49 protein-coding genes and 2 pseudogenes (2 of these 51 cut by a window edge) are annotated in these 57,671 nt (G+C 48.2%); 30 read left to right on the top strand and 21 right to left on the bottom strand.

All coding sequences use genetic code 11. The features are described 5' to 3' along the window. The 5 genes from RAN89_RS13920 to RAN89_RS13900 form a co-directional block, all read left to right on the top strand. On the top strand, positions 1-173 hold the end of the coding sequence (locus RAN89_RS13920) for a UvrD-helicase domain-containing protein (RefSeq protein WP_313866870.1). 3,094 nt of this gene lie to the left of the window's left edge; 173 of the gene's 3,267 nt are visible here — the last part of the coding sequence; the start codon falls outside the window, past its left edge; the stop codon is at positions 171-173. A 77-nt stretch (positions 174-250) separates the two neighbouring features. Beyond that, positions 251-1,225: a DUF7665 family protein gene (locus tag RAN89_RS13915; protein WP_313866869.1), complete on the top strand. Its 975-nt coding sequence runs from the start codon at positions 251-253 to the stop codon at positions 1,223-1,225. Further along, positions 1,206-1,679, top strand: a complete 474-nt coding sequence (locus tag RAN89_RS13910; protein WP_313866868.1) for a Mov34/MPN/PAD-1 family protein — start codon at positions 1,206-1,208, stop codon at positions 1,677-1,679. Before RAN89_RS13915 ends, RAN89_RS13910 begins: the two co-directional genes overlap by 20 nt. Before the next feature lie 2 nt (positions 1,680-1,681). Next, positions 1,682-2,929, top strand: a complete 1,248-nt coding sequence (locus tag RAN89_RS13905) for a hypothetical protein (RefSeq protein WP_313866867.1) — start codon at positions 1,682-1,684, stop codon at positions 2,927-2,929. Between the two features lie 225 nt (positions 2,930-3,154). Then, complete coding sequence (locus tag RAN89_RS13900) at positions 3,155-4,366, top strand: hypothetical protein (protein WP_313866866.1); 1,212 nt, start codon at positions 3,155-3,157, stop codon at positions 4,364-4,366. 1,284 nt (positions 4,367-5,650) lie between these two features. Here RAN89_RS13900 and RAN89_RS13895 read toward each other — a convergent pair. Further along, a complete protein-coding gene (locus RAN89_RS13895; protein WP_313866865.1) occupies positions 5,651-6,433 on the bottom strand; it encodes a hypothetical protein in 783 nt (260 codons plus the stop codon). 122 nt (positions 6,434-6,555) lie between these two features. After that, positions 6,556-7,851, bottom strand: coding sequence for a hypothetical protein (locus tag RAN89_RS13890; protein ID WP_313866864.1), 1,296 nt, complete (start codon positions 7,849-7,851; stop codon positions 6,556-6,558). 1,584 nt (positions 7,852-9,435) lie between these two features. On the opposite strand from RAN89_RS13890, the gene RAN89_RS13885 reads away from it, so the two are divergent. From RAN89_RS13885 to RAN89_RS13875, 3 genes are all read left to right on the top strand, one after another. Beyond that, the gene (locus RAN89_RS13885) at positions 9,436-11,373 is read left to right on the top strand and encodes a hypothetical protein (RefSeq protein ID WP_313866863.1); all 1,938 of its coding nucleotides are present in this window, start codon (positions 9,436-9,438) and stop codon (positions 11,371-11,373) included. A gap of 113 nt (positions 11,374-11,486) precedes the next feature. Continuing rightward, on the top strand, positions 11,487-11,720 hold the full coding sequence (locus RAN89_RS13880; RefSeq protein ID WP_313866862.1) for a type II toxin-antitoxin system RelB/DinJ family antitoxin: 234 nt from the start codon (positions 11,487-11,489) through the stop codon (positions 11,718-11,720). A gap of 9 nt (positions 11,721-11,729) precedes the next feature. After that, positions 11,730-12,014: a type II toxin-antitoxin system YafQ family toxin gene (locus tag RAN89_RS13875; protein ID WP_313866861.1), complete on the top strand. Its 285-nt coding sequence runs from the start codon at positions 11,730-11,732 to the stop codon at positions 12,012-12,014. On the opposite strand, the gene RAN89_RS13870 is transcribed toward RAN89_RS13875, so the two are convergent. Continuing rightward, positions 12,011-13,018: an IS1595 family transposase gene (locus RAN89_RS13870; protein ID WP_313866860.1), complete on the bottom strand. Its 1,008-nt coding sequence runs from the start codon at positions 13,016-13,018 to the stop codon at positions 12,011-12,013. The genes RAN89_RS13875 and RAN89_RS13870 overlap by 4 nt on opposite strands. A 496-nt stretch (positions 13,019-13,514) precedes the next feature. On the opposite strand from RAN89_RS13870, the gene RAN89_RS13865 reads away from it, so the two are divergent. Continuing rightward, positions 13,515-13,838, top strand: coding sequence for a hypothetical protein (locus RAN89_RS13865; protein ID WP_313866859.1), 324 nt, complete (start codon positions 13,515-13,517; stop codon positions 13,836-13,838). Between the two features lie 351 nt (positions 13,839-14,189). On the opposite strand, the gene RAN89_RS13860 is transcribed toward RAN89_RS13865, so the two are convergent. Further along, positions 14,190-14,843: a helix-turn-helix transcriptional regulator gene (locus tag RAN89_RS13860; protein WP_313866858.1), complete on the bottom strand. Its 654-nt coding sequence runs from the start codon at positions 14,841-14,843 to the stop codon at positions 14,190-14,192. Between the two features lie 2,630 nt (positions 14,844-17,473). Here RAN89_RS13860 and RAN89_RS13855 point away from each other — a divergent pair. After that, the gene (locus RAN89_RS13855; RefSeq protein WP_313866857.1) at positions 17,474-17,857 is read left to right on the top strand and encodes a hypothetical protein; all 384 of its coding nucleotides are present in this window, start codon (positions 17,474-17,476) and stop codon (positions 17,855-17,857) included. A gap of 549 nt (positions 17,858-18,406) precedes the next feature. After that, positions 18,407-18,718: a hypothetical protein gene (locus RAN89_RS13850; protein WP_313866856.1), complete on the top strand. Its 312-nt coding sequence runs from the start codon at positions 18,407-18,409 to the stop codon at positions 18,716-18,718. A gap of 271 nt (positions 18,719-18,989) precedes the next feature. On the opposite strand, the gene RAN89_RS13845 is transcribed toward RAN89_RS13850, so the two are convergent. From RAN89_RS13845 to RAN89_RS13830, 4 genes are all read right to left on the bottom strand, one after another. Then, complete coding sequence (locus RAN89_RS13845) at positions 18,990-19,862, bottom strand: hypothetical protein (RefSeq protein ID WP_313866855.1); 873 nt, start codon at positions 19,860-19,862, stop codon at positions 18,990-18,992. A 71-nt stretch (positions 19,863-19,933) separates the two neighbouring features. Continuing rightward, positions 19,934-20,347 (bottom strand): hypothetical protein, encoded by a 414-nt coding sequence (locus tag RAN89_RS13840; RefSeq protein ID WP_313866854.1) that lies wholly within the window; start codon positions 20,345-20,347, stop codon positions 19,934-19,936. A 157-nt stretch (positions 20,348-20,504) separates the two neighbouring features. After that, positions 20,505-21,806 carry a type II toxin-antitoxin system HipA family toxin gene (locus RAN89_RS13835; protein ID WP_313866853.1) on the bottom strand — a complete coding sequence of 434 codons (1,302 nt, stop codon included), beginning with the start codon at positions 21,804-21,806 and terminating at the stop codon, positions 20,505-20,507. Positions 21,807-21,812: 6 nt separating this feature from the next. After that, positions 21,813-22,118 (bottom strand): helix-turn-helix transcriptional regulator, encoded by a 306-nt coding sequence (locus RAN89_RS13830; RefSeq protein ID WP_313866852.1) that lies wholly within the window; start codon positions 22,116-22,118, stop codon positions 21,813-21,815. Positions 22,119-23,094: 976 nt separating this feature from the next. Between RAN89_RS13830 and RAN89_RS13820 the strand changes: the two genes are divergently transcribed. The 4 genes from RAN89_RS13820 to RAN89_RS13805 all read left to right on the top strand — a co-directional run bounded on the left by RAN89_RS13820 (position 23,095) and on the right by RAN89_RS13805 (position 24,996). Then, entirely contained in the window at positions 23,095-23,298 is a 204-nt protein-coding gene (locus RAN89_RS13820) for a hypothetical protein (RefSeq protein WP_313866851.1), read from the top strand. A 26-nt stretch (positions 23,299-23,324) separates the two neighbouring features. Next, positions 23,325-23,741: a type II toxin-antitoxin system YafO family toxin gene (locus tag RAN89_RS13815; protein ID WP_313866850.1), complete on the top strand. Its 417-nt coding sequence runs from the start codon at positions 23,325-23,327 to the stop codon at positions 23,739-23,741. A 194-nt stretch (positions 23,742-23,935) separates the two neighbouring features. Continuing rightward, positions 23,936-24,202: a transposase gene (locus tag RAN89_RS13810; protein WP_313866849.1), complete on the top strand. Its 267-nt coding sequence runs from the start codon at positions 23,936-23,938 to the stop codon at positions 24,200-24,202. A gap of 218 nt (positions 24,203-24,420) precedes the next feature. Continuing rightward, entirely contained in the window at positions 24,421-24,996 is a 576-nt protein-coding gene (locus RAN89_RS13805) for a nucleotidyltransferase domain-containing protein (RefSeq protein WP_313866848.1), read from the top strand. Between the two features lie 1,658 nt (positions 24,997-26,654). On the opposite strand, the gene RAN89_RS13800 is transcribed toward RAN89_RS13805, so the two are convergent. The 3 genes from RAN89_RS13800 to RAN89_RS13790 all read right to left on the bottom strand — a co-directional run bounded on the left by RAN89_RS13800 (position 26,655) and on the right by RAN89_RS13790 (position 28,876). Further along, positions 26,655-26,780 carry a hypothetical protein gene (locus tag RAN89_RS13800; RefSeq protein ID WP_313866847.1) on the bottom strand — a complete coding sequence of 42 codons (126 nt, stop codon included), beginning with the start codon at positions 26,778-26,780 and terminating at the stop codon, positions 26,655-26,657. Between the two features lie 175 nt (positions 26,781-26,955). Next, the gene (locus RAN89_RS13795; protein ID WP_313866846.1) at positions 26,956-27,441 is read right to left on the bottom strand and encodes a hypothetical protein; all 486 of its coding nucleotides are present in this window, start codon (positions 27,439-27,441) and stop codon (positions 26,956-26,958) included. Between the two features lie 451 nt (positions 27,442-27,892). After that, complete coding sequence (locus tag RAN89_RS13790; RefSeq protein ID WP_313866845.1) at positions 27,893-28,876, bottom strand: hypothetical protein; 984 nt, start codon at positions 28,874-28,876, stop codon at positions 27,893-27,895. Between the two features lie 504 nt (positions 28,877-29,380). On the opposite strand from RAN89_RS13790, the gene RAN89_RS13785 reads away from it, so the two are divergent. From RAN89_RS13785 to istB, 10 genes and pseudogenes are all read left to right on the top strand, one after another. Beyond that, on the top strand, positions 29,381-29,893 hold the full coding sequence (locus RAN89_RS13785; RefSeq protein WP_313866844.1) for an HAD domain-containing protein: 513 nt from the start codon (positions 29,381-29,383) through the stop codon (positions 29,891-29,893). A gap of 524 nt (positions 29,894-30,417) precedes the next feature. Continuing rightward, positions 30,418-30,792, top strand: coding sequence for a hypothetical protein (locus tag RAN89_RS13780; protein ID WP_313866843.1), 375 nt, complete (start codon positions 30,418-30,420; stop codon positions 30,790-30,792). An 11-nt stretch (positions 30,793-30,803) separates the two neighbouring features. After that, positions 30,804-31,490, top strand: coding sequence for a Shedu anti-phage system protein SduA domain-containing protein (locus RAN89_RS13775; RefSeq protein WP_313866842.1), 687 nt, complete (start codon positions 30,804-30,806; stop codon positions 31,488-31,490). Positions 31,491-31,728: 238 nt separating this feature from the next. After that, complete coding sequence (locus tag RAN89_RS13770; RefSeq protein WP_313866841.1) at positions 31,729-32,241, top strand: HAD domain-containing protein; 513 nt, start codon at positions 31,729-31,731, stop codon at positions 32,239-32,241. Between the two features lie 351 nt (positions 32,242-32,592). Beyond that, entirely contained in the window at positions 32,593-32,808 is a 216-nt protein-coding gene (locus tag RAN89_RS13765; RefSeq protein WP_313866840.1) for a hypothetical protein, read from the top strand. A gap of 368 nt (positions 32,809-33,176) precedes the next feature. Then, on the top strand, positions 33,177-34,343 hold the full coding sequence (locus tag RAN89_RS13760; RefSeq protein ID WP_313866839.1) for an SIR2 family protein: 1,167 nt from the start codon (positions 33,177-33,179) through the stop codon (positions 34,341-34,343). Next, positions 34,340-35,476 (top strand): dsDNA nuclease domain-containing protein, encoded by a 1,137-nt coding sequence (locus tag RAN89_RS13755; protein WP_313866838.1) that lies wholly within the window; start codon positions 34,340-34,342, stop codon positions 35,474-35,476. The genes RAN89_RS13760 and RAN89_RS13755 overlap by 4 nt, the downstream gene beginning before the upstream one ends. 27 nt (positions 35,477-35,503) lie before the next feature. Next, positions 35,504-37,255 (top strand): hypothetical protein, encoded by a 1,752-nt coding sequence (locus RAN89_RS13750; protein ID WP_313866837.1) that lies wholly within the window; start codon positions 35,504-35,506, stop codon positions 37,253-37,255. 366 nt (positions 37,256-37,621) lie between these two features. Continuing rightward, positions 37,622-38,688 (top strand): annotated as a pseudogene (istA, locus tag RAN89_RS13740) (IS21 family transposase). Positions 38,689-38,690: 2 nt separating this feature from the next. Then, positions 38,691-39,518, top strand: a complete 828-nt coding sequence (gene istB / locus RAN89_RS13735) for an IS21-like element helper ATPase IstB (RefSeq protein WP_313866836.1) — start codon at positions 38,691-38,693, stop codon at positions 39,516-39,518. Positions 39,519-39,695: 177 nt separating this feature from the next. Here the strand turns inward: istB and RAN89_RS13730 are convergent, their stop codons facing one another. The 5 genes and pseudogenes from RAN89_RS13730 to RAN89_RS13710 form a co-directional block, all read right to left on the bottom strand. Beyond that, positions 39,696-40,211: a GNAT family N-acetyltransferase gene (locus tag RAN89_RS13730; RefSeq protein ID WP_313866835.1), complete on the bottom strand. Its 516-nt coding sequence runs from the start codon at positions 40,209-40,211 to the stop codon at positions 39,696-39,698. Between the two features lie 239 nt (positions 40,212-40,450). Further along, complete coding sequence (locus tag RAN89_RS13725; protein ID WP_313866834.1) at positions 40,451-40,906, bottom strand: GNAT family N-acetyltransferase; 456 nt, start codon at positions 40,904-40,906, stop codon at positions 40,451-40,453. A gap of 101 nt (positions 40,907-41,007) precedes the next feature. After that, entirely contained in the window at positions 41,008-41,283 is a 276-nt protein-coding gene (locus RAN89_RS13720) for a tautomerase family protein (RefSeq protein WP_313866833.1), read from the bottom strand. A gap of 100 nt (positions 41,284-41,383) precedes the next feature. Then, positions 41,384-41,677, bottom strand: a pseudogene (locus RAN89_RS13715) (GNAT family N-acetyltransferase); the annotation flags it as partial. A gap of 586 nt (positions 41,678-42,263) precedes the next feature. Further along, positions 42,264-42,518: a hypothetical protein gene (locus RAN89_RS13710; protein WP_313866832.1), complete on the bottom strand. Its 255-nt coding sequence runs from the start codon at positions 42,516-42,518 to the stop codon at positions 42,264-42,266. Positions 42,519-42,915: 397 nt separating this feature from the next. Between RAN89_RS13710 and RAN89_RS13705 the strand changes: the two genes are divergently transcribed. From RAN89_RS13705 to RAN89_RS13695, 3 genes are read left to right on the top strand one after another with little or no spacing between them, the layout of a single operon-like run. Further along, on the top strand, positions 42,916-43,428 hold the full coding sequence (locus RAN89_RS13705; protein WP_313866831.1) for a putative pterin-binding protein: 513 nt from the start codon (positions 42,916-42,918) through the stop codon (positions 43,426-43,428). A 21-nt stretch (positions 43,429-43,449) separates the two neighbouring features. Beyond that, a complete protein-coding gene (locus RAN89_RS13700; protein WP_313866830.1) occupies positions 43,450-45,171 on the top strand; it encodes a sensor histidine kinase in 1,722 nt (573 codons plus the stop codon). After that, entirely contained in the window at positions 45,168-46,406 is a 1,239-nt protein-coding gene (locus RAN89_RS13695) for a sensor histidine kinase (protein WP_313866829.1), read from the top strand. The genes RAN89_RS13700 and RAN89_RS13695 overlap by 4 nt, the downstream gene beginning before the upstream one ends. Before the next feature lie 455 nt (positions 46,407-46,861). Here the strand turns inward: RAN89_RS13695 and RAN89_RS13690 are convergent, their stop codons facing one another. The 4 genes from RAN89_RS13690 to RAN89_RS13675 form a co-directional block, all read right to left on the bottom strand. After that, positions 46,862-47,605, bottom strand: a complete 744-nt coding sequence (locus tag RAN89_RS13690) for a substrate-binding periplasmic protein (RefSeq protein ID WP_313866828.1) — start codon at positions 47,603-47,605, stop codon at positions 46,862-46,864. 112 nt (positions 47,606-47,717) lie between these two features. Next, positions 47,718-48,641, bottom strand: coding sequence for a DUF2867 domain-containing protein (locus RAN89_RS13685; RefSeq protein ID WP_313866827.1), 924 nt, complete (start codon positions 48,639-48,641; stop codon positions 47,718-47,720). A gap of 454 nt (positions 48,642-49,095) precedes the next feature. After that, positions 49,096-49,959 (bottom strand): hypothetical protein, encoded by an 864-nt coding sequence (locus tag RAN89_RS13680; RefSeq protein ID WP_313866826.1) that lies wholly within the window; start codon positions 49,957-49,959, stop codon positions 49,096-49,098. Positions 49,960-50,028: 69 nt separating this feature from the next. Continuing rightward, positions 50,029-50,817, bottom strand: coding sequence for an HAD domain-containing protein (locus tag RAN89_RS13675; protein ID WP_313866825.1), 789 nt, complete (start codon positions 50,815-50,817; stop codon positions 50,029-50,031). A gap of 1,660 nt (positions 50,818-52,477) precedes the next feature. On the opposite strand from RAN89_RS13675, the gene RAN89_RS13670 reads away from it, so the two are divergent. Continuing rightward, entirely contained in the window at positions 52,478-54,157 is a 1,680-nt protein-coding gene (locus RAN89_RS13670; protein ID WP_313866824.1) for a methyl-accepting chemotaxis protein, read from the top strand. Positions 54,158-54,966: 809 nt separating this feature from the next. Here the strand turns inward: RAN89_RS13670 and RAN89_RS13665 are convergent. Further along, positions 54,967-57,141, bottom strand: coding sequence for a methyl-accepting chemotaxis protein (locus tag RAN89_RS13665; RefSeq protein WP_313866823.1), 2,175 nt, complete (start codon positions 57,139-57,141; stop codon positions 54,967-54,969). A gap of 260 nt (positions 57,142-57,401) precedes the next feature. On the opposite strand from RAN89_RS13665, the gene RAN89_RS13660 reads away from it, so the two are divergent. Continuing rightward, positions 57,402-57,671, top strand: partial view of a PEP-CTERM sorting domain-containing protein gene (locus RAN89_RS13660; RefSeq protein ID WP_313866822.1) — the 5' portion only. 465 nt of this gene lie beyond the right edge of the window; only the first 270 of its 735 coding nucleotides appear in the window; the start codon lies at positions 57,402-57,404; its stop codon lies beyond the right edge, outside the window.

Genomic DNA, 57,671 nt, shown 5'->3' with positions numbered 1-57,671 from the left:
TAGATCTGACAACAGGCGAAGCAAAGAAACCTACAGGAGTCAAGCCTCCAACTGTCACTGCATACAAGCAACTCTTGGCTGATTTGGGCAACGGACTGTTTGCGCCAGAAGTCAGCGAACAAACCTGTAACAGCTGCAACTTCTTTATTCATTGCCACCAAGGTAGACGCTAGCAGGATTACCGCTTTTTCAATACGTTCCGACTGTACTAGTGAGGCCACCGGTTGCTGTGGCTGAATAGGAAATCATCATGGCACGTATTTTTCTCCAATCATCTTTGCTGGCAGACATGGTCGTGCTCAGCGTCGATGAGAATCTCTCGGATGCGGAGATCAAACAGCGCTGCATACAAGCGCTTCCCACTGAATTTCAGTCAGATGAGCTTGTACTCACAGAAGAGGAGCGCTACAGCGAAGGCAAGGCAGAAGATTTTTCTGAGGGGCTAACTGCGAGCAAAAAAGACTCCTCGAAATCCCGCTCTAAACGCTATCACATTGGCCGGTGTAAGAAGGTCACTGTTAAGGTTCGCTATGCTGGGCAAACTCATGAGCGCAGCTTTTCACCCGCCGCGACAGTGGAGCAAGTGAAGGTTTGGGCCTTACATGCATTTCACGTCGCTTCATCAGATGCAGCTGAACTTACTTTGCAGCTTATTGGCTCAGAGACTCAGCCTTCAAGAGATGTGCATGTGGGTGCTCTTGCGGACACACACTGTAATGTTGGATTTGACCTGGTCCGCTCATACACAGTCAATGGCGATAGCCTACTTTCTCCAGATCATGAGGCGCTGGAGAAGTTCTTCATGTCAGCAGCCTACTTATCTGGTGAGGAAGATGGTCGTTGGGCACTTCGTGCGATTGAATGGCCATTTGTCTTTGTTGATGTTTTTGCTGTAAGTGGTGATTGCTATACCTTGCGATTGCAATGCGATGGCTATCCCATGACACCACCAACGGGTGCTTTTTGGGATAACGAAAAAGGCACCTTCCTGATGGCTGGTCTTTGGCCGCGTGTTGGCGCGCAACGTGGCCAATCATTCCGAACAGACTGGCAAAACGGTACCGCCTTATACATCCCGTGCGATCGCCATGGAATCGCAGGTCATGATCAATGGAATCAAATTTATCCTGCATGGGTATGGGCGCCCAATGTTGGTCTTACCCGCTATCTCAATGTAGTTAGTGAACTATTGAACGGGGCTGACTATGCTGGTCCACAAGCTTGAAATTTCAAAGCCTCTTTGGCAACAGCTAATTCGTGATTTGGCCAGGACCGGTATGGGCGTAAAGGAGAGCGGTGCATTCCTTTTGGGAAATATGGAGCCAAGCCGTGTCGTTACAGAGTATCTCCTCTATTCAGATATCGCCCCAGACTCACAGCACGTGAATTATGTCCTTCTCAGAGGTCGACATATGGCCAAAGTCTGGGACATCTGTGAGCTAAGGAAGCTGCGTGTTGTCGCTGATATCCACACACACCCTGGTGTCCCTATTCAGAGCCCCAGCGACCGCGACAACCCCATCGTTTCAATAGCCGGGCACGTAGCACTGATTGTTCCAAATTTCGCCAAGGGCTTGGTGGTGCCATCGTCATTGGGTTTCCACGAGTTTCAAGGGCAGGGCGAATGGAGGTCATGGTTTCGTGGTGAGGCAGCAGCTTTGCTCAACATTACAGGATAGTTATGAAACTCATTGAGTCACTGAATAGAACGGTAAAGCTCGCTCTAGATGATGGAAGCGCTGGGTCCTTGGAGGAGGCGTTAGCTCGATTCGGCGGATTTCACATCCAAATCATTGTGGGTGAGGAGGTTACGCACAATCTCGCACTTCAAGCATATCTACAGACTGTTCTCAATGCAGCTCCTCGAACATTTCGAGGAGAGGTGACGATTGCAGGAAGTCTGGACTTTGTATTTGGTTCAAGTTGGCACATGGGGCAAACACTTTTAGCTACTGCAAAGAGTTATGGTGTTTACCCGGAAAGTGTTAATTCATCTAAAGCTACCCTGGTTGTAGGGCAGTCATCAGTTGAAGTCAAATCGTTTGCATTTGCTCTTTATGTTCAATGCACCACAAACGGCTTTGTCTTGTCGCCAGATCCGCTGGAACTAAGTGCTCAAGACGCGAGTGGAGTGGTTGGTGTTGCTGCTGCGGGAGCAGCGCTCAATGAGTGCTTTCAATATCTTTACTTCAAAAAAACTTGGGCGGGACAGCGACTCATTGAGTACGACTTTCCAGTAGCTCTTACTGGAGGTACGGTGCCCGACTCACTTCGAGTGATTGGCCTTGGACATCTTGGGCAGGCTGCAGTTTGGACGTTAGGTTTTGTACAAAGTTGGATGAGATCTGCATGCAGGTTGGTTTTGCAGGACTACGATTTGGTTTCGGAGTCAGGCTTGAGCACCGGGTTACTAACCGACCTAAGCAGTGTTGGGCAGCTTAAGGTTGACGCAGTCAAGGGCTACATTGATAGATTGATGGTGGATTCGTCGGTCATAGCAACACGTATGGAGTTGGACTCTGAGACTTTCGTGTCGGAGTCGGTTTGCCTAGTTGCAGTTGACGACTTTTTCTTTCGAAAGAAGCTTGATCGTCTCCGAGGCACTAGTCTGATTGAAGCTGGAATCGGGGAGGGGGTTTTGGGCTTCACCAAGTTTCAGCTTCACGTGTTTCCGGGGAAACGTTTGGCTTCTGATGTTTGGACGGGCAGTAGCGAAAAATCAACGAAGCCAATACAAATCTCGGCCCCTGCATATCAAAAGTTGCTACATGAGAGCTCAGATGAGTGCGGGACTACTCAGCTCGCAGGTAGATCAATTGCAACACCGTTTATTGGCGCTTTTGCTGGTGCTCATTTAGTCGCCTACTCCATGTGTCATAGCTCTACTGAAGTCGATGCAATTGCTCTGGATGTGAACTCATTGCACTGAATTGGAATTCGCTGTGCGACCTTGGTGTTGTATCAAGATTAATCAGCCTGGTATCTGGCTAGTCATAGCTCCATATTTCAAGCACTTGCAGCAAGAAATTTTCCTGAGCAGTTTTGGTACTGCCGTATGTGAGTGATGTATTGAACTGTTAAGGGCACTCAGAAAGCATTGGACTAGAAAGGGCAAGTCCTTTCACATTCACAGGTAACCATAGAGTTCGAAAAAATGACGGTAATCGCGCTTCTCAATGTTGAAAATGATCCGCACGTAGTAGCGGACACTATGTTGTCTGCTGAGGGTGAAGACACCCGTGTAAACAAAACTGTATGGTTGCCCAGCTTGGGACAAGTGCAATCGACCTTTGGCTCTGAAGGAAATCCTTGGCACATTGTCAGACTTGCCCGCAAGACATTTTTCTTACCTAACCATGGCGGCGTATTAGCCTTTGCCGGCGATTGCAAGGCTGCTTTCGGTTTTTGGAAAGAGCTTAGTGCAAACATCATGACAATTGCCGGGTATCAGCCAGGCCTAGACATTGACCGCGAGATGATTGAAAGAGCGATTGGCCGTTCGGATGGGACCAGTTTCAATCTACTTGGAGTTATCAAGAATGCTAAAGGTCAGTGGGAGGTCTTTACCCACAACAAACATCAAGTATTTGTTACAGAGACTTTCGGCACCTGTTATCTCGCAGGTTCAGGGAGTGAACTGCTGAGGGCCAAAATTCTTCAGCGAGACCTTGCTAATCAATACAACAGGTCGCAAGTCAAATACCGAATTGGACCAACAGAAAACCTAGCCGAAGGGCTTTCATCAGATCTACTGTATGCCGAGAGTGACTCTAACAATGGGCTATCAGATGCTACGTCCTACGGATGCGGCGGCTTCTACGAGTGGTATCGGGTTGTCGAAGGCGGCGTCAAGATGTCATCTCCCCGTTTGGATATCCACATATCTGAAAGTAACGGGAAGCCTGTCATTACCCGCCTCTATTTGGTAGAAGCGCTGAAACAAAAGGAGTCACGAATCGAACCTATTCCTGTGACCATGTATTCAGTCATGGTAATGAGTTTGATTCTAGATCCATCTGTCCCGTTGGAAAATTCGTTCGGAAGTTGGTCACTTTCGGCACCGGACCCGCATTCAGTGCTAATTCAGCCCACATTTAAGCTCTACAGCGACAAACAAACGGATGGTCGACTTTCAGGTCCGGTTAGCAATGAGGTGCTTGACGAGTTCTTTGGACAGCCAGTGGCAATTAAGAGAATTCGGCTGACATGTTCTGTAAACGGCATAGCTATTGCGCGATCACTTAGTCGTCTTCCTGGAGAGAGGGAGGTGCTCGCTACACTCGCTTATGAAAATGACAGGTTAGAGGTATCGCTGAGCTCGAATGTAGTTGAGGTTGCCAAGAAAATACTCTCACGTGAGACCTGAAGTATAGAAATCGAACGCATTCCTATAGTTGAGCAATGCGTAGTGAGTTGAACGCAGGTTGTTTGCCAAGGCAATCAAACACTATCAAGATACAAGGTTGATTTGTCGATGAGAAGACGCGTGTTTTTTGGATTAAATATGCACATTAAGCTCCATTTTTTTCAGTCAGAAGTTATATGACACAGGTATCATTCAACGATAGCGGTGCTTCCCATTTGTGGAAGCTTGTCGAGGACCTAGGTAAGTTCGTAAGCGTCTTCACGTCCGCGCTACTCGTTCTTTCCACTGCCTATGATCTAAGTTTTTTATATGCACTTGGACTGACATTCGAGGAATTGCCTTCCACACTTTCCGATCATGTTAGAAGCGCAATCGTGTGGGTCCCAAAGGCTCTTTTGTACATTGGTGGTTTCGCGGCCTACGAAATGTTAATGCGTAGAGTTGAAGGTGGATTATCCGAAGAAGAGCTTATTGCTAGCTCACGAAACCCCCGCTTCATGCGCTTCTTTCGGCGAGGACCACAAATAATATTTATGGTTCTCATCCCCACTGGAATTGCTGTGGAATTTTTCTTGAGTACATCAGAACAAGGGATATTTTTCCTTGCTCTCTTCGCGTGGGGCACTCTATCCTTATCGATCGTAGAACACCCACGACTGGGCATCGGGTTTACCAAAACAACTCGTAGGCTTTTTGTGGTGATCCCAATTGTGGTTATTTGGGTTGCAACGCTAGGATATTCACGCGGTACAGCAATGATGAGTGCTAGGGTGCCTAACTGGAGTGTCACACTTACAGTAGGTACGGAGACGGTTACACGTAGTCTTGTTGGGATGCGTCGATTCTCAGAAGCTGCGATTTTGGTAGAGCCTGGCCGGCACGTATCGATAGTATCAGCGGACTCAATTCTTCGAGCAGATGCGCTGCGGCAGCCGGGGGATGATGTGCCGCGCCTGTGTAGATGGTTTAACGCACTCTGCCCGAAACAGATACCGTCTGTGCCCTGATGCCTTCAAAAGCTCTTGTGTATTGAACATACTGAGGAAACTGGGATGTCGACGGTGCCGGTTAATGTTGCACTTACACGCGCAAAGGGCACCAATTTTGAGTAATTGGAATAGATTAGGGCAGGTAAGGTCTTTGGCGACTGACTGTTACTAAAGTGGTCCCGAACTTTGGAGCTCGAAACGTGTCTACGAAATCGGGTGTATTTCAGGTGCTTTTTTCAACATTCCTTAAGGTGCAAAAACGTTCGCAGTTCCGAGGCATCCAAGCGTACATACCCTATTTAATAGGTGTAACCGGAAAAATATTAAGTGCAATTTCTTTGACGATGTCCGCTCGCACGCACACCAACGCGCTTGATCTCTTATCACGCGCAATAACAATACCTGCCAACTTCGGCTCTATCTGACTTGTACTTTTGAAGTCGTGGACGAGGAGGACTGGACCGCCGCTTATTCCTTGGGGGTTTGGTGCAATCACCTCCTTGAGATCTCCACGATAGACTTTTTTTAGATTGATTTTGATTGAAAAATGGAAGAGAGGATCGTATCCAGCTGCTTCTGTCACTACAGAGTTTGCATACTCGCCAAAGTAGCCGTAAGGTTTATTTGATATCCGATTTCCTTTCCTTTCGTTCTTCCTATGTGGAAAACCACATGCAGCAAGGTAGTGTTTATCACGCAAAGGGAGATCAATTATTAAATCCAAAGGTATCGGCTCATCAACGATATTGCGTGGTTCGAGCGTTTCCGGAATAAAAACCGAAATGTCAAGATGTTCGCCGTTTGGTAGCGGAAGAATTCCTGTACGAAGTCTGTTTAGTTGTTCCAAATTGCCATTGACGGCTGCGTATATCTGATACTTCTGGTCACATGGGTTAGTCTCGTCTTTGTCAAGAACGTGCTTGGCAGTGACCAATACGACTTGATGTCCGAGATCGATTCCCGTTAGGGTTCCTGCATGATAGGGGCGACCTTCACAATCTGCCTTGTAGCACGCAACATAGCTTTTTGAAAACTTGCTGGCGTTAGCGCTTATTTCCTGCGATGTTGTCAATGTCATATGTGGTTCTCTATCGGTTTATGAATCCGACTTGACGAACTCTCGTTTTGGGTTGGTAGCAGTTAAGGGTAACAACCGCTCTGATTAAGGCAATCAGGTTCCTACAGCCAAGTACGCAAATGTTATGCGCGTAGCCTCTTATGCCACTGACTGCGCTCTAGGAGTCTCGTTCGAGCAGATTGCAACCCATACCGTTCGAAAATTACCTCCAAGGCCTCAGCCTGACCTAACAGGTCAAGGGAATAGAGAATACGCTCGAAAGCTCTTACCTTTTCCATCATCCTGATCAATGCCCGTAAATATCTGTCGGGGTTAGCCGCATGACTGTCAACATACTTCCGATATATCGAGTGTGTTAGATCGAACGCTTCGGAAACTGGCACTTCACCTTCAAATTCGAACAGTGCCTGAATTGCTGCAAATTCCTCAGGGCGGATCTCACTGGCAAGAGCTTTCGCGGAATCCTGTAGGGCATCGTGGTCTTGGAGGGTATCGTGGAGATCGTCCGAATTCACAATCCGTGGCGGAGGTGGATCAATCACGTACTTCAGGTCGTTTACTTTGCACCAATGGTCAAAGAAGCGCATAAGCGCCTCAAGTGAGAGCCCAGGTATCGCCACTTGCATGCCTATGCACGCAGCCATCTCGTGACGCTTCTGAATAAGATTCAACGCTCTACAAAAATCTTTGCCACTCAACTTGTATTTGGCCATCAAAGTCAATTTGATACTAACAAAAGAAGCATCACACCAAGCTGTGCGATTGGGAAGCTCTGTGGCTAACTGATACAACTGGTACCTAGACAATTTTTTGGTAAACGTACCCCAACGATACTCATCCAGCAACTCTTCAGTCTTCTGGCTAAGTGCAAGAAGCAACCGTTCAACCTCGTTAAACCTCTCTTTCAAGACTATAAAGTTAATGATGCCGATGTCAGTGAGATGCTTCTTGCTGTTTAGGTCAAAGGGATAGCGGAAGACCTGACCGGATGCATCCATGGTCGCGACATCGCGCACGTACTCATCAAGCCCGTTGATGCTTACAGCAAGACGTTCGTCCGTCGCGAAGGAGTTGCTCTGAACGTAGTGCCAAATCAAACCGAGATCGTGAGAATCTTCGTGACTGAACGGTGGCAATGGAACGCCGCGAGTTTTGCCAATGCTAATCAGATTCTCTGCGACAGACTTTAAGAAGAGCTCAATCGCATGACGCATCGTGAAGCAAACTGGGTAGACTAAGATGTCTACAGGCAACTCGATCCCCTTAGTAGCGATTGCCCTATCCAACAATGCATTCGCTGCTTTGGCAAATCCACTTGCGTAGTCGATGATGCCCGGCGCACCGTTATCCCCAACACAGGCGTTAGCCCAGGTCGGTTCAGAACCTCGAAAGGTCTTGTTTGCTGATCCTAGTTCCATAATTTCAAATTCACAGTGTTGATTCCAGCGACTTTCGGACCCGAGCGTCCGTGACCGGCGGCTTGAGCATGGCAGACTTGTTTAGCTTGGGGAGCTATCGATACCCTACTGCCTTTTCTCCCTAAACCCTGACGGGCAGCAATCAGCCTGATTCAGACATGACGGCAACAGGCTGGAAGCAGTCTTTTACTCCGTCCCATAGCGGGCATTCAAATGCAACGCACAGTCGTAACTGTTGGCGCATGAAGGTTAGTAGGCTTTGACCAAACAGTTAGTCCGAAGTTTTCGGAATTGACAGCGCATAAAAAAGTAAACCGGTTCCTTGAATCAGGTATGCCACAGTTGTGAACAAATGCTGGATATGTCCCCAGCTGACTCCCTGAGTGAATAGCGAAGCGTATGGCACTACGACCGTCACAATGCAGCCAAGAAGAAACGTAACCGAGGGCACGTTTTTTCTACGGCTAAAAATTATTATGGCGGCGCATAAGAAAAGAAAGGGAACAATTTTTGTGCCTAAGGCATACAGTAATGCGGGTACGTAACTTGGGTTCATGTGCGCGGTTTAGCAAAAATCATTAGGTAAAAGTTAAGGTCTTCCGCCACCGCCAGTGTAGGTTCCCCTGAAAGATGAAAGTAGACCCCAATCGGTAGGTTTGAAATATGACCGCTTACGCTGCAAAGGCGACTCGGCAGGCGCACCTCATTTGTAACAGATCGGATGTCCGCTTTTGGGCAGCTATTTCGGGAGTGCGGAGGACCGCTTGGGGTCGTAAGTGGCCTTGATAGGACACCTGATATCGCTAGCGAATTACATCATTGATCTAGGTGCCTTGATTCTCTTAGGTACCAGCTAGTTGTTGAAACGCAGAAGGTATTTCCTTTCCGAACGCGGTTATCTGAATATCTGTCTCCACACCAACCTTGTGCAGTTCAACTTCAACCTATCCTGTCTATTGTGGTCTTTTACCCAGTCCTTTTGAAGTTGAATGCTACTTTCGCTTAGTCTTTTGTACCTACAGCTGTGGAAAGTAGCTCCTGTGACGTAGTAGTTGCGTGCCACCGCCGCCTTCAGTGCACACCTTAAGTAATTCATGCGCATAGATGGAGAAAAGCGAATCTGTGGTCTAAAGGCTGCACTTCTGGCATGGCCAGCGTGACCTCTCCACTTCCTGTCATTAACACCACCAGCGTTACCTTGAATATTTCAGGCCCGCACTCCACCGAACATGTGCGTCAAAGCCCTCATTTAGGGTTAAGCAGGTTGCTCGTTGTTTAGATTAATACCAGTGTATATAAAAAATGTATCTATACCGTGTACGAAGCGAAACATAGTCTCTCTTGTTTATGTCCCATGCCTTAAATCTGTGAAATCACGCATTGCGTGAGACTGAAGATTAACTTCAAAAGTTAATCAAAGGCTACTTGCTGATAGGTTGTCTGTCGACCCCAAATTTGGTGTTCTGCCTCAGAAAATTGTGAGGTAGATCAATGACTTACAAAGATTGCAAGTATTTTTTACCGTCGCCAATATTTGCTTCTTTGGCGCCGCGGGGCACGCAAATGAGACCGCGGAAGAAGAAAATGACGATCAAGCAACTTACATATCAGGTGCTATTGGAAGACTTGGAGCGACAAGTTCAGTATAGACACCTAAACAAATTTACCGCAGCTAATCGGAGGACGGCTTTAAGAAATCTACTTAAAGCGCTGAACCTAAACGAGTCAGATGTAGTCGGTAATGAACTTCGCCCATATTTTCAAAAGGCACTCGAGGTTTTCTCGTCATGGATGCGAAATCAGGGGCGCTCTGAACGAAGCATTTCAAATGCTCGTGCGGATATCAAGCCATTCAGAAATGCAGTGATTGAGTTTGATGAACTCAATGCATATGAAAATGGACAGCCAACTGATTTTTCAAAAATGGTAATTTCTATTTTGAAAGGTCTGACGATTAAGGCGGTCGCACGTGAGTCAGGTATACCGGAAAACATGTTGAGGGGATGGGCAAAAGGACGACGACCACTAAAGAGTAACTTTAGATTTGTTCATCGTTTTGAGTCATTTTTCGGAATTGAAAAGGGGGCACTCATTTCATTGGTCTCTACGACTCAGAACTTCTGGAAGCACCCAGATAATCCGGCTGTTCATAAAATTGAATATCGTGAGTTGCAGCGCGAGCGAAGTATGTCGATGTATCGACTTAAAGTTCCCCCTGATTCTTCATTTCGCGAGGAGTGGCGTAACCTTATCAAATACAAGACTGACCTTGTTCCTTCGCTTGAGCGCTCGCCCGGCGGAAGGTGGACGTTATCAGCCCTGCCGATAGCATTCAATCGAACCGTGGCTTGGTGGTTGTATCTCAATAACGCTGAGGTGCCGGCTGCTGGTGCATGTGCCTCATCGGTTTTTTCATACCTAGGGTGGCTGTCAATTCCGGCTCCTGCCGGACCAGGAATTCCGGAGTGTCAAACACAAACCTTAGCTTGGTTCATTTCATCAAAATATGTACAGGAGTATCTTGAGTGGCTTAAGGTGCGCGCCGGTGATAAGCATTCACGCTCTGTGACTACTTTTCTAGCAATCGTTACTTGGCTCGTAAGACCCGGGAATGGATACTTGTTTCAGCAAGATGGCTTTGAGCACAAGTTGCCACATGGTACCGTTCAGGGGACATGGAAAGCGGCATGTGAGAAACAGTATGCATTTATTCAAAGATACAAAACAGCGGTTCATTCTGAAGTAACAGTAAGTCGAGACCCTTTTGACCCAATTCGTTCTGTTATCGAGTTAAATCAGCCGATGGAGGCGGTTGCCGACATGATAGGAAGAATGCGTGCGGATAGGCCAATAACGAGTCCTTTGGCGGAAGCAATTTGGGCTCGTGACATCCTTATTATCAAGTTCTTTGTATCGAATCCACTGAGGTTGCGAAATATGGCTTCATTGACATGGAGTCCAAATTACATTAATGGATATAAACCGAAAGATAAATGCGCAATCTATAAAAAAACTGATGGTAGTTGGTGGGTCAGCGTTCCAAAAGGACTTTCGAAAACAAGGTCCAAGCTGAATAAGCAAGACTACGATGCGCCGTTACAAGAAACCGCATGGAAAGATTTGGAGCGTTACCTTACTGTGCACCGCCCTCTGCTTTTGCGTTGGCCATCGGAGTTGTTATTTATTGCGAAAGAGCCAAAAGCCAAAAATGGTACTTATCAAGGCAGAGGCAATGAGGAATTTGTCCTTACGCAGGGACACACGCCATTCATGGCGATGTCTCGTCGAGTTTCATATTTAACTCGAAAGTATCTTTGGAACTCGCCAGGTGTCGGGGCTCATGGGATGCGTCATATTGTTGCTACATCTATTCTTAAGTGTGATGGAGGAGACATTAAGACCGCTGCATTGGTACTGAACGATGCTGAAAAGACGGTATTCAAACACTACTCAGGAATGAGGAGCGGAGATGGAAATAAGAAAATGGGTGAGTTGCTGAAGAAAACATTCGATAGGATGTAATTGGACGGCTCTGTTCGTGATTCGTATTGATGACTTGAAAGGCATGTGTTGCCTCAAATTAAGGTGACTGCTACAATGTAGCTACATTGTGGTATTACGCATAGGAGTTCACCATGCTTACTGTCGATGTTCGTTCTAGAGTTGAGCCAGAGCTCAAGCGTGAGGCAGCTGCCGTTCTCAAGGCTGTCGGTTTGGACGTTAGCACCGCCATTCGTTTGTTTTTACGCAGCGTCGTTGAAAAAGGGGGCCTGCCCATAGACATGCCACGGCCCAACCCCACCACACTTGCAGCCATCAAGGCGGCGAAGGCTGATAAGGTGACTGAAGTCTCCCTTGACGACCTTTGAGCCTGACGCATGCCCAGAGTTCTCAAGGAAACGAGCCAATTTAAGACTGATAAGAAGCGCATCAAGGGCTCAGGGCGCTACGATTGGACGAAGATGCGCACGGTCGTCAAGGAATTAATGAATGACCGACCGCTCGACAAGAAGCATCGCGACCATGAGCTGTCAGGGGAATATGCTGGCGCTTGGGAATGCCACGTTGAACCTGATTGGCTCCTCATCTATGACAAGGTTGGCTCCGTCGGTACTGGAACGCTCAAGTTCATTAGAACGGGAACCCATAGCGACCTGTTCTAGCAATTGATTAGCTGTCGCCCAAGTCCGGATATGACGAAGTATTCGGGCTTCAGGTCGCCCTTGTACCACTCGTCCAGTCTAGTCCAGGCAAGGTAATTGGGCATGTACTTGGTGGATACGCCTCTGCGAACCCTGTTGAGCGTGGTCTTAAGACCTTCGTGGTAGCTGTTCACGTTCTGCACGTGGTACACCCCCTCTTCAACGCGAGGGCCGTAGGTGACAGCTACCGAGTGATAGGCTGCACCGAGCGACTTAGCAGCTCCTCGCAACGCCGCACTGCCGTCGATGCAGACCAAGGTACCCGGACCGACCACGCCCCGCAAGGCATCAGTGGCTTGAGCTATGGTCATGGCCCCCAAAGTTTGGTCTGACACATAGGGCTGGCCCCGCAGACGTCCAACCAACACCGGCACCAGGTCCTTACGAGAGGAGGCCTTACCCTTTTTGCCCTTGGTGGGTGGCTTCCCGCCATGGCGACGCGGTGGTCGAGTTTTGGTGGGGTCCTCGGGGGAAATAAGCTTTCGGCTGCCTTTCTGGGACTCCCTAAAGTACGTCTCGTCGGCCTCAAAAATGCCCGTCACCCCTCTGGGCTGGTGCCCAACGACAGCCGCCAGGAATCGGTGGCGCCATCGGAACGCAGTGCTCACGGACACCCCAAGCTCTTTGGCTGTAGCCCGGATGGTCAGTCCCTTCTGAAGGCACTCCCCATGCTGGAAAAATTGTTTTTTGGAGTGAAGGTGAGCCAACGGCGTGTTCGTTGCCGCATTGAAAGTCTTGGAACAGTCCATGCAGCGGTAGCGTTGTACCCCACGACCTGTGCCGTTTTTGACGCACTTGAAGCTGTTGCAGTGAGGGCATCCGGCACCGGCCATCGCCTCATCAATAGAGCACCGAGCGCGGGAGTGGTGGTGGATACGCTCGGTCTCCGAGCGCAGGTCGGCCAGTTGCTCAGGGCTGAGCCCGGGTAGCATTGCCAGTAGTGCCTTGAACTGAGAAGCGCGCAAGAGCGATTCTCTTCTGAAAATCAAGAAAACACAACAAAATCAATACGTATTAGGAACAGAGCCAATTGGACAGGCTATGGTTTGAAATGGAAGGTATGCAGATCTCAATGGCAGATCTGCATACCTTTTCTCCCATGGCGAAATGTGGGAGATGTGTCAGTTCATGTAGACACATGTTTCGTTTAGCGGAGTAGCTCTTAAGCTCACCTCCAACGTACTAGGCTGGTTAGTGTGAACCACCAAACGCTAACTTGATTCATTGGGTTTCGCTGATCCGAACTAGCATTTTTCTTAACGCACTCAAGGTTTAATGCGAAGTGCATTAACCTCATGTCGAACACTAGTCTTGCGATCTTTCCTTTGTGTTTAAGTGCCAACGCCTTTGGCAAAGCTAAAGGAAAAATGACTATGAAGGCGCCCTTACTTAATGATTGTGGGTAGGCCTTATGTCTCTATCGTTTCTCATCAAGCATCCTTAAGAGAGTAGGAGAGAGTCATGATCAACACCAGCCACAGTTTCCAGTTCAGTACTTACCGTGTTCAGTCCAATGACACAAAGCAAGAAACATCTATTGGCCGGACGTTGAGCCCCAAGCAATCTACTCCTATAGCTCCATCCAGTGTAACTTTGGGTATCAGCAAGGAAGCAGTTCTTAAGTCTTTAGGTGACAGATTCGACTCAAGGAATATGAGTTATGGAGAAATGAAGGAAGTCGCTACAACTCTTCGAGAAGGGAGTTTGATCTCCGAGCGTGAGTTTTTCGATATGACTCTTGAAATCCATCCAATAGGCGGGCGCTACAGTGATAGCAAGACATGAGATTTTCAAAATCAGTACCTAGCACAAATAGAGCACACAAAGAACAATATATCAAAGCCAGTGACGAAGCAGCAGCTTGACTCACTTGAGAAGATATTCGGTTACCTGAAGACAATTTAAGAAATACCATCTGAATCAGATTGGTCTCGAAAGTAAGCTTATTCCTTTCGTTCAATCTTCGGCACAGAAGCCCCAAATAAACTTGTTCCGAGCCCTGGCTGCAGGGCGTTAGCTTTTGGGACGAATAACTCGTCGCCGCCGAATAGGGAAAAGCCGAGTTGTTGAAGCAACTGGCTGGTCCAAGTAAAGCGGCATCACCAATCCAACTGCCTGTAACTGATTCGCAGCATGTCATGAAAGTACAACCCCTCTCTTTAGGTCGCTAGTCTGCTGCAGGACGCGCTGACGTGCATCTTCCGTAAGGATGGTGACTAATGGGGAGGCTTGGCGAAGTTGCTGAGCGTGATGCGTGCGCCCTAGCGTTTTGCGCCAAGCCCCCGTCTGTAGTATCTTTTGCCACTCAATCCACAGGCTGGTGGAGCGGGAGTTGCCTTTTTCAAGCCATTTCCCGACGGTCTCTTGCGCCTGTTGCACTAACGAGGGATTTGCCTTCACAAGTTGAACTGCTTCCTCGTGAAGCGCTAGGCTCTGAAGATCCTGAATTGCGTGCCTTGTGTTGTCCATGGAAACTTGAACACGTACCATGGGTGCCGAGCGCCTTGAACTAGCTGCGGCAGAGCCAGCGGGGGCAGGGTGCATTGTGTCTCCGGCCAGAAGTGCCAATTCGCCGCCGATTCCCAAGAAGGACATCAAACGAAGGTATGTACCGATGGAAGGGGAGGGGTCGCCGGACTCTACCGCGCGCAGAGTATTTCGCGTGATTCCAATGCGCTGCGCCATCTCAGTGGTGCTGATGCCCTGCGCTTTGCGAAGTCGCTTGAGGCGGTCACCCAGTTGCAACAGTAATTGGCGTTCGAGGATGTGATTTATTTCTAAGGTTGTCATTTGGTCAAAATTTTAACCAAAATATACAGAAATGGTTATTTTTTTGCGCAAATTATCAGTACCTCAAAGACCTTTCGACTAGTGCGTGAGCTTCAAGCTCCATTAAGCGGGCGACGCCACCGACCTCTTCTGTAGCGATGGTGCGAGCACGATGCCAATGTCACGTTTCCGCGGAAGGGCTGAAGAGGCTGATAGACGCCGAAACCTATTACATTTCAACACCAATGCAGTGCTTGATTGGCGCTGGCAACTCATAGAAAGCGTTGTCCAATCAGTTAGGCTAGTGACCGTCGATACTCGCTCCCAAGCAATCACCTTGAGCGATTGGGAACGATATACAGCATGGGTTGCGAAGGCCCTACCCGACGCCTATTCTTGCTTCGGCTATGAATACCGATGATGTTGAACCCTGCATTCAGGCAGGCCTGTGCCAAGTACGCTGTCTAGAAGCAAATTTGAGACTTTTGCTTCCCGCTAGGCTTGCAAGCAACTGCTCGGTTAGATCAATCAATCGGTGCAGGCTGAGAGCACCCCTTCTAAGTCGCTGTGTTTTTGATTTAGCCACTCCAGAGGACTGCAAGCAATTTCATCAACGCTCCGTAGCGTCAAGCAATTCGAATCTGCCTGCAGCTCTTACCTCGCTCAGGCAATGCTCCAGCAACTCAATGCAGTGCTCATTTTGGGCGGTGCTTCGGTCATTAAGTTCCGGGAATTGAATTCTCATTGCACCCAAATATCCATCCAAACCTTCCAGGCCATTGAATGGCACTCAAACTTGACCCATGGGGGGCGAGCAAAATATTTGACTACCTAGAGTTCGTTCATATCTTCATACATAGACCGCCTCTGTCGGCGTTTCAGGTGAATCGTTCAGGGTGCACTCAGGCCTCATTCGTCCGAGAGCCCCATCTCCGCTCGCACTTTCGAGTTCCAATAGGCGTCGGACTCGTGCCGAGTAGGTCGGTACGATTTGAAAAACAGAATCCTCAGCGCTTTCATGATGCTTCGTATTTCCGCAAAGAAGTCACTCATCAGGCGCCTCACGTTTAGCTAACCAGCGGCAGGGGATAGACATGCCACTTCTGTATTGCGCGCATCTGCACTGGGTTAGGCTCGAAGCACAGTCCGAAAAGAATGAATGCAGTTGAAACGTCACTTCGCTTCGACCGCACAACGACAGCCTCTTGCGGCAGTTGCTGCAGGTGAAGTCATCTGCTTTTTCCTTGCATGCTCCAGTTCGCTTTTCAGCCAGTCTTCCCTTGCGCGCAACAGCCTCTGGCGAAGTCTCGGATACGTCGTGAACTCTAGTGCAGTGTCGATGTCGGTGAACGTCGCAATCGTCATTTTTTGCTTCGCCAGCGTACAAAATCGCTTAATTCAACTATCAGCTCCCCGGGAGTTTTGCCCAAGTCAAAAAGCGGAGCAGGGGGAGGCGGTACGCCGCCTAGCACGCCGTCATACAGGTCAAGTTTTGTGCTTGCTTCCATCATTTTGCTTAGTCCAAGCAGATGACGACGCTTGGTCTTTGTGATTCGCTTCGGCATTACAAGCCTTCAAAGTTTCGCCTCTGTAGTCGCTGCAGGTCACGCTCCAGCGCCGGCGTAAGCGAAGTGGTTCCCCGGTGCAGCATCTGCACGTAACATTTGTCTAACGTCGTCCTGGCGCGTTTCCAGTTATCGCCCGGGTACTTTTCGCCCCAGAGCAGGGGCGACAAGGTGCCGTCTACGTCAGGCGCGAGGTTTTTTTCCGAGCGGGGAAACTTGATTGCGCCGGATTGCAAGGACTCGCCTCCGCGGTGGTCCTGGGCATGACTTGTATGCACGACAGTCCCGGCTGAGACGCATAAGACTAAGTCTTTCCATGGACGGAGTGAGTAGTCGGCGCGAGGATGGATCGAGACTTCAAGCATAGGCTTCAAGTGTAGAAACTCTCTACACTTTTGTATGCAGGTGCTAGCAGTGGTGTGCAAATGCACATCCAGTATTGCTTGCTAGCGGATTGCTCGTTTAATGACTGAACGCTGGTCAGAGAAACTGGTACTCCCCCGCCTTGAGGGCGGTCATGAGTTCTTGCAAGAAGCGATAGTCGATCCTTTATCCGCGATTTCGCCAGCATCGGTTCGAAGGGCTGCATTGTGTCGCTCCTTTTTGATGAGGGTTCGGAGCATGGTCAATGGTGCTGGAAACCCTCTGTGAGCTCTTTTGACGACTTGCTTGCGCACGCCAGCAAAGGAGGCTTTAGATGGCTATAACTCTCTCATACCCGCAACTAACCACTCTGAAAATGTTAGCGGGCCTGAACTGTGAGTATTCGTTCTGCACCGACCTTCTAAATGCCGGCGAGGTGGAGGGTGCTGGCCTTGTCCGATCGATTACACCAGTAGCTTGACTGGATGCAAATCGAGAAGCACTGCGCCTCACCTTGCTGCATTTCGACCCGGAGCTTGATGTTGACTCCATCCGCAGAACAGATACGTGGAGGGGGAGTCCTGGGAACTAGCGACTGTCAAAAAGCAACCTTGCGCGACGCTTGCTTGCTACCACTAACAAGGCTTAAGCAACGCATAGAATTCTGAGTAAATCACCATGCGCGGATTCTTCTTCATGTGCGCAGGGTTACTCTGATTCCTAATGCCTCATTTCAACAAAATCTTTGCAATCGCGCTGACGATAGTTCTATTCGGATGCTCATCAAGTGTTCCTGTCGGGGACAATTTCTACCCTAAAACATTTAATGGGTATCTGGGTCATCCACCTGAAGTGCTAAACAGGCTGGCGGGTAAATGGACACTTCAAAAGCTCGAAGACGGTAAATACGTCGACGTGACAGCTAAAGCTGGATTGCGGGTTTCAGAAGAAACCGTGGGTTTAACTAGAACAATCACCGTAGACATCCAAAACCAGGGGATTGTCGAGTTCCCCATGCGTCTAACGCTCAACGACAATGCTGGCGTTTTTGTCTGCATAGGCTGTGCAAAGACTCCAGAAGCGTGGTTTGGTCGTCTGCTCAATTGACCCACGGAAATGGGTCAAAGGAAAACCTTTCCGCTGAGATAATTTCCTCAGACTTAAAGACTATGGGTTGGTCATGGCGGTTCAACCGTCCGGTCCAAGTAGCCCATCCAGAGCGCGCGACAAATGAGCCATCAGAAGCTGGCCGCCCATATAGGCGCCACTTACAGTCTGATTGCATCATAGTGACTGGGTCAATGCCGGACATGTTGTCCCCAGCACCTTGGCCGCGCCTTGTACACGTAATATCAGAATGTCTGGTTTGCTCGTGACGAAATTCAACCAGATAGGGCGAGTCCTGCACACCGAGTCCAGTAGCGATGTCACTAGCGATGAGACCTGATAAAGCACAAACCAGTCCGAACAGAGTAATGTAAATTTTTTGAGATAACTGCATGGATTTATGAATAAGTTGTTTGCACGTATAGACATGACGATTTAGCCAAGCCCCAGCCGAGCGTTGTCGGACTCGACCCGAATGAGGACCACTTGGCGCTCACACAAACTGATCGTTTCGGCAACGCCAAGTCCATGCCATGTGTTCCATGTGTCATGCAAGGCAAGACAGTGGCGCAACGTAAAGCTACGGTACAGCAGGTCGCCATTGCTGCAGCTGCCTTTGCAAAGCTGGCCGGCAAGTCCCTTGCTCTAGAAGATTTGAACTTTGGGGAAAAGGAGAAACATCTGGCGGCCCTGAAGGGCACGCCGCGGCTATGCCGCAGGAAGCGCCAGCTCAGTTCCTTCGGGTACAGCGTTTTGGGGCAAGCGATCCACGGTCGGGCTTTGCTCGAAACGGTGCCTGTGGCAGAAGTCCATCCCGCCTTCATTTCGGTGATAGGCCGTATCAAGTACGCCAAACGCTAAGGGGTAAGTGACCACCAAGCTGCTGCACTGGCCATTGGCCGGCGCAGGATGGGCTATTATGAAAGTTGTCTTGACCGCGGGTTTATCCCGGACGGTAAAGGCGACCACCTCATTGTCGGGCTCCCTGTAAGGAAACGCTCGGCGCAGGCATGGTCGCACTCGCCGCTCAAAACCAAAACCACAAGACCGAAAACATAATTTGCCGATCGCTGCGCCATCGGCACCGTGTTTCAAATCGAGTTGTTCAACAGAATTGGCTGCGATGCGACGCTCAACTGGATTCCGTTGATTTTGAGCCTGTTCCGTCCTGCAGGATTTTCAATCGCTCTCGAGCTTCCTCGCAAATCATTGCGCCCTCATGGGGATAGTAGTGGATGATTTCGAACAACTCTTCGGCATTTTGAATCCAGTCCAGGATGAACAAATCTTTGTGGTTGTAGTCTGAGTACGCCATATAGGAACACCCATCATCACCCTCCACCAAGGATAGCTTGCCATATTCATCCAATGCATCCTGAGTCCAGCGCTGCTGCTTCATAGAATAAGCAACCAAGCCCTCCATGCCCTTGGGGTCGTCATCAATTGACTTGGAAATATCGAGCACTGTCGCGTGAAGCCAGTCATCCATTGAAAAGCCCTGGGACTTCGACGCTTCGCACACGTCGTGCCACGAATACAGGCCACTCACATCTTGAGCAATAAGTTCATAGATGCTGCCCAACATGCCGGCCCTCTCCTGTAATTTCCAAAGCTCAATCGGAGCGACGGACTTCTCAATTTTCTCTTTGCCATCCTCATTCAATGCCGTTTGAGTCCAGCGCTGCTTCTGATAACCCGTAACCAAGTCCTTCAAGCGCATGGGGTCGTCATCAATTGACTTGAGAACTTCCTGAACTGAAGCGAGAAGCCAGTCATCCAGCGAGAAGCTTTGGGACTTCGACGCTTCGCACACTTCGGGCCACGAATACAGGCCACTCACATCGCGAGCAATAAGGTCATAGATGCTGCCCAACATGCCGGCCCTCTCCTGAAATTCCCAAAGCTCAATCGGAGGGACGGACTTCTCCATTTTCTTTTCCCCCTCCACGCCAGCGCCGATGTCATTACCGACATCAACTGTCAAGTCGGACGACTGTTTGTTCATATAAACCCCTTCTGAAATTTGTGACACTGCAAAGTCGCAGTTCTAGGTTTAGTGATCGCGTTTAGCCTTTTTCAACATATGCAAATTGTTTTTGCAGCTTGCTCAGCCTGCGCGCGGAACAACATCTTGGAACCGAAGCACGTGTGTACTTTGCCGTCGCTGAGGCGATTGAACTTGGCTTCCAGCACCGCCATCCGGCGACGCTCAACGTCCAAGGCTCTACATTGCAGTGGCGTGTGCGCCTTCTTCTGTTTGAGGAGTTTGGTGACGCTAGCGCGCGTGCCTTTAAGTGCTTTTGTGATGTCGGAGATCGCCAGCTTGTCCACTTCAATCCGTGAGGCAATCGTGCCTTTGAAGAGGGTCCAGCAACTGTTGAACTGGCGGGCGGTAATGCTGAATTCCTCGCGGAACTGGGACTTGAGCTTGTCGACTGCCTTGGTGTCGTAGCCGGCAGCGCTATAGGCGGCAAAGAGACTTATCTCCAAACGACCGTAAAGCGCACCAAAGGCATCGAATGCTTGAGTGGCGATTGCCGGTGAGCCCGGGTCTGGAGGGGCGTTTGCATTACCTTTGGGAGTTATCCAGCAGCTGACCCGTTCCTTTTCAAATCAACAAGTTATACCCTCGCGTGGAATACACACTTTAGCCCTTCGAGAGCGAAACGCCGCCTTTCAGTCGAGCCAATACTGCTGTGCGTACGGAGTTTGGTGCGCTTTGGAGAAGGGCTGGCCAAACCGCTTGTGCTTGTTTTACGGTGTCCTTTGCAATGGAGAGTAATCGGGAGTGGCGGGCCAAATTAGCTGCCTTCAGGAGGTTGCTCAGGTCATCCCACGTGAAGGTCGAGAGTTTGGCGTCAATGTGCTTGTTCAGGGCGTACTGGTTCGGTTGAGTTCCAGGGAAGAACGCAGTTACACATACCGGGTCGTACAGCGGTGCTAGTTGCGGCGATACCGAATCAGGGTACCAAAGTGCCCAGTTCTTCAGATGGGCGTCGGTATTTCCCATGAGAATGAAGGCAACGAAGCGGCGCACGAACTCTTGAACATCAGGGCCTGGCCGGCTCGATAGCTGGTCCACGATTCGCAACATTGCCGCGTAGTCCGTTTCGAGGTGGGTGCCATACTTTTTCTTTGGAGGAAGGTTCATCACCTGTGCGAACTCTTCCATGTGGATGCGACGGCTACCTTGCCGGTCGAACCGTTCGACGGCAAGGATTTCGTTGAAGGGCATTTGTTCCGGGAGTTCAGCTTCCTCCCGCGTGATGATGTTTGCAGTGGCGCAGGTCAGCCCTAATGCGCCGCACAGCTGGTAGCCTATGTATTCGTTGGCAACGAGGTCTGGATGGGCAGTCGTAGGCAACTTCAGGATGAATGAGCCCGCTTGACCCTGGCGCTTCACCACGTAGCGTCGGCCATCTTTGACCGCAGAGAACTTGGACACAACACCCGGTAGCGATGTCGCGTCCTCGACCGGCATTTCGACAAAACCTGGCTCGAGAACGTCCAGACCCATAGTCGTGTGCCAATGCCGGATGACGTCCGGAATGCCCTCCTGCAATGAAATAGGCTCCACCTCGACAGCGCCCATCAAATCCCGACCGGCAGCCGCAAGCAGCTCGAATTCGTCGTCTTCTTCACAATGTCGCTCGGAGGCGAGGCGCGTTCGGTTGTGGCTTTCGGGAAGCAGATTCTGAAAGTAAGCCGGCCAGCGCCCACCTGTTCCGACAAGGCGTGCGTCGCGGCGAGAGCGCAAGATGGCTTGCGTATCCGCTTCCGTGGCGCCGCGGTAGGCCATCGACAAAATCGGGCGTGCAGGGTCTGCAATGTAGTCTTCCTCGAACGACACACGAAGGATATCCCCGTATGCCGATAGATATCCAATCGGACGGCGCTTCCCTTGAACATGCAGGAATAGTCGAAGGTACTTAATGGAGGTGGATACCACAATAGGTCAGGCTTTCTGGTTGAGCAGTGCGTCAACGACCGAGCGCGGTGCATCCGCGCCAACAGGCTGAGCCAAGGCTCTCCCCCCGGACTGAATAAATGCTTCCAGTTCGTGCCGAAGAGCCTTGGGCACCATGACCAACTCCATCCCCATTACGCGAGCTACCGCTTCTATCGTTGACAACCTGGGGTCTGTCTCGCCACTCTCTATTCGCACAATGGTCTTCCGGGCGACGCCTGTGCGCTCGCCCAACTCCGCCTGTGTCAGGCCTTGAGCGGTTCGAACATGTTCTAATGTCTTAATAAGGGACATATGAGTCTCTTTTCCTGCGAAATGAGACATAAGTGTGCCATTCTTTTTAAAATTTGGCAAGAAAAAAGGGACATAAATGGGTCATTACAACAAAAAAGAGTAGTTAATGTCCCTTTGATTGCCGACAAACCGGCCCAGCGTATTTGCTCAAAAGACAGGCAAATTAACGGGTCGGCTCAAGGTTTGGGCCAACTGCTGGATAACTACCCTTGAAGGGGTAGTTATCCAGCAGTTAGCCCTTTCCGTTTGAAATAAATAACTTACGTGGACGTTGATGCCGGGAAAAAGTAAATTAGAAGCGCACACGTGGAACGTCTTCTGGGGGCAATTCCAGCCCGCAAAAAGCACCAAAAACCATAGGAAATCGTGTGTTGGACCACATGGGTCGGTACCTTTTTCTGGCCTTTTGACTCTTTTCACCAGGTTTTACTGGATGCAAGCTGAGTCACTTTAGACGTGACCGATACCTGTTCAAAACTCTACGAGGCTCAAACAACCTCGTGTTTACAAATTTACGCAGGGAGGTAGAGCGGTATTCGCACCTCTTGAACCGTCTATGCGAACAAAACAAAGTACCCAATGAGTTTTGACCGCACCATGGCAGTCTTTCTAAAGAGATTCGGTACGAGACTGAAAGCGCCCTCAAGCAAAAGGAATACCGGACGGCCTGCTGCGCAAGACTTATGCAAGCCGCTATTTGGACCTACCGTAGGCCTTGGAATGGGTTAAAGCAATTGGAGGCGTGGATCCCACTTGATGCCGAGCTCCAAAAAGTGGTTAATGACAAACGAGTCCAGCCCTGAGGATGTCCCCTTTTGGCGCCGACCGTTGCGGACGCAAAAACGCCATGGAAAGGTGGAATTTCAGTAGTGCCTATAGTGGTTACCAACCCGATGCTTTGAGTTGGTAGGACACTTCTATGAGGTTGAAGAACCTTCATGCTTGTGCTAGAGTGAACTTTGAGAAAGAGAGTGATATGACAACGATTACGGCCAAACGTGGAATGACAAAGCGCCCAGACACTAAATCTGCTGGTGACGGTCTTCTGCGTACCCGTGCAGTTCCAAACTTAACTGCCGGACAAGTGGCTCTCCACAGCGGGATTACCAAGAGCGGCAAAGCGTTTTCGCTGGAAAACGCCGTAAAACTGTACGCGAACAGAAAACAGTCTGTAGCTTGAATTGCTTAGGGCAGTTCTAGTAAGAGATGGTGAAAGTAGCGATTACAAACGCGCTGCGCGGACAGATGCAGGCTTGGGGCCTAGACCCCGCAGAACTGATTGAAGACTTCACAACCTGGAAATCTGGCCCAGAAGACGACCACTTTACATTTGGAAGTAACGCACTAGGTAGAGGTTCAAAGCTGCTGCACCACGTCCACATGGTCCCATTGTTCGTGCCAGAAGCCTATGACCAGTGGCTAGTCAACTGGGAAAATTACCGGCCTCGAACCAGTGACAGGTACCTGTTTTACGTTGATGGTGGGCTGGCGTACGGCTATCTGCTTATTGCAATCATCAATGACCCAGGTGCCCACGCTGTTTGGCAACCGCAATACGCCCAGTACCGCAAAGACCTGGAAAGCATTGCCGACGATTTTTTCCACTTCGGAATAATACCGTAACAAGTCTCTACGGCATATTATTCAAATCCACAAATCTTTCGATGCGAGGCATTTTTTGGCCTCAACACTGAGGCCAATCTCGTAAAGCTCAGTTAACTGGGCCTTCTCTTGGTGCGCGCTGGGGCCCGATATGAAAAAGCTCCTTGTACACGGTGAACTGCCGCTGTACCTCGACTTTGATGGCGTACTCCATCATGAAAATGTCCTTTGGCAAGGGCGTGAGCAACAACCAGGCGGAGAGCTTCAATGCGCGAATGCGCCGCAGTGTAGAGGGAATCTACCTGAACCCGTCTCACAAGTACCTCATGGAGTACGCCTGCGAAAACGCTTGGCGACAAGACGTGCGCAAGCTCAATACGGGTAAACGGTTAGAGCACTTGTTTGGCCGAGCGCTCTGGGTGGGCAGTCCCATTGGTGGCGCAACTACACCCACAGTGCAAACAGAGAGTGCGAGTTATTGATTGAGGGAAATCGTCCGGTGGCTACCCGCGGTAAGCCAAAAGGCTACCAGCATAGGTTGCCGAGGTAGTTGACGCATGAAGCAAGTGCTTTGTCGTGAAACGCGTATCGTAGTGTTTTGAACACAGAATTTTCCCATATTCCGGGAATTTATTCCCAAAATTTGGGAATTGAAAATAATTCCCTATGATAAGGAATCAAATCCCAATTTTCAGGAATCATGAGTGCTGTCGACTTTCTATTGGCCCCACCCACCCAACGCATGCTTAGTCTTGTGCTGGCGACGCCGGAGCGCGCCTTTACACTTAAAGAACTACAGGATAAAGCTGGGGGGAGCCACAGTAGTAGTCAGACTCAAATTGAGCGGCTCATCGCATCAGGTGTTTTGGTTGAGGACCCTCGTCGGGGCTGGCAGCGTAGTATCCGAGTGAACACATCGTTTTTCCTCTACCCTGAGCTCAAAAGCATTGCACTGAAGTCATTTGGCTTGGCAACCCCTATACGTCAAGCCCTGATACCATTTGCTGCTGCGATTAAAGAAGCATTTGTTTTCGGGTCAGTAGCCAAAGAGAAGGACACCCACCAGAGCGATATCGACCTAATAGTGGTAGGCAATCCCCCGTACCTTGAGGTTTCAGAGGCGGTTCTTGGTGCGGAAACCCAAATTTCTCGTAGTATCCATTTGAGCATTTACGGCACTGATGAATGGGAACAACTCAAACAGACTGATTCTGTTTTGGCCCAAATTGACGCTAGCTCGAAAATTAGGGTATTGCCAGATGACCAGACCGCCTGAATACGAGCGTCTAATCAAAGATAGGGCTCTTGAAGAGGTGCAGCCCACTCCTGGGGCAATTGACCAATATTTGAAAAATGCCGAGAACTATCTTGCATCAGCAAAAGCAGTTTAACCCTACTTTTGCGCTTCAAATATTCACGTTAGCTTATGAGGGCTACTTCCAGTTGGTCCAAGCGATTTTGGAGTACTACCAAGTTCGCACTAAGGAAGCCGGTCGAAACTTGGCCATACTGCGTGTTAATGCGGACCTGAGACTTGGGCCGGGAGAGTTTTCCGTGGTCAGTCGGGCACATACCAAAAGAAACTCGACGTCCTATCACACTCCTTTTCCACCAGTATCAAGGCAAGAAGCGGCTGCCTTGGTGAGCATCTTAGAGAAATGTATTCCTTTGGCCTACAAGCTCTCCGAAACTCCCGCTCCTGCCGTTGCTCCCATTCCCGTTGCAAAACCCTGAAAACTGGGGGCTTGGCCGCCTGTGCTCACAATGCTACCAAATTAGCCACCAGGAATCTTTGCAGGGATTTAGCATTTCCGCGTGTTTGGGGCTCCTTGCTCATCACCGCCAGAGGAGCATCAGGCGTATCTATACGGTGACCAAAGAACCGCTTTTCGGTGATTGGGCACGCCCCGCAACTTGCTGTATGCAGAAATTCTGATATGACTAAATTGACGCAACTTCTCAGTTCACGAGGTAAAGCCTACTTCGAAAGTGGGGCTTCGTCTGGCGAGATTCCATCCAAGGACAAAACAGTTGAATTAGTGCCGTACATGAACCTTCGAATAATCCGAAGAGGCCCACGGGAGATGGTTTCACTACTGAAATCGTTAATGCAGTCAAGATACGCTGACGCACTAAACGAGCGGCTAGTTGATTCAGCTCCTGAGGTAGCTCCTCGTCAGTTTAGAGACTTAAAGCAATTTAGCCTCGCTGAGGCTATAGCCAAGGAAAAAGCGGAAGCTAGTACTGAGTACAACTTTTTCCACAAGCACCGTTATTTTTTTTGAGGCCCTTAAGGTTACTCAGGAAGCGTTCCTACTCTCGATTTCAAGTACCAGCCGTTTTTTGATACAGGTGCAGGACAGTTTTTTTGTTCCCAAACCTCGCCTTCCATGTATTTGTCCCTTGGATGGAGTCAACATCAAGCTTCGGGTCAAACTGAAGCAGGGTGAGCCGCAGTGCCTCTCGCTTTGATTCCAACCCGGCTACGTGCGAATGCAATCGGAGAGCGTCAGCAGCCTCCAGTTCGCCGGCGTTTAGAAGGTCGGTGCAGAACGAATACTCACCGTTCAGGCCCGCCAACATCTTCGCTAGGTTGTTCAAGGTGGTTTGATTGCGGGTGCGCGTGAGAGTTATTGCCACCTAAAGCCCCCTTTGCTGTGCCTGTGCACGCAAGTCTTCAAACGAGCTCACAGAAAGCTTCCAGCGCCATTGCCCATGCTCAGAACCCTCACCACTATGAAGCGGCTCAACGTAGCCCTTCTTGTGCAGGCTATTCAACGCGCTGCGTACAGATTTTCGGAAAGACCGACGCTCCTCTGGAACTGAAAATGTCTGACCGAATTGAGTTGCGACCATATCCATCAAGACTGTCATCGTGAGCAGGTTTGGATCACATGCCTGCAGAGTGCTTTTGACGAAGGCTGTGAGTGATCCTCACTCTCCGTAACGTCCAGCCCAGGCTTGCACCGCACCTAGGCTGTCCGGAGCCGCTGCGCTGTGCACCATGCTGATGGCCGCGTCCATTGCCTGCAGATTGGCATTGAGGCGCCCGATGGTCACCTCAGTGCGCTGGGCGTCAACCTTGACTGCAGAAAGCTGCTGCTCGAGCTTTTGCTGCTTGGCTTCAAGCCGAAGCCGGCGCTCCTCCTAGGATTGCATGGCACCAAGGATGGCGGCACGCTCATTCAGGAGCCATTTGAGGTCCGGCGGTGTCTTCCGGATATGGGGCTCGACGTTAGCCATGCCGGGCTCCCTCTATTGCAATCCGTTGATTTAGAAGTTCGCTAAAAGAATCAAAGCTCTCGCGCTTTCGCCAGACTCGTACTTTTTTCCCTTCCCATATGGCCAGGGCACTTTCAATATCCCCTTGTTCTTGGAGCCAGCGTAATCTCGTCCTCACAGTGTCACGGTAGAGTTTGCGGTCTATAGTCCCGAACCGCAAAACATCAAAGCGCTTGGCGGCCAGTCGGGCTACATTTTCTGTTGATAAACCCACACTACCCGCAGCGCGCACCTCCGCAAGGATGAACTTAGTCAACCCGCCTCGACCCCCATAGTCAGAACGATGCGCTTTGATGCGCCCCAAAGCCGCGGCGTTTACCCGACTGTCTGCAATTGCAATGGCAGCGTCTAGGGCAGTCATCTTTTTGGAATACTTAGCGACCTCCGCCACGAGAGCGTCGATTTGCACCTGATGACGGTGCACCTCACCGGCCAACATGGCTCGCTCGTTCAGAAGCCACTTGATAAGGGCTGGCGTTTTGCGAAATCTGGGCGCGGTATCGGTCAATTTGGAGTCTCATAAGGGTTACGTTACCCTCGTAAAGAGACTCTAAACATTCAAAAATGCTTAAAAATTAAGCAAATTACTGTCCAGACTCCTTGGAGGGGCCAACTGCTGGATAACTACCTTCCTCGCGGAACTGGGGCTTGAGCTTGTCGACTGCCTCGGTGTCGTAGCCGGCAGCGCTATAGGCGGCAAAGAGACTTATCTCCAAACGACCGTAAAGCGCACCAAAGGCATCGAATGCTTGAGTGGCGATTGCCGGTGAGCCCGGGTCTGGAGGGGCGTTTGCATTAACTTTGTAGGTAATGGGTATAAACGTATTTAGACACTTTCATATGAAAGAGTGAGCCGTTCTCAGCCCTCTCGTCTCCCCGGGAAGGTGGCGTTAGAGGAATTGAGTACGTATGTATTCCCAGCTTTCCCATGGGGGAGCATCGTCAAGTTCACGCAGGCTTCCCTTGGTCAGTCGGGGCCGACCCCCAACGGACCTGACAGAACAGGGCTGAGTGTTGCCCTCTGCCATAACGGCTACCAGAGTCATTCGGAACGCGGCCACGCCCGCAACTCTCGCCTCACTCAGGCACTGCTCCAGTAACTCAATGCAGTGCTCATCTAGGGAGGTGCTTTGGCTGTTAAGTAGCGGGAATTCAGCCCGTATCACATCAAAATAGATATCCAAACTCTCCAAGCTATTGATTTCTTCTTCAGGCAATGTGTCGAATAAGGTATCCGCTACCCAAAGCAGGGGGTCAAAGGCTCGATATTTCCGAAAGTTTTCATATTTATCAGTCGCTTTGCTGTTCCCAATGCCTTGAAGAGCTTCTGCGAACAGTTCAACTGCCCTCAACAGAAACGCCTTTGCTGCCAAAACCTGAGTCCAAATTCCTCGCAGTGCTTCAGGCCTTCCGGTTGAGATGGCTTCCTTAGCCACCTCAGAAATAAAGAAATGGCTTTCATCTGTATCACCAGCTTGCCCGATGATGAAACGGCACTCATGAAGAGAAATGTCTCGGCATTTCGCGAGTTCCTTTTGCAATGAATTGCTGCCAATAGGTTCGCCCGACTCCTTGGTTTGTACGAAGTCCAGCACTTTGCGCTGAATGAAGTCACTGAATTGCTGCAAGGTGTTCGCATCGTCAATTGGAAAATCTGGCACTGTCTTCAGTAGCAAACTGGAAATTTTCAGAAGGTCACATGCCACCAAACCAGTTTCTCTGCCGCTCATGATTGCTATACCTGAACGCATGCTGGCTTTAAATGCAAGAGTGTTTGCATACAAAGAGATGTAAATCTCGCTGAGCAGGTTTGGGAGGGAAATTTGTCTGCTAAGTGCAGTACCTGCAACTTTGACTTGGAGTTCTGTATTCATAGGGCCTCTTTTAAGAATGAGCCCTGTATAGAGTGTTCACTTATATTTCTTTGGAGTAAGACTGCGCTGTTGTCCTAAGAAATTCTGAAATCCGCATTGTTTATGCGGATTTCTAAGGAAATATGCTTAAAAATTGACTATTTTGTGATCTGCAGACAAGTCAGGTTGTGAGCAATTCATATTACGTAAAAAGCATCCTGTAGGTGATCCCGTACCATGCTGAGTCACATTTTTTGAGATCTCCGGAATTGGCAAAAGTTTGATAAACCTCAATGTAATCAACTACTTGCGTGATTCTATAGCTAATATAATTTGAATTATATTGACGCATGCGCTGAAGCTATTCTTAGCTGTTGCCCCATATTGACTCGATTCGAGTCGTGAGTTCAGCAAGGTTTTGTCCAAATATTTGGTCGCTGTCGATTAAACCAACACAACTAGAGCATTTGCACACCACATCCAGCATCCGTTGAATTAATCCCAAGTGCTTGGAATACTGGTGCCATGCGTGGAAAAAATGAACATATCCTATATCTCGACTTCGATGGTGTTTTGCACCACTCTGAAGTTTGGTATCACCCAAGGGTCGGGCCGTATTTCCCCTCAAAGGTTCCAAACCAATACAAGCTTTTTCAGCATCTTGGCTTGTTAGAGCAGTTGCTGGAGCCATACCCTAAAGTCTCGATTGTCTTGTCGACAACATGGAGTAGGCGGTACGGACCTTACCGGGCAGGGAAGAACCTTGGTCACAAGCTCTCTCCCAGAGTGATTGGTGCCACGTTTCACTCAAGGATGAACCCTGAAGAGTTCGACAACAAGCTACGCGGTGTCCAGGTTTACGAAGATGTCCTACGCCGAAAGCCCGCGCAGTGGCTCGCCCTTGATGACGACACCGAGGGGTGGCCTGGTGAAGTAAGGGATAGGTACATCAGGACCCATCTGACAGATGGAATCAGCGATTCTTCAGTTCTTTCTGCGATCAAAGAGAGGTTCAAAAAGTACTTTGGTGGAGGCTAACTTCTAGCAGGTTGACGTTATTTGGGGGATGCTGCATCCACCTCTCGCAATTCGTCCTAGCGCTATCGGTCGATCGTCTCACTTCATGTCTCGGGGCAAAAGCTTCCCATCCAGCCGACTATTCAAACGTGACATGAATACTCCCGAACTGAGGAACTTTCGGAGTGATTGTCTAAGTTTAGTAATGAAATATTGAGTGTGCTACCTGAAAAGAGTCGCAACTCTAATAAATATCAGAAGGTTTGCAGAGTCTTCAATATGGGGGGGCAGCGGAGAATGCGTATTGTTCAAAGCCAATTTTCTATTGGTGGCACTCGATGAGGACGCTTAGGCTCTGCTAGGCAGAGTGGGGGCTATGTCCAGTGGAGCGGTTTGTCCAGTCTTTGCTTGGATGATGCATAATTCAATTGCATTATTAAGTAAATTAAAGTTCGTTGGCCTTGTGTATTGAGTCTAGACCTACTTTATATGCATGAAAATATATCGCGTGTTGGGTGCTACACTTTAGATATTGGAGGTCTATTTTGACTAAACCTGCACCTGTAAGTAAAAAAGTTTTATCGAACATGAAGCCTGTAAAGAGGATTTCTTGGAGTAGCTTGGCGAAGCATGCTTTCGAGGGGCTATCGGCTGTGCAACGGCGCTCAGTTAAGCAACGTGTTGAAAAGATTGAAGATGAAGGTCACTTAAGTACTGTGCTGACGCCATTTGCAAAAGTCGGAGAGAACTTGTATGTGGTACCGGTATTAGGTGATCAAGTCCGTCTTGTGATGTCACCCGGCGATAAGGGGTGGACGCTGCTGGACGTTGCGCGACCCGTTGGTGGTTTTTCCTTTGCGGACCTGTCGTCGATTCGCATAGACGAGGAAAGCCCAGTAAGTCGAAAGAAGGCCAAATAGTGGTAACAAAATTGACTGCTCCGCTGCCTGTTGCACCGGCATTGATTGGATCGCAAGGGGCACTGGGGGTGCATAGTTTTAAGAGAAAAGATGCTCGTACAGAGACGAAAGAACTTGCATTTTGGTTGGAAACTGAAAATTCGAAGAAGCCCTTAAAAGAGCGGGATCAAGTACTCCGATTTTTCCAATTGCGTAAGCAACTATGTGCGTTAACAGGTATGGTTTGGGGCAATCTTTTACAACCAGATAGGTTTGCGTTTGAGTTGAATCTTGGGGGTGCTTATCGCCCTGATTTCGTTGTGGGTTGCACAAAAAGTAAGAACGTATTGCTCGTGGAATTTGAGGATGCGGAGTCAACGAGTCTTTTTAGAAGAGCAAACGATCTAGACCCGAATGAGCTTCGACCTAAACTAGGAAGTCGTCTATTGGGTGGGATGTCTCAAATTACCGACTGGGTTTACTACATTGATACTGCTAGTGCTACGCATAAGAAGCAGTGGTTTACTTTCGAGCCGAATAATGTACAAGCACTTTTAGTTGTTGGTCGCGATCATTATTTTGACAAATACGGTGCAAACGACTCAACTCGATATCAGTGGCTGCAGGATAAGTTTCGAATTGGCGGGTTACCAATTTTCATACGTAGCTATGATGGCTTAAAAGATGATTTGATGGCTAGATTGGTCACTTACAGCTAATGTAAATGGACGCATGAATTAGTATTGAAATTGGTGTTCGCAGAATAATTTTCTTTTGTCAAAAGATGGATATCCTAAAATGACGAATCGTATATACTCGTTAAGTATTTAGGTGGCGTCAATCTTGAAATCAACTTCCCTGAATTGATCGCGTCGATTAAACCGACACCAACAGTGCATTTGCACACCACATGCAGCATCCGTTGCCTGAAGTCCATACTCTCGGAATACTGGGGGCATGCGTGGCAAAGATGAACATGTTCTATATCTCGACTTCGATGGTGTTTTGCACCACTCGGAGGTTTGGTATCACCCCAAAATCGGCCCGTACTTTCCGTTGAAGGTTCCCAACCGGTACAAATTCTTTGCGCACCTTGGTCTGTTAGAGAGCCTGTTAGAGCCTTACCCACGTGTTTTTATCGTCCTGTCGACAACTTGGAGCAGGCGATATGGTCCTTACCGAGCAGGGAAGAACCTTGGTCACAAACTATCTCCACGAGTGATTGGTGCCACGTTTCACTCCAGGATGAACCCTGAAGAGTTTGACAACAAGCTGCGTGGGATGCAGGTCTACGAAGATGTCCTGCGCCGAAAGCCTGCGCAGTGGCTCGCACTTGATGACGACAACGAAGGGTGGCCTAGTGAAGTGGGGGAGAGGTACATCAGGACCCATCTGACAGAGGGAATCAGCGATGCTGGAGTGCTTGCTGAGATCAAAGAGAAGTTCGATAAGTACTTTGCGCGTGGCTGACTATCTTCCAACTTCCTTTGATCAGAAGCTATTCATGAAAGTCTTGCTTATTCAGGTTCAACTTCTCATACATTTTTAAGCTAAGGAAAGTGAACAACTTAGTGGCTATGTGCAAATGCAAATTCAATATCGCGGCTCTACTTTTTTCTTAGCAAAAAGTAAATTTCGGCAAGCTGAAATCATCTTTAGGAATCCTGAAGGATTTTGAGATATCAGAAGCATATGATTTGAGAAGGTCATCTCAATTCGCTTAAGAGGCAATGTGCGGAGGGTTGAAAGAACCGTTAAAGGGTGAGCCCGGATGTTTGGATCCGGGCTCTTTTCTTCAACGCATAGAAAGGAGAACCTTCGATGACTTCAAACTCGTCGAAGCAAACCCACCAGGCACGTGATGAACTTGTAAAACTTGTGAAAGCAAGTGAGAAAGTTCTGCTCAGCAATGTTCCCGTGGCACGCTCAGGTCTGTCTAATTCAGCGAAACTTGGCTTTGCCATGGTTACGCTGAGCATAGTAGTCCTGAAGATGGCCACTGGAGCATTCGTCTGGTTGGTGCGCGTCAAGCTCTAACTTGACTTTTAAGGAGTAGCGGGCGTTTGCTCGCTACTTTCTTATCGCACACATTGAGTAAAGTGACCGTTTTTAGCCTTTTGGTCATTAGATGCTTGTTGTGCCACTAACAGCTGTGGTTAGTGGTGTACCACTGCTTGATTAGTCGAAGTGATGCCGTGCCTTTTTTCGACTTTGCACAAGGTTCTTAAAAACATTGAATACGCCAAGCTTCAAAAGTGTGAACTTAAAGACCCGATGGCATTTCGATCCGCGTGCATCTTGCGCAATAGCGTGCTTCCTGCTTCTGACGTTAAGATTGTACGGGCGGGTGTATTCGCACAGAGGTTCGTAGCTGCGGTGCAACATTGAATCGTCAGGGGTCAGGGATGTTCGAAAAAGGAATTCATTTGAGTTCGACAATCGATTTACACAACAACCACAACGTCTATATCTTGGGAGCAGGATTTTCTCGTCTGAATGGGTTGCCCCTAATCAATGACTTCATGCTCAGGATGCGTGACGCGCTTGAGTATCACGCCCAGCGCGGGCACCGCCGGGAGTGTGATGCCATCAAAGACGTACTCGAATTTCGCCTGAACGCCTCATCTGCTGCATATCGAGTACAAATTGATCTAGAGAACATAGAAGAGCTTTTCAGCTTGGCGTCGGCATCGCCCACCCCAATTGAGGAGAACATCCGTGTCGCAATAGCGGCGACGCTGGACTTTTGCGGGCAATCCGGGCCTGATCGGGTTGCAGAGTTCCGGGCTCCAGATTATGTCTATATCGATAAGGCGAATTGGAGCTGCAGTGCGTCCCAAACTTTGCCCCCTGAGTGGCATTGGAGGGCACCAGCATACGAATACATCGTTAATGGCATGCTTGGAAACTCGCAAGGCCTGGCAGGCAAACTTGAAAATACTTTTATTACTTTCAACTATGACCAAATTATCGAAAACGCATTAACCGGGCTGGGGGTTGCCTACGATTTGGGACTAGATGGCGATTCCAAATCTAACAATGGAACGGAGACTCGCCTATTAAAGCTTCATGGGTCAATGAACTGGGCATTGCCAAAGCGCGCACGCTCAATTGTGCAAGTGTTTGATGACTACAGACAGGTCATCGATGCTGGATTGACTCCTCATTTGGTGCCTCCGACCTGGAAGAAAGACTCTGCGGGGTCATTCACATCAATTTGGCGACATGCACTTAAGGCCCTGACTGATGCGACAAGGGTCGTCATTGTCGGTTTTTCCATGCCACCAACTGACATGCACTTTAAGTACCTTCTCGCGACAGGGCTTCAGAAAAACTACTCCTTGCGAGAGATAGTCTTTGTCAGTCCGGGGGAAGGGTTGAGCTTGGTGAAGAGTCGCTGCGAAAGTTTGTTTGCAGGCAATTTACAAATAGGGTCTCAGTTGCGATTTGTGGACTCAACCATTGAGGCATTTATGGGGCAAGGTACGCTCCAGCAGCGTGTTTGGAGTATTTCAAGGCCGCTTCCAGAGTCGGTTCAGGGCTTGTCTTTTGGTGTTGGGGGCCAATTATGACTATTCCTGTTACCAGTCGAATTGCAGAAATAGAAAAAATTGAGTCCGATGATAACTTGCATGACTTTGCCGGTCCGCATAGTGGTAAGGGGTCTGATTTTGCTTCCTATTGGATTATTTTTCGAATTGTTGAGTTGGAAAAGGCTAAACGCTCTGATTATTTATTTGTATGCGAATACATGCAAGATGTTGCCGAATTCGACTCATCAAGCGCACCTGAGCACTTAAAACTATATCAGTTAAAGAAAAAAGAAGGTGGCTACTGGACAGAAAGTGAGCTTACTGGACAGACGAAGAAGAAAAAGATGCCGAAGGGGGACAAGCCCGTTATGAAGTTGATGAATCATGTGCTGTCTTTCCAAGCTTTACAAGCCACGGGAGTATTCTTATCAAATAGTAAGTTTCATGTTGCTTTAGCGACCGGTCAAAGCTCTATCAATCAAGAAAGTATTGGATTGCACGAGCTTGAAGCCACCTATTGTGCAGAACTTAAGAAGGCGATAGCAGATACAAGATCAATAAACCCCTCAGATGTTGATCTCAAAGTGCTGGAGTTGCGATATACGCCATTAGCTCTCGACGATTTAGAGCGGCATTTAAGTGGTGTGATGCTGGAGTATCTGACTGAAATTGCACCGGACAGCGCGAGTCAGGCTTCATCTCTTGTCGAGACTCTGTTCTCTCGAATTCGAGCTCGGGCGCGGAGAACTGAGAAATGCGTAGGACTTTCAGACCTTATCAGTAAAAGAGGATTTCCCCGTGATAGTTTTGTCAAGGCTGTTGAGTCTTTAAAGGCGATACCGAACGGGGCAGCACATCGAATCAAACTTCTAGACAAGTTAAGTCAGAAGTATGACTGGAGCACTTACGAGCAGACACAGGTTCAAATCGCACTGACGGTCTGTGCGCGAGAGAAAATTCTGGCGGGTGATGCATGTCGCTGGGCACTTGACAAGTCTAGTCTTGCATCGATTCTTTCGATCTCAGTGGATATGGGGTATTCCGATCAAGAAACCTTTGAATCGGTATGTGAATGTTTGGCAGCTGAAATCCCGGAACTTCGTCCAATGGAGATAAAAGCGCTTGCTATATATGAGATGACCGAATGGAACCTAAACCAAACCCGCGCTTAGTATTACGCGTTCTGCGAAATAAGAAAAATGTCAAACTTGCAATTCAAGAGAATCAGAATTTGCTCCGAAGCCGAACAAGCAGCGATGGAGCTGGAGTTTCATCCTCGAAAGAATCTCCTGTGGGGGCCGAACGGAGCGGGGAAGTCAGCAATCCTCAAGTCGGTTTTTCGAGCATTTGATGCCGAGCCCAAAGGTCATTTACCAGGTTGGGACTACAACGCAATCGTAGCAGTGGACTTTGCAGCTAACGGTCGCGATTTCACAGTTGTGCGCCGAGGTAGTTTGCGTGCCCTTTTTGAAGGCAATGCTTTGTTGGGTACATCAACCTCTAGTTCCACTTGGAATGAAATATTTGGAGATGCAACTGGTTTCGGTCTACGCCTTGTTGACCAAAAGGGAGTGTTTCGACGTGCTGCCCCTGCGAACTACTTCTTGCCTTTTTTCATCAATCAGGATGGGTCATTTGGGTCATCTTGGGAAACTTTTGAAAGCCTTAGGCAATTTCAAAATTTCGCAATCCATACACTTGAGTATTTTGCGAAAGTAAGACTCCCTCGTTATTTTGACCTGAAGGCATTGGAACAGGGTATTAAGAGCAAAGAAGCAGACTTACGAGTAGAAATCAACACGTTGCAGCGTACAAGGGCACGACTGAAGAAGAACTTGCGAACAATTCCTGTGAAACTAAGTCAGCAGGAGTTTCAGCAAGAGGTGCATCAACTCAATGCTAAATTGTCCTTTCTAAGTAAGGATCAGGATTCGCTTCGACGAGGCATTGTTGAAGACCAAGACTTGGTCAACTCACTCGAGCAACAAATTCGTTTATCTTCTGCCGCATTGAAAGAGCATAAGGCAGACTTTAAGTTTGCTGCCGACACTTCTGTTGAGAGTCAGCAGTTTGTTTGCCCTACGTGCCATGCTGCGCATAACGAGTCGTTCCATATGTTCCTAGGACTTGCTGAGGACGCGAGGGAGTTAAACACTCTGAAAGCCAGACTTGAGGACCTTCTCACGTCTACCAAGGCGCGTCTTGAACGCAAAAGGCGCAAGGCAATTTCTCTCAAACAAGAGTTTGTAGAGATTCAGGCACTTTTGGCGACTAAGAGGGGTAAGTTTACTTTCGATGATTTCATACAAAGCCGCAGTGCCTTTGCTGCTGATACGCAGTTAGCTAAAGAAGAGCAGGGCGTTTCGAGTGAATTGCTTGCCGAGCGAGGGCGCCTGCTTAATCTGAAAGCTGAACTCAAGGAGCTCAAGCAAAGTCATGATTCAGAAGCTCCAGTAAAGGCATTTAGAGAAAATTTTCGACATGCACTTGTAGAGCTTGGTTTCGATGAGCCGGAAGGAATCGAAAGCTGGACCCTCGCCAAACGACCATCTGACTCTGGAAGTCGACATGCTAGGTCGATAGTGGCCTATTACGCAGCGTTTTGGCGAACAGTAGCCGGAACCGGTGATTTGCCAACGCCGCTTGTTATTGATTCGCCGAATCAAGGGGCTCAAGATAAAAAGAGATTGCAGGCACTACTTACAGCAATTGCTACTAATGCTCCTGCTGGTGCTCAAGTCATTTTGGCGCACGAGGAAATCCCAGAATTCTTTGATGCAGACAAGATACACGCAGTTAAGGACACAGATAGAGTGTTGAGCAAAGCTTCATTCGAACAACTCAGCCCGCAGATGTTCTTTTATGTTGAGGAGGCTCGGGCTAGTTTGGCCAAAATTAATCTAGCAACTGTTGACGGGGCAGACGGTGAAGCTCAAGATGAAATGGACTGATTTAGCTAGGCGTTAGTAGTGAGTTGAAAAATCAAAATCAAGTAAATCACTTTCATCGAACTGATCGTGAGTAAGCTGAGGGCGCACTATTAAACATAGAAGACTCTAGGTATCAATCTTTTGACGGTGAGTCGGCATGACTTGGAATCAAGTATTTTTGTTTGTCAATGGATCTGGCTGTAAACGGAATAACTCTACTCAAGAATTAAAGTAGCCTGCTTCAACCAGCCGGTCCCAGTTATGGTCAAAGTGCGAGTGCGTTTGTGCTTTGTCACGCGCAGTATGAAAATGACACGCAAACGCGGTGAGGAATTGATACACCTCGACTAACGTGCCAAGCCATCCGAACCATGGATGGGACTGGCAATGATTACGAACGAGGAGTACATGGAACTTAAGGTTTTAAGGAAGCACAGGCTGAGCTTGCGCGAGATATCGGCGCAAACTGGAATGGCAGTCAACACGGTGCGTAAGTATTTGGAGGGCGGTCCGCCGGCCATGAAGAAGCTGTCGGCACGTAAAAGCAAGCTCGATCCATTCAAGGACTACCTGGCCGGACGTATCCAGGCGGCCAAGCCTGATTGGATTCCGGCAACGGTACTGTACGTGAGATTGCCGCACAGGGGTACACAGGCTCCGTGCGCATCCTGCAGGAATACCTCAAGGAGTTGCGTCCACAGATGCGACCGGATCCGGTTGTGCGGTTCGAGACCCAGCCCGGTGAGCAAATGTAGATGGACTGGATCGAGTTCTGCAAGGCTGGGCATAGAGACGGCATGTTGGCGGCGTTTGTCGCCACGCTGGGGCACAGCCGGGCCAGCTTTGCGGAGTTCGTGACGGACATGAAGCTGGAGACACTACTGGCGTGCCATGTCAGGGCGTTCGAGAGCTTTGGTGGCGTCACCCGTGAAGTGCTCTATGACAACATGAAGACCGTCATCCTCAAGCGTGACGCCTACGGCAAGAACCTGCACCAGTTCCAGGGTGCCTTTGCTGACTTTGCGCACCACCATGGCTTTGTGCCGCGGGTGTGCAAGCCCTATCGGGCCAAGACCAAGGGCAAAGTCGAACGCATGAATGGCTACATCCGGCGCAGCTTCTTGGTGCCATCGGTGGCGAGTATAAGGCAGCAAGGTTTGGTGGTGGATGCAGACACAGCCAATCGGGAAATGCGCACCTGGCTGCGCGAGGTTGCCAATGTGCGGATCCACGGAACGACTGGGTGTGTGCCGGCACTGGCTTTGCAACAGGAGCGCACACATCTGCTGGCCATCCCCAGCGCCTACAGTGGGCGAACAGTGCGTCAAATCCAAAAGGTCACCGGTGGCGGCGCAGCGGTGCGGCCAATTCCAGCTGCGGCATGGCGAGGACTTCAGCATCCCCTGGCGATGTATGACACACTGGTACACAACCAAGCCGCTGCAGGAGGATGACTATGAGCCTGCAAATGGAAAGACTACGTGAACTGTGTGATCAACTGCGCCTGCTCAACTTACCCGATCAGCTTGCCAACCTTGGACAAATGGCGGCCAAGAAAGAGCTGGGATACCTGGAGTTCCTAGAACAGGCCTTGCGTGGCGAGGCTCTGGCCAGGGTGGAGAGAACACGCGCCATGTTCACGCGCATAGCGGGCTTCCCGGCCATCAAGACGCTCGATGAGTTTGACTTCCAGTTTGCCAGCGGTGTGCCCAAACCTCTGGTGCAGGAGCTTGGCAGTCTGGCCTTCGTGGAGCGCAGCGAGAACGTAGTCTTGTTGGGTGCTAGTGGGGTAGGCAAAACCCACCTTGCCATCGCCTTGGGCTACAGGGCAACCCAGGCTGGAATCAAGACGCGTTTCATCACGGCGGCAGATCTGCTGATGACACTGAGCACGGCACTACGGCAGAACACCCTGGAAGAGGCGATCAAACGCATCGTGCGACCCTACCGGCTGTTGATCATTGACGAAGTCGGGTATCTACCCATGAATCGGGAGCAGGCCAATCTTCTGTTCCAAGTCATTGCCAAACGCTATGAAGTGGGAAGTCTCATCCTGACCTCCAATCTGCCGTTTGGGCAATGGGAACAGACGTTTGCAGACGATGCAAACCTGACAGCGGGGCTACTTGACCGGCTACTGCACCACGCCCATGTAGTCCCGATCTCAGGAGACTCCTATCGCCTGAAAGATAAGCGGCGTGCCGGTGTGATTGCCGCGAGCAGCAATGCCCTACTCAAACGAAAACGCAGTCACCTCGATACACAGGAGGAGCAAGCAGCCTAAGGGCGCCAAGCACTCAGTGGCTCGCCACTGACTGCTTGAAAGACAAGCAAAGACAAAACAGACAATCACCCCAAATAACGGTGTATCAAATCCACGCCGCGTTTGCGTTCGACAGCTGTATCAAATCGAGACTGCGTTTGACAGTAGAAATACTGAAACACTAGCGTTTTGATAATTTTATAGAGTTTCAGGAATGGTATTGCTGAGTCCTTTTTGCATGAACACGCTTAACGGGTGAGCCAGGTAGTTACCGAATGCACCGCAAATTTGAAAGTCATGCTTTGTGTAGAAAGCCAGCGCTTCGGCTTGATATGGGCCAGTTTCAAGTTGTATTAGGCAGCAACCGCGCTTCATTGATTCGCATTCAAGTTTAGCCAGCAGACGTGAAGCAACACCACGCACGCGATTGGCAGGGCGTACAAACATTCGCTTGAGTTCGCCTGCCTCGTTGCAGCCAAGAACGACCGCACCACAACCAATTGCCGTTCCGTCTTTGTCTCTAGCAACCACAAACAGGACGTTCTCTTGTTCTAAGGTTGTTAGGTCCAGTGCGTATCGCGCTTCGGCTGGATATAGCGTGTCTTGGTAAGCGTCTAGTTCCGCAATGAGCGCAATTACTTCCGGCTGATTTGGTTTTTCTAGCTGTACGCAGATATCGGTGGTCGTTAACTTTGGCATATTAAAAGATCGCATCAAACGGCGGGGAGTCACTGTGAGACAGGCTTCACTGAGATCTCCGGTTCATGATTTCCACCATGCTGCCAGTCAGTTTTCGTTTAGACCAAAAGAAGACCAAGCTCAACCTTCAACCTTCAACCGTTCAAACTATCACCAACACAAAGATATGCCCCGATGTTCAAGGTGGTGAGGTACTCCGTTTTTGTTCAATCAAGTGATTGACAAATCGTTATCGCTTTGGGTTTCACTTAGTTTCATGATCGAATTGATTTCGCAAAACAGACCGCCGCCGAATTTCCAATGTACTTCCCAAAGTTGGAGATGCGTTTGTATCCGTGCTTCTCGTAGAACGCTACCGCCCGCTCATTAATAAGCCGAGTCTCCAGCCAAAGTTGCTCGTAGCCTAGTGATGCTGCCTCCCGTTCAAGGTGTGATAGAACTGCTAGGCCAACGCCCTTTGTTCCGGGCTTCGCATACATGCGCTTAACTTCAGCGACACCTGGTTGAAGTGGCCGAAAAGCGCCACAGCCTACAGCATGGCCTTCCACCGTTCTCGCAATCACAAAACGCGCTATGGGGCCACGGACGTCGTCGGGATCAAAGGAGGACTTGCCAGAGTCACCAGTGATAGAGGCAAGGGTTTCAGATAGTGCATCGATTAAATCTGTTGCATCAGGCGTGGTTGGGTCTTCTGGTGTGATAAGGAGCATGTGCTGCGGTTGAAAACAGTGTTTGTGACGTCGAGCGTTAACTTTAAGATGATGTTAGCATAGGCTAATCCGAGGCCAAGCGACCAATCCATCCGTGATTTTCATACCAAGGCAATCATTACGCCATCTGCTCGAAACCCTGCTTGGATAGTATGCTGCGCGTTTTGTCGAAATAGAGCAAGCTTCTGATCTTCGGTGCGACGCAGCAAAATAACTACTTCAATCACGAATACATCTTTTGAACGATTAACGCCACTGAAAAAAGGGGCGAGAATAATTTCGTCGGAATCGAAGAGCGGTATCAGTTGAAAGAGGGAATTTGGCGGAACATTGCAGGCCTCTACGAGCCCACTGTGAACTGCTGCTGAGGCTTTCACTTGGTCTCTAGGGAGTTGTCTAGGGGCTTAATTTTTCGTAAGTGGCATAGTGTTCTCGATTGTTTACGGGTTGAATAAGGGGTTCGGCTTCAGTTGTGAATCACTCTTGCCGCAGCAGAGCATATTGATAAATGTCGTGGAATTGCCCATCCCAAAAGCCGGCTTGACGAAGAAGGCCCTCGCGCTTGTAGCCAAGGCGGTCGACCGAGCGGATGGACGCGGCGTTGCTTGGGTGTACCTGGGCCTCAATATGATTGAGCTGCATGCTCTCTAAGCCCCAAGCTAGGCAAGAACGCAGAGCCTCCTGCATGTAGCCGTTCCCATGCATAGTTGGGTTCAATTCATAGCCGATGGTGCACTTGTGCCACCCTCGGTACCAAGCAAAGAGGCCGCATGTTCCAGCAAGGAGTTATTTTGATGTGCTTTGGACTAAAACGAAGTGGGCAAAGTAGATCCAATTACTTTTTTTGAAGTTTGTGTGATGACGGTCTATTCATGGCTACTGTTCGACTTGGAAATGCAAGTATTGCCGCTATTTTTTTATCAGGTGGAATGCGTACTTTTGAAGCGTACCGGATTTTTTTCTGAATTCAGTAATCTGTAAATGAGAGACCGTTGCGGTCATATCATCCTTAGATAGGATAATCCAAATGAATGAAGTCTCGAGCAATTTCAGCAATGCTTTTGTAAATCTTAAGCTTTCCAGTTAATAGCTTACTGTCTTGTGAGTAGTTTAATGGCATTAATTACGAACGCTTGCACTATTTTAAAGTAAGTAATTAGAGAAGGTAACTCGCGAGTTGCCATAGTGCGATAGGTGTCTACGACCATTTCCTCCAATCTACACAAACCGTGCATAGAGGTCATGTCAAATTTTTTCTGTAATCAGGGGCTGATACATATGCTTTGCCAACTCTGGGCGCTTTATTAAGATTTCGGGTGGCAAATTTGCATTCGGTACCTTTATTGCTCTAGAGCGCTCAATTGATGCACCAACTTTCAGTTGAACTAAATTGCTGTATGTATGCGAATGTATTCGCATTGACCTGACGGGTTTGTTTGGACCGATCGCAGTTTGATTGTCTTGTCTCGTTTGGCATTCGTTCTTCAAGTCCGCGATGAGCTGAGCCGTTGTCCGGTCGTTCAAGCTCTAATGTGTGCGAATTTCCTTGGAATGATGTCTCCACTTCAGAGTGATAGCCTTTGCCTTCCAGGCGTTTGTCGCTCCACTTCATGGCCAGACTTTCATCCCTGAACTTGACGTTGAATATCCCTTTAGTTCCGTTCTTTCGAAGCTTGACTGGTTGGCTTAGTACTGATTCCAGTTCTTCATCCTTGGTCTATCACGGCAGTGCTAGGCAGTCAAACCTGGGGCCGTTGTCGCCACTTACATAGCGCGGTGCGCATGAGTCGGTGAAAATTTTTCCCAACTAACTTACAGTGTAAGTAAAATCGTCTACATTGTTTGAAATTGACCTAAGTTCGGTGCTTCATCTTGTCCTCTTTCTCTCGTTTTTCGGCTGATCTGGACCAAGTACGAGGTCCGACGTTCTCTCGATAAATTTGTTTGCTTATTGATCAATAGATCAGCATGGTGAGTTCAATCGCCTTTGTGAAATTCATGGAGCTACTATGAAAACAGTTTTCTCGACAACGTGTCTTGCTTTGGCTTCGATGCTTATTCTCTCTGTACCACTTAATGCAATAGCGTTGGAGTCAGTTACAGGCAAAGTCATCTTAACAATATCCGGTAAGGTCGAAGCGAAGAACAGTGACAAAGGGGCAGAGTTTGATTTGGCTATGTTGGAAAGGTTACCTCAACAGACCTTTACGACAATGACTCCCTGGAGTAAGCAACCAATTAAATTCACAGGGCCACTTTTACGTGACGTTCTCGCCGCGGCAAGAGCCAGCGGTACTGTTTTGAACGCTTCTGCTTTAAATGACTTTCAGACGAGTATCCCAATGGGAGATGCCCGCAAGTTCGATGTCATCATCGCGCACCACATGAACGGCGAGATCATCTCGGTCAAGACTAAGGGACCTCTTTTCATCGTCTACCCTTATGACAGTAAGGTGGAATTGCGCTCTGTAATTTATTACGAGCGTTCGGTCTGGCAGCTAAAGTCCCTTATCGTTAAATAGTGCCATGCCATCTGACGCTTGATGCAACGTATTTCAAATGGTTTCAGGTTCCGGCTTTGGCTTTCGCTGGGTGCTGGAGTTGTCGCCGTGGCCTTGGTCGCTTTGCTCGCGTTCGAATGGGCGCAGATGCGGTCTATTGAGCAGCGAAGGGGTCTTTATTTTGACTCCGTCACTCAATTGATGTTTCAATTTGAACGGGAATTTAACAAGCTACATACTGAGCTAGTTCGAGGCTCGGCAGTGGGGGCCAACTATGACATTGAAACCTTGCGCTTGCGCTACGACATATTCTTGAGTCGTCTGACCCTGATACATGAGAGCCCTAACCTCGACATGCTTAAAGGGCTTAAAGAATTCACGGCGACAATGCCAAGCATCGAACAGTTGACGAGTCATATAGATGAGGCACTTACTAAATCACCACCAAATAACGATGATTTAGATAATTTATTGGACCAGTTTGAGAGACTGTCTGCCGATGTTCGCAATTTAAGTCAGGTTGCAGATTATCAAGTTGCCAAAATGGTTGAGGAACAGGACAACACCCTAATCGATCAAGCAAAGTTGATAGTGGGAATGACACTGATTCAAATTATCGCTGTGCTGGCTGCTGTAGTCGCACTGGTTCTGCGTCAGCGCCAAGAGCTTGCTGATCGCTTGCAGACTGAACATGATTTGGCTCGGCGTGTCGAAGAGCGTACGGCTGAACTGTCCCAAAGTTACTTGGCTCTAGAGTCCACTTTGGTGGACTTGCGCGCTGCGCAGGCACAGCTCATTCAAACTGAAAAAATGGCATCTCTCGGACAACTTGTCGCAAGTGTCGCGCACGAGATAAATACCCCGATTGGGGTGGTCAAATCTAGTGGCAAAAACATAGCAGTTGCGCTGGAGCACTCACTGAAATGGTTACCGCACGTGCTCGATCTTCTGCAGCTGTCTGACAGAGCTCTATTTATGACGCTAATAAGCCATTCCAAAACAGGCGCTGCGATGCAAAGTACACGTGAAGAGCGGGCACTGAGGCGCTACGTGTCCAAGCAGCTAGACGAAGCCGGTATTGGACAGTCTCGGCATAAAGCTGCAATTATGGTTGAACTGCAAGCTCACGAGTCCGTGCAGCACTTCCTACCTCTATTGCAGCACCCGCAGAGTGAGCTCATTTTTGATACTGCGAGCCATTTGGCTTCTATCCTGAGCAATACCGCTAACATAAACTTGGCAGTGGAACGTGTAGCGAAGATTATCTATGCCCTTAAGTCCATCTCACGTCGCAGCAATAGCGGTGAATTTATAGAAGCTAACGTTATAGATGGCATTGAAACGGTCTTGACGATCTACCAGAGCCATATTCGGCAAGGGATTGATTTGATCCGCAAATATGAAGAAGTTCCTGCATTACCGTGCCTACCAGATGAGTTGAACCAGGTCTGGACCAATTTGTTGCACAACGCACTGCAAGCTATGAATAATCGCGGTACGCTAACCATTGAGATCAAAGCCAGCGGAGATAACGTACTCGTATCTATATCCGACACTGGGTGCGGAATCCCTGAGGCTATTCGTGGCCGAGTTTACGAAGCTTTCTTTACGACTAAGCCGGCAGGAGAGGGTAGTGGACTTGGTCTAGATATTGTCAAGAAAATTATTGAAAAGCACTCTGGACAGATTGAGTTCAACAGTGTGGTGGGCAGAGGGACAGTGTTTAGCGTTTATCTGCCGCGCAGCCAAAAGGCCATCACATGAGTCAGGGAGTCATTTTGTGTGTCGATGACGACGCTACCGTAGTTCGTTCACTTCGTTCGTTGTTGGGGGGCAGCGTCGGAGACTTTGATATTGAAATTGCAGAGAGTGGGGCTGAGGCACTAGAAATTGCACTTGAGCTAGAGGAGCGTAGGCAAGAGCTTGTTGTGGTCATTGCTGACTTCATTATGCCGATGATGCGTGGTGATGAACTATTGATTAGATTGCACCAAATCCACCCAAATGCGTTGAGTATTATGCTCACGGGCCAGAGTGACTTAGAGGGCGTCAAAAAGGCCATCAACGAAGCTAATTTGTACCGCTTTCTGGAAAAGCCATTCGATAGCGATGACCTCTTGTTAACAATCAAGTCTGCATGTAATGCCTACCAAAGTGAACGAGCGGTAGGTTTGCATAACGCGCAGCTTAACGTTCTCAACGTAGAGCTAGAGGAGATGGTGTCCAAGTTGAAAATACAACAAGAGGACCTGACGCGTAGCGAAGCCAAAGCTACTATTAGCACTCTCGTAGCCAGTGTGTCGCATGAGCTAGTAACCCCGTTCGGCAATGGCGTGTTGACCGCCGATGTGTTGGTGGAACTAACTCGGAAATTCAATCAGGAAATGGAAAATGGCCAACTGACCCGTTCCGGGTTGCGCCGATATGTTGACTCTGTTGCTGAAGCAGCCACATTAATACAACGGAACCTAAGGCGGGCGGGCGATCTTTTAGCCAATTTTCAACAGATGGCCACCGATCAAGCCAGCGAATGCAGACGAACTTTTGATCTGGCTACTGTAGTGGGCGAAATTGTAGACACGATGAAACATAGGCTACGGGGAAAGCCGCATAGTTTAGTGCAGAACATAGAACCAGACATTGTCATGGATAGCTTTCCCGGAGCCATTGGCCAGATTGTTATCAACTTGATCAACAATGCCTACTTACATGCTTTTGAGGGCCGTGCAAATGGAGTTTTCAGTATTGATGCCCACTTGCAAGGAGACTCGGTACATTTGACGTTCACCGACAACGGAGTCGGCATCGCGTCGGATCACATGGCGCAGTTAATGAAACCCTTCTTTAGTACTAAGGTTGGAAGAGGTGGAAATGGGCTTGGAATGTCCATAGTTGCCAATTTAGTAGAGAAGGTACTGGACGGTACAATTACGGTGAAATCTACGGTAGGAGTTGGGACTACGTTCTACATCGTCCTGCCATTAGCAGCACCTCATTGAGCTCTGACATTCCATCAAAGACTACAAGCTCTTACTTTCCTTGGTATGGTATTGCGATAAGTGACTCAAAAGCTAAAATTAATATTCAGTGTGGATGGCTTTCGATAGCAAGCTTTTAAGTAGGTAAAGCCTTAAAATTCACACAGACATTTGACTATCTACTCACGGATGATTTGGCGTAGAAGCTCACTGCAATGGGATAACCTTCGAAGTTCCATTGCAAAAGCAAACCCAGGAGGATCGTGTAGAGCCTGCGAATTTCCAAAGAAGTGAGTGTGACCATACACACGCAAAGCCACCAGTGGGTACGTTAGATTATTCAAAATGCAAAGAATAACACGAACCTTATAATCGTGCAATATTCAGACGGTTTAATGCGATGCGACTAGTTAATTCGGTCGCATTTCCTATTTGCTATTGAGTATCAATAATGAGCGCCGCAAGAGTGCTCTGAGTTACTTGATGCCGTACCAACTATTCAAAATTCTTTTTATGGTTCCATCGGCTTGCATGGAAGCAAAATAAAGATCTATCTGCTTGTAATCATCAATATTAAGAGACTTCTTCGAGTAGGCTGTGGAAAACTCATTCCGTTTCAGCATTAAGCTTTCTCCAAATTTGTAGTCGAGACCTTCTTGCTGAATAAGATATCGTAGAGTAAGCAGTGAACCTGCAACCGCATCTGCTCTCTGATACTCTACCTTTCGAACTCCTGTAAGGTTATCTTTATCGAGCTGCTTTTTCAAACTAGTATCATTATCAAATTCTGGACAGATGCTTAATCCTTGCGTGACACTGATGTTGAGAGATGATAAGTCCTCATACTTTCGAAGTCGGACTCCTTTTTTGGCAATGACTCCAAATTCCAGAGGCATGAATGCTGTGCCTTTAAAAGCGTAGTTTGAACGTCGATCGGACCAGGCCATCAATGCAATATCGCAACTGCCTCGTTCCAACTCCAACTCCAGCCGTGCATATGGAAGTAGTCTTGACTTAAACTCGAGCCCAGTTCGCTTCTTAAATTCAATAAGAATATCTGCCATAACACCCACTATTCGGGAGTTCTGAGGGTCGCCGGCCATAAAAGCCCAGGGCTTGAGCTCAATCATGCAAACGTTGAGATCGGCAGCTAATGCCACTTCGATTGACAATAGTCCGCAGATGGTAGCAAATGCTTTCTTCTTTGAAAATATATTCATCAATAGAGCTCAAAAAATTGAATTTTGCAAATTACAGAAAACCAAGCATTGGACGGAATCTGGTACACAGAAAGCATGTAGTGGGAGGCAATTATTTTTGACCTGATTTATGCTAGTAAGAGAAATTATTCGCATTTGCGACGCCCCGCTTTAGTAGCGTGGGCACGATAATTCTGTGCACTGGAACTACGAACAACATGTAGATACGTCCTAAAGTGTTGTGCACACGAACTACTGTGGTGACGGTAATGACATCTTGAAGCTCTCGAGTCTCTTTGATGGTCGACAGCGCAACGGTCAAGTGCTTGTCGGAATCCCCTAATATCACTTCTTTGTCTGACAGGTGGCACAAGGTAAAAATACCAATCCGCGCGCCTTCAGGCATCTGGTTTGAAGCAATGACTTCCCCCACGCTCTCCAAACGACCCAAGTCTTTGAGGCCAAGGACTGTTTTGCCTACAAAATTTCTAATGTCCATTAGGACATTGATCCATAAAGGTGTCTGCGAAACGACGTCAAGGTAAATCTGCAAGGCGGTCTTGTGGGACCTTGGCATTTCAATCTGGTGAATATCGCAAAAGTAGGCACCTGCCATCTGCAGTGCTGTGTGTGGGGCACGCCTCTCGCCTAGGCCATTTGTACTTAGGTCTGTTACTCTGGTTGTGTATGGCGTCATCAGCTCGATGCGCAAGAATGCCAGCGCAATCATCAACTCGACGATGGCCGCAGACAGTATCCCTAAGCCGGCGTTGCCAAGAGCAAACTCGAGTAAGCCTAGCAAGGCCAGCGTAATGCAGGCGACAATCATCCCGACGCTGAGCGAAGTTCTGGCCTGAGACGGCTCAGCGTCTTGAGCCAGCAGCAGCATCACACCCAAGCCTAAAAATAGCGCTGCACCGCGTCGTCCCACAAACTCTGCGGATGCGGAATAGTCAACTCCCCATAGGGTCAAGATGATCGCGGAGCCAAAGGCCCAAATACCCGTCAGACAAAAGCAGATTGCTGCAGTTACTAGTGCGGTGGTCTTAAAGGACATGGGGATCACTGTTCTTCATGAATATCCGACCCGATAACATTGCTGAGCTTGCGTTCGGCGCCTACATTCGCGTGGGCATAGGCCATCTGGTCACTAGGGTTGACGTCAACTTCGCAATGCTAACCTAGTACGCACTTTAAAACTTACGGCGTAAGTTTGTCAATGCTTTTGCACTGAAATTGACTTTAAATGCCACTCCAAACCGGTGAAATTGATTTAAGTGTGAAATTTTGCGACGAGGTGTGATGGCCGGACACTTAACTTAGTCTCGGCTGATGGATTGCGTGCGTCAGCAGTTCTAAGGAAAGAGCTGCAAATTGCTTTGATTGCAATTTAATTTAAGTTCAGGATCCTGTAAGACCAAGAATCTTAAGTGAAGGGCCGATCCCTCTCGATCGGCCCTGAATAGGCTAGTTGAAGTCTAATTCAAGTTTGACTTTATCAGTCCAGTTACCTAATTTGCGAAATTTAAGGATGCTAAACTTTTGACTATGACTAGTTTTCCAGCTTCATAGGAATCTATCAGACACAGCTCAAGTAACTGATTGCATTTCTTCTCCGCTTCAGGGCCCAATGCATCGGTCACAGAGAATTGCCAGCGAATCTGAGCAAGGTAGCTATATAGATTTTCAAGAGATACGATGTCATCGTCCGCAACTAGCTCATAGACTGTGCTAGCAACATAGAGAAGGGGAACGAACTCCTGATGACTCTGAAAGTATGAGAATCCAGCCGCTTTCGGTCCTAAATGTATTCGCTGTATTTGAACAGTAAACAACTCGATTGCCTTTGATGTGAAGGCTCGTGTAATTGCTAAATGAACCTTAAGAGATAGCAATTTGCCTGTCTCCATATTTGCACAAGTTTCTGCGACGAGTTCGTCTAAACCATACAAAATATATGTCCTGAAGTCATTACAACCAATAAATGGCTGGCAGCCTTTCGTTGCAAACTCTTGGCATTTCGCTAAGATTTCAGGTAGCCACTTTAGCTTCAACGCTCCAGGTCCCTGGCTGAGTTCGATGAATTCAATGACCTTCGATTGAAAAAAAGCGCTGTGTGCATCCAATGTTCTCGCGTCACAAACGCGTTGTTCGGACCTTATTTTCGATATCTTGGTTAGTAACTGAAGAAGGGAACACGCTGCTGTGTCCTCCCATTGGATATTTTCACCACTTATGTCGGCATCCATATAGATGCCGGCTAAACCACTGGAGGCGTTCCTCAATGCGTTCTGTGTGAACAACGCTAGGTACAACTCTTTGATGATTTCCGACGCTTGCTCGGACTTTGAAAAGTCTCTGGTTCCTGATGTCATATGGCCTCTTTTTGTGTTGGAGACCTGTATAGCCAGCAGTTTTATATTTTATTGAGAAGATGGGTTTGGTTATCTGACACTGCGACCCAATCGGTTTTTCTTAGAAAGCTGATCAACACACCATAAGATTTCCTCTGGTTGCAGATCTCCACGCTTAATAATCTCTACAGCTCTCAAAAGGTGGTTGTTTGGTTCAGATTCGTCCTTCTCTTTGTCTTTGGCAGCAACGAATTTTCTAAGCAAATCCACTACTACTAAACTATCGCGGTAATGACGCAACTGGCTTCTGGCGACAGAAGTTTGGTTCACGTCCGAATTTTGGGAGGGAGTCGCAGCGGGCGACTGTTCCACTTTACAAAGGAGCTCCAATCGTTCTCGAATGAGTCGCTTGGCTTTAGGTTCGCTTATGCCTAACTCGTAGTGAGTAAAAATCACTTTTCGGGCAAAAGTCGTTGACCAACCTTCTATGCTGTCGCAAATTGCAAACCAATCTTTTGGTTTTCGTTTCTTGATATCTTGCTCGGCTAGTTGCCCAATAGTCTTGCCACAAATTTTCTTTGAGTTGGTTCCTCTATGGAGGATTGTGCCTATAACTCTATGCCGCAAATTTGGACTGAGTGCCTTTATAGTATCCGCCTTTTTGAAGAAAAGTAGCCACTTTGTACACAATATGATTTTTACTTGAGGGTAAGGAAGAAGAAGCTCTTCTAACAGATCAATGTATTGAAATAGTTCGTAGCCCTCAGGTTCTCTGAAGGTGGTTCCATCATAAAAACCGTATAAGCAGTACCTGTTGTGCAGGCACCCATCATAGTCAAGATATAGAAGGATTTCATTTAAGCCAGGCATCGGTTTCATGGCAAAACCTCTATATTCATCACGGTAATGGCTATATATAGCTCGATGGCGATTCCATTTTCAACGGTATGCTGGTTCGGTAGGTTCCAGTGACATCAAAAATTTCTTACATCTAGTGAAAAGGGTATTCGCATTGCTTGCAAGGTTTTTCACAGCCAATGGAGTCGACTGTCACGCGCCTAGCATTACTGAGTTGCATTAACGTGCATAGGTAGATGTAGCGGTCAGTAATGCACCCCCCTTGATGGAGATATTGGAGTGTATTCAGATGTGCTATTTCATAGACTACCGAAGAGTTCAGGGTAGTTGGGCCGTTGTTGATAGCAAAGAAGTTGTTCATAAATTGCTTTCATAGGCTTCAGGTGCAAGTGCTGCCGAGTGGCCAGATGACCTACAAAAAGCTGTGCTACACCCGTTAAGAAATAGAGGCGGTGGAGGAGGGTGTGTTCAGATCCATACTCCCTTACATAGAGCATTGACAGTCAACTGCTGTAGGGCTGTCGCTAAAAGGTGCAGGTATCTGATGTAGTAGATATCCACTTTAAGCATAGTCTGCACCGAGGAAGCACACTTCATATTCAAAACACATTTTTGCCTTCCGAGCTAATTATTAAAAACCAACGTTTCAAGTTCGCACATAAGGGAATGTAAGTCAAAACCCAGTATGTGCAAAATTGGTTTTCTAAATATGACTAACTCAAAGGGAATTCCAGATGTTATTTGGAATCGCCTAATGAATATTGCTTGTCTAAAGAGCAGGTTGCGCTACTAAAGTTGAAGAGTTACATAGATAAAAAGCCGATTTCTGCTTTTGATCGGTTGTAATTGATGTGCTTTTGTGACCTTTGTTCGATCGCTTGCGTAGAGAAGCGAGTGTCTGAGCGTTTCTCTGTTCTTTAAATTGAATTTTGCTCGAATTCTTTAGCAAAGATAAAGGTTTGCCTGCAGATGCGATCATATAGACTATGTAATATAAACATCCGGATTTTTATAAGTTGAAGATGACCTTTTTGAGTCTGTCAAACGATGACTAATCGCCTTGGTAGGCAAGAGCATTGAGGTTAGCTCTACATTTCCATCTGTTCACTTTCCCCCATTTTTGACTTGCTCTGATGTAGCGGTTTTTGATAGGCCGATTGTTGGAGGATTCGAAAATAGGTCAACCTATCGAGAATGACCAAAGTATTCCTGAGAGATGTTCTTTAGGAATCGGAGTATTTGTCGCCGTTACTACAGTTGTCTCAGTTGCAGTGCTTTACCCGAGGACACGGTGGAGTGTCATAACTTGGGATCGAATGATGCGTCGGTCCAACTTTATCAGTTGGCAAGTTCGGAAAAATCGCTCATAAAACCACTTTTAAAAATGAAGTTTTGTTGAGGAATTTACAGCTAGATGCCCTTTAGAGTGTTTTTGGAAGTCGGCAGCTATCTCCAGCCAGAAAAAAAGTTTTAGCTTTATTGCACAACTTAAATTGACATGATTATCAATTGGGAGAAGTAAGTGAAATTCAAGCATCAAATACTAGCCTTGGGGCTGATAGGCGTTTTGTCAACCGGGATTGTTGGTGGAATTGGTGTATTCCAAACCACCCAACTTTCACTGGAAATTAGCAAATCTGAAGCCTTATCCAGCGCGCTTCATAGCAGCCAGGAGGCCGACATGATGCATGACGCTATCCGCGGTGATGTTTTATTGATGATTCTCGGCGCTATCAACCAGAACGCTAAACAGATGACCGATGCCAGTAGAGACTTGGAGGAGCACGCCAAAACCTTCAATGAAGCTTTCGTGCATCTGGAAGATCAAACCCTGCCATCAGAAGTTAAATTAATGGTGGAAAGCAGCAAACCTATGGTCCAAGCCTATATTGCTGCAGGCAAGAAGACGCAAGAAATTGCGGCCATAGATCCGAACGCTGCAGGTACTGCTATTGATGGGTTTCAGGTGGCATTTATTCAGCTTGAAGAGCAAATGGCAAAGCAAGCCGACGGGATTGTGAAAAGCGTGGAGGCAGCGCGGACCGAATCACACGACAAGGTCTTGCGTTCTAGGATTCAAGTCATCGTCGCTTGGATGGTTTCTACCTTTTTGCTTGTAGTTGGGGGCTTTTTCTTGGCGCGGGTGCTTTCGCAACCTATCGCACATGCGGCATCGATTGCCAACGCTTTATCCGTAGGAAATTTGAGCGTCGAAATTCATCCCACGGGCAGTGATGAAACCTTGCAACTGCTGAAGTCCATGGAAAATATGAAGTGCAGTTTCGCCAGAACGGTGCGCGCCGTGAAAAGCAGCGCCGATGCAGTCGCCACCGCCAGCGCCGAAATCGCCCAAGGCAACAACGACCTCTCCGCCCGCACCGAACAACAAGCCAGCGCTCTGGAAGAAACCGCAGCGTCCATGGAAGAACTCGGCTCCACCGTCAAACAAAACGCCGACTCCGCCCGTCAGGCCAATCAGCTGGCCATGAATGCCTCTACCGTGGCTATTCAAGGTGGAGAAGTCGTCGGCCAAGTCGTGGAGACCATGAAAGGCATCAATGAATCCAGCCGCAGAATTGCAGACATCATCAGCGTCATTGACGGAATTGCCTTCCAGACCAACATACTGGCCCTGAATGCTGCGGTAGAAGCGGCTAGAGCTGGAGAACAAGGCCGGGGCTTTGCAGTCGTAGCCTCTGAAGTCCGGTCTCTCGCAGGACGTTCTGCAGAAGCCGCCAAAGAAATCAAAACCCTGATCAACGCCAGCGTAGAGCGGGTAGAGCAGGGAAGCAGTCTGGTAGACAAAGCCGGTGAAACCATGACCGAAGTGGTCAGCAGCATCCGGCGGGTGACAGACATCATGGGAGAAATCAGTGCCGCCAGCTCAGAACAGAGTGCAGGTGTCTCCCAAGTGGGAGAAGCAGTCACCCAGATGGACCAGGCTACCCAGCAGAACGCCGCCCTGGTGGAAGAGATGGCAGCTGCTGCCAGCAGCCTGAAGAGTCAGGCCAATGATCTGGTTCAAGTAGTGGCAGTGTTCAGGTTGGACGACGAAAGCAAGGGCGTCATTTCTGGTCTTCGCAGCCAAAAGCAGGCTGCCGGCGGCGGCAGCCCCTTGGCTACTCCATTGCTTAAAGCGACATTGCGCTCCAATCCACCCCAGGAGCTCAACTTTGCTGGTCCCGAGCGCAGAGTTTCTGTCGGGTCAAGCGCATCCAAAGTTGCACCTAAACGAACCGCCAAAGCTGAAGCTTCACCAGCCAAACCCCAACAAGTACCTACCGTCCAAGCCCTATCTCCACCCAAGAACAGCAGCCGCGTGACTTCTGCGGGTGGAGATGATGACTGGGAGACCTTTTAAGCTCATTGGCAACCTCACAGAAGTGCTGACATCGGCATCACATTCACTTCGTGGGTAGGTCGTTTTTGTCTTAATTTCGAAATTATTAATTAGAAAAATTTCGAAGTGATGAGTGGGTCATTTAAATAGCTACTCATCATTTCGCTTTCCTATACGGACGTATCTCAATCACTGGTGTACCTAACGTCCAGTAATTGGCGTAGCTAACACACATGCAACATTTTTTTACTTTATGGGTAACGGAATTGCTATGAAATATAGAATCAAAGTACCCCACAAGTCGGGCGATAGATGCTCCAAGCGCACATCAATTAGAGATTTGTAATTTTTCCTTTTATCATAGAGATCAAATTACGACGAGGTTTCCAAGAAATTAATTTCTACTGAGGTTTAATGTAGCTATCGAGGTTTAGCCTTTTTTGCTGTCTTCTGGATAAATTCTATCTGCAAGTAAAAAAGTATCTAGCCTATTAGTTGCAATGCACATCGGCACTTCAGCCCTTAGGTTTCAAGGTTGTTACACATTGGAAAAGTGATCTTCAGTAAATCATAGACACTAAGAACGCTTAGTCTGCTCAGTCACTATTGCTTTTAATTTCATATTAATCCTCTATGGATTGATCTTGGCACGGACCTTTTCGTCCCGAAGGGTGAAGGACTAAACGTAGTGATCTTTAGCCCGTAGAGTGACACTTTTGACGCCTAGATGATATCTATTTATAAATCACCTTTGTATCGATATTCCAATCTAGGGCTAACGTAACCTCGCGGTCTATAGTCTCTGGCTCACTACGGTGCAATACGTTGTATCAAAAGTTTTCCCACTCATCCTTGTTAGCTTCAATGAACTTCGACTTACTCCTGTCCTTGTCTAGTTGATTTGGTGTGATTCTTTGATCTCTTTTAGTTGTGATTTTCTGTTTTAAAGGCACATTACTGATTTTTAGTACGTTGCTATCGAGTCTAGGTTGTTCAGCAATTTGTACCGCGATTTCCTTTGTCTCGATTGGTTGCGTGATTACTAATCCAAAGCCATCTACTGCATTCACTAGCTCGCTAGCTTGTTGTTTTAGCGAGTTGGCTGCCGCGGCCATCTCTTCTACTAAAGCAGCATTCTGTTGAGTGGTCTGATCCATTGATGCGATTGCATCATTGATTTGTGAAACTCCTAAACTTTGTTCTTCACTTGCAGAACTTATCTCACCGACGAAGTCTGCAACTCTCCCGATGCTCCTCACGACTTCATTCATTGTGTGTCCTGCTTGAGCTACTTGAGTCGTGCCATGTTCAACTCGCTCAACACTCAGACCAATCAGCTGCTTGATCTCTTTTGCTGCATTTGCACTGCGCCCCGCAAGTGACCTAACCTCGGTTGCTACAACCGCGAATCCTCTTCCTTGCTCTCCAGCACGTGCAGCCTCAACTGCAGCATTCAAGGCCAAGATGTTTGTCTGAAACGCTATGCTGTCAATTACCGCAGTAATGTCGGCAATTTTGTGACTGGAGTCCTGGATCTCCTGCATCGTCTTTACTACCTCTCCGACGACTTGCCCACAATTCCGAGCTACGGTGGAGGCCTCTAGAGCCAAGCTATTGGCGGTCTTCGCGCTAAGTGCATTTTGTTTAACTGCTTCGTTAAGTTGCTTCATACTTGCTGAAGTTTCTTCTAGCGCAGTGGCTTGACTTTCCGTCCTTGATGAAAGGTCGTTATTGCCTTGCGCAATCTGAGAGCTCGTGCTGGCAACAATGTCAGCATTACCTCTGACCTCCAAGAGTACATCATTGATCTTTCCAATGAAGACGTTGAAGTTTGTGGCGATGATTCCGAGTTCATCATTAGATTTAATAGTAATTTTTGTGCGCAGATCCGCGTTTCCACTTGCCAAACCTTGCATTGCGACATTCAGGCTTTTCAGTGGTCGAAAAAGTCTGGATAGTAGTATTAGTAGGATTGAGATTGTTACGAAGGCGCATATCACAGATGCGGATAGTATGTAACGCATAAGGTCAGTGGAAGCGGAAATTGCCGTACTGCGTTTGAAACTAATTTTTATTGACCATGGCGGGATGTCTTTATGTATTAAGACTGGCTGCAGTATATGAATTATATTATTGCTGTCTTCATACTGAAATTGCGCCCCTTTTTTTATGGCAAGTAATCCCTCGTCAGGTAAGTCCGACGCCGGCTTTCCTGTATGGCTTGCTTCAGAATTGGTTGCATAGACTCCTTTATTCGAAATCAGAGCTAAATTACTGTCGGGGATCACCTTGATTCCCTCAAGTATATTTTTCAGTTGCTCAACTGAAAAATCAGCACTTGCAGTTCCGAGAAACTGTCCATTTACAATTATCGGAGCAACTATCGATGCCATCATTACTTCTTGGCCATTGATCGGATAGTTATACGGTTCGGTAAAGTGAAGTAACTTTGTCTTTCTGGGAGTTTCGTACCATTCATTTGCCTCTGGATTGCTACCAAAAACAATTGGCTCAACGTGATGCTCAGATGTTTTTGTTTTTGTCCAATATGGCATGTGTCTACCACTAGCATCATAAATTGGACTTTTGTTCGCAAACTCCGAATCCTTTCCATCCAATGCATTGGGTTCCCAAGTGACTGCAGCACCGATGAAATCTGTAGAATTACTTAGTGTCTCTTTAACTATCTCGTCAATTTGGGGCCGTTGCAGTGGCTGTTCTAATCTTTTTGTGCTGATCATTACCGCAGCCAATTCGCTAATGGCCGCCACATTTGAAGATAAACGTATATTCAGTGCATTTGCAGCTTCCCTAGCTGCTGTCTTTGCCTGATTTATTGATGAGTTTTCGGCAGTCTCGCTTGATTTAATTCCTGTTACTATTCCAGTGAATGTAAAACTTACTAGGATTAGTGCTGTCGCAATTAGACTTATCTTTATATGTAATGAAATTCGATGACTGTCTGATGTTAGTTGCTTTTTTTGATTTTTTTTGGCGTTTGTCATTTTCGATTTCATTGCGATACCTAACTAATTTAAATTGAATACAAAGTTGTTCGGTTGTTTGGCCGTTGTCTAACTTTCGCCTCGACTTCTTTGGTCGTTATTGGTATGTATTCTTTGTGAAATTTCTCCTCTAGCGTTGCTTCTTGTTTCTAAAGTTAGAGACATTTAGCAATTCTTTGGATTTGCTAGTTCAGGCACTCTAATTGCTATCTTGACCTAGTTCCATAAAATGACTTACACTGTAAGTTTTGAGGCTATGTATGTTAAAAAAATTCTCTAAAGCTGTAAAAGTTCTTCTTGTTGGTGCTGCCATGATCCCTGTGGCCTCCCTGGCAAACGCTTCCATTCCAACTCATCAATATAGATTGGATGGCTCTTTCAGTGATGACATGGGAGGTGCAGATCTTCTTGGCAATGGCGGAGCATTTGTTGGAACGAACTACTTGTTTGCCAGGAATCAAGGCGTCACACTTCTGGCTGACTTAGGGTCCGAATACACGGTGGACCTGAAATATTCTTTTGCATCACAT

The sequence above is a fragment of the Rhodoferax mekongensis genome, assembly GCF_032191775.1.
In the GTDB taxonomy this organism is placed as follows: Bacteria; Pseudomonadota; Gammaproteobacteria; order Burkholderiales; family Burkholderiaceae_C; genus Allorhodoferax; species Allorhodoferax mekongensis.
Note: the sequence above shows the minus strand (reverse complement) of the source record. Positions and strands in the feature narration are given on the sequence as shown.

Coding starts and splice junctions, on each gene's coding strand:
- RAN89_RS13915 (WP_313866869.1), top strand. CDS start 251: ATGGCACGTATTTTTCTCCAATCATCTTTGCTGGCAGACATGGTCGTG.
- RAN89_RS13910 (WP_313866868.1), top strand. CDS start 1,206: ATGCTGGTCCACAAGCTTGAAATTTCAAAGCCTCTTTGGCAACAGCTA.
- RAN89_RS13905 (WP_313866867.1), top strand. CDS start 1,682: ATGAAACTCATTGAGTCACTGAATAGAACGGTAAAGCTCGCTCTAGAT.
- RAN89_RS13900 (WP_313866866.1), top strand. CDS start 3,155: ATGACGGTAATCGCGCTTCTCAATGTTGAAAATGATCCGCACGTAGTA.
- RAN89_RS13895 (WP_313866865.1), bottom strand. CDS start 6,433: ATGACATTGACAACATCGCAGGAAATAAGCGCTAACGCCAGCAAGTTT.
- RAN89_RS13890 (WP_313866864.1), bottom strand. CDS start 7,851: ATGGAACTAGGATCAGCAAACAAGACCTTTCGAGGTTCTGAACCGACC.
- RAN89_RS13885 (WP_313866863.1), top strand. CDS start 9,436: ATGACGATCAAGCAACTTACATATCAGGTGCTATTGGAAGACTTGGAG.
- RAN89_RS13880 (WP_313866862.1), top strand. CDS start 11,487: ATGCTTACTGTCGATGTTCGTTCTAGAGTTGAGCCAGAGCTCAAGCGT.
- RAN89_RS13875 (WP_313866861.1), top strand. CDS start 11,730: ATGCCCAGAGTTCTCAAGGAAACGAGCCAATTTAAGACTGATAAGAAG.
- RAN89_RS13865 (WP_313866859.1), top strand. CDS start 13,515: ATGATCAACACCAGCCACAGTTTCCAGTTCAGTACTTACCGTGTTCAG.
- RAN89_RS13860 (WP_313866858.1), bottom strand. CDS start 14,843: ATGACAACCTTAGAAATAAATCACATCCTCGAACGCCAATTACTGTTG.
- RAN89_RS13855 (WP_313866857.1), top strand. CDS start 17,474: ATGCCTCATTTCAACAAAATCTTTGCAATCGCGCTGACGATAGTTCTA.
- RAN89_RS13850 (WP_313866856.1), top strand. CDS start 18,407: ATGCAAGGCAAGACAGTGGCGCAACGTAAAGCTACGGTACAGCAGGTC.
- RAN89_RS13845 (WP_313866855.1), bottom strand. CDS start 19,862: ATGAACAAACAGTCGTCCGACTTGACAGTTGATGTCGGTAATGACATC.
- RAN89_RS13830 (WP_313866852.1), bottom strand. CDS start 22,118: ATGTCCCTTATTAAGACATTAGAACATGTTCGAACCGCTCAAGGCCTG.
- RAN89_RS13820 (WP_313866851.1), top strand. CDS start 23,095: ATGACAACGATTACGGCCAAACGTGGAATGACAAAGCGCCCAGACACT.
- RAN89_RS13815 (WP_313866850.1), top strand. CDS start 23,325: ATGGTGAAAGTAGCGATTACAAACGCGCTGCGCGGACAGATGCAGGCT.
- RAN89_RS13810 (WP_313866849.1), top strand. CDS start 23,936: ATGAAAATGTCCTTTGGCAAGGGCGTGAGCAACAACCAGGCGGAGAGC.
- RAN89_RS13805 (WP_313866848.1), top strand. CDS start 24,421: ATGAGTGCTGTCGACTTTCTATTGGCCCCACCCACCCAACGCATGCTT.
- RAN89_RS13795 (WP_313866846.1), bottom strand. CDS start 27,441: ATGTTGGCCGGTGAGGTGCACCGTCATCAGGTGCAAATCGACGCTCTC.
- RAN89_RS13790 (WP_313866845.1), bottom strand. CDS start 28,876: ATGAATACAGAACTCCAAGTCAAAGTTGCAGGTACTGCACTTAGCAGA.
- RAN89_RS13785 (WP_313866844.1), top strand. CDS start 29,381: ATGCGTGGAAAAAATGAACATATCCTATATCTCGACTTCGATGGTGTT.
- RAN89_RS13770 (WP_313866841.1), top strand. CDS start 31,729: ATGCGTGGCAAAGATGAACATGTTCTATATCTCGACTTCGATGGTGTT.
- RAN89_RS13765 (WP_313866840.1), top strand. CDS start 32,593: ATGACTTCAAACTCGTCGAAGCAAACCCACCAGGCACGTGATGAACTT.
- RAN89_RS13760 (WP_313866839.1), top strand. CDS start 33,177: ATGTTCGAAAAAGGAATTCATTTGAGTTCGACAATCGATTTACACAAC.
- RAN89_RS13755 (WP_313866838.1), top strand. CDS start 34,340: ATGACTATTCCTGTTACCAGTCGAATTGCAGAAATAGAAAAAATTGAG.
- RAN89_RS13750 (WP_313866837.1), top strand. CDS start 35,504: ATGTCAAACTTGCAATTCAAGAGAATCAGAATTTGCTCCGAAGCCGAA.
- istB (WP_313866836.1), top strand. CDS start 38,691: ATGAGCCTGCAAATGGAAAGACTACGTGAACTGTGTGATCAACTGCGC.
- RAN89_RS13730 (WP_313866835.1), bottom strand. CDS start 40,211: ATGCGATCTTTTAATATGCCAAAGTTAACGACCACCGATATCTGCGTA.
- RAN89_RS13725 (WP_313866834.1), bottom strand. CDS start 40,906: ATGCTCCTTATCACACCAGAAGACCCAACCACGCCTGATGCAACAGAT.
- RAN89_RS13710 (WP_313866832.1), bottom strand. CDS start 42,518: ATGAAGTGGAGCGACAAACGCCTGGAAGGCAAAGGCTATCACTCTGAA.
- RAN89_RS13705 (WP_313866831.1), top strand. CDS start 42,916: ATGAAAACAGTTTTCTCGACAACGTGTCTTGCTTTGGCTTCGATGCTT.
- RAN89_RS13700 (WP_313866830.1), top strand. CDS start 43,450: ATGCAACGTATTTCAAATGGTTTCAGGTTCCGGCTTTGGCTTTCGCTG.
- RAN89_RS13695 (WP_313866829.1), top strand. CDS start 45,168: ATGAGTCAGGGAGTCATTTTGTGTGTCGATGACGACGCTACCGTAGTT.
- RAN89_RS13690 (WP_313866828.1), bottom strand. CDS start 47,605: ATGAATATATTTTCAAAGAAGAAAGCATTTGCTACCATCTGCGGACTA.
- RAN89_RS13685 (WP_313866827.1), bottom strand. CDS start 48,641: ATGTCCTTTAAGACCACCGCACTAGTAACTGCAGCAATCTGCTTTTGT.
- RAN89_RS13680 (WP_313866826.1), bottom strand. CDS start 49,959: ATGACATCAGGAACCAGAGACTTTTCAAAGTCCGAGCAAGCGTCGGAA.
- RAN89_RS13675 (WP_313866825.1), bottom strand. CDS start 50,817: ATGAAACCGATGCCTGGCTTAAATGAAATCCTTCTATATCTTGACTAT.
- RAN89_RS13670 (WP_313866824.1), top strand. CDS start 52,478: ATGATGCATGACGCTATCCGCGGTGATGTTTTATTGATGATTCTCGGC.
- RAN89_RS13665 (WP_313866823.1), bottom strand. CDS start 57,141: ATGACAAACGCCAAAAAAAATCAAAAAAAGCAACTAACATCAGACAGT.